The sequence below is a fragment of the Variovorax sp. N23 genome (genome assembly GCF_025486315.1).
Classification (GTDB): Bacteria; Pseudomonadota; Gammaproteobacteria; order Burkholderiales; family Burkholderiaceae_C; genus Variovorax.
This window is the reverse complement of sequence record NZ_JAOOPY010000008.1, coordinates 55776-110445: the sequence shown is the minus strand read 5'-3', so window position 1 is coordinate 110445 and position 54670 is coordinate 55776. Positions and strand designations below refer to the sequence as shown.

At 67.8% G+C, this 54670-nt stretch carries 57 protein-coding genes and 3 pseudogenes (2 of these 60 only partly in view); 33 read left to right on the top strand and 27 right to left on the bottom strand.

The features are described 5' to 3' along the window. Positions 1-180: the 3' portion of an AraC family transcriptional regulator gene (locus N8A90_RS14355; protein ID WP_262075599.1), read on the top strand. 834 nt of this gene lie to the left of the window's left edge; the window shows 180 of its 1014 coding nt (coding positions 835-1014); its start codon lies off the left edge, out of view; its stop codon occupies positions 178-180. A 136-nt stretch (positions 181-316) separates the two neighbouring features. Here the strand turns inward: N8A90_RS14355 and N8A90_RS14350 are convergent, their stop codons facing one another. Next, complete coding sequence (locus N8A90_RS14350) at positions 317-1456, bottom strand: HD-GYP domain-containing protein (protein WP_262075598.1); 1140 nt, start codon at positions 1454-1456, stop codon at positions 317-319. A 195-nt stretch (positions 1457-1651) separates the two neighbouring features. Between N8A90_RS14350 and N8A90_RS14345 the strand changes: the two genes are divergently transcribed. Beyond that, on the top strand, positions 1652-2308 hold the full coding sequence (locus N8A90_RS14345) for a hypothetical protein (RefSeq protein ID WP_262075597.1): 657 nt from the start codon (positions 1652-1654) through the stop codon (positions 2306-2308). A gap of 2 nt (positions 2309-2310) precedes the next feature. Here the strand turns inward: N8A90_RS14345 and N8A90_RS14340 are convergent, their stop codons facing one another. The 5 genes from N8A90_RS14340 to N8A90_RS14320 all read right to left on the bottom strand — a co-directional run bounded on the left by N8A90_RS14340 (position 2311) and on the right by N8A90_RS14320 (position 8100). After that, complete coding sequence (locus tag N8A90_RS14340) at positions 2311-4020, bottom strand: methyl-accepting chemotaxis protein (protein ID WP_262075596.1); 1710 nt, start codon at positions 4018-4020, stop codon at positions 2311-2313. A gap of 222 nt (positions 4021-4242) precedes the next feature. Then, positions 4243-6657, bottom strand: coding sequence for an ATP-binding protein (locus N8A90_RS14335; protein WP_262075595.1), 2415 nt, complete (start codon positions 6655-6657; stop codon positions 4243-4245). A 98-nt stretch (positions 6658-6755) separates the two neighbouring features. Next, positions 6756-6968 (bottom strand): hypothetical protein, encoded by a 213-nt coding sequence (locus tag N8A90_RS14330; RefSeq protein WP_262075594.1) that lies wholly within the window; start codon positions 6966-6968, stop codon positions 6756-6758. After that, positions 6965-7726 carry an HD-GYP domain-containing protein gene (locus N8A90_RS14325; protein WP_262075593.1) on the bottom strand — a complete coding sequence of 254 codons (762 nt, stop codon included), beginning with the start codon at positions 7724-7726 and terminating at the stop codon, positions 6965-6967. The genes N8A90_RS14330 and N8A90_RS14325 overlap by 4 nt, the downstream gene beginning before the upstream one ends. Beyond that, complete coding sequence (locus tag N8A90_RS14320; RefSeq protein WP_262075592.1) at positions 7723-8100, bottom strand: response regulator transcription factor; 378 nt, start codon at positions 8098-8100, stop codon at positions 7723-7725. Before N8A90_RS14320 ends, N8A90_RS14325 begins: the two co-directional genes overlap by 4 nt. Before the next feature lie 116 nt (positions 8101-8216). Here N8A90_RS14320 and N8A90_RS14315 point away from each other — a divergent pair, with 116 nt between their 5' ends. Beyond that, the gene (locus N8A90_RS14315) at positions 8217-8870 is read left to right on the top strand and encodes a response regulator (RefSeq protein ID WP_262075591.1); all 654 of its coding nucleotides are present in this window, start codon (positions 8217-8219) and stop codon (positions 8868-8870) included. After that, positions 8867-9613, top strand: coding sequence for a hybrid sensor histidine kinase/response regulator (locus tag N8A90_RS14310; protein ID WP_262075590.1), 747 nt, complete (start codon positions 8867-8869; stop codon positions 9611-9613). Before N8A90_RS14315 ends, N8A90_RS14310 begins: the two co-directional genes overlap by 4 nt. Before the next feature lie 13 nt (positions 9614-9626). Here the strand turns inward: N8A90_RS14310 and N8A90_RS14305 are convergent, their stop codons facing one another. Continuing rightward, a complete protein-coding gene (locus N8A90_RS14305; protein WP_262075589.1) occupies positions 9627-10043 on the bottom strand; it encodes a hypothetical protein in 417 nt (138 codons plus the stop codon). Positions 10044-10107: 64 nt separating this feature from the next. On the opposite strand from N8A90_RS14305, the gene N8A90_RS14300 reads away from it, so the two are divergent. After that, positions 10108-10455, top strand: a complete 348-nt coding sequence (locus N8A90_RS14300; protein ID WP_262075588.1) for a c-type cytochrome — start codon at positions 10108-10110, stop codon at positions 10453-10455. A 21-nt stretch (positions 10456-10476) separates the two neighbouring features. On the opposite strand, the gene N8A90_RS14295 is transcribed toward N8A90_RS14300, so the two are convergent. Next, entirely contained in the window at positions 10477-11412 is a 936-nt protein-coding gene (locus N8A90_RS14295) for a hypothetical protein (RefSeq protein ID WP_262075587.1), read from the bottom strand. Between the two features lie 198 nt (positions 11413-11610). Between N8A90_RS14295 and N8A90_RS14290 the strand changes: the two genes are divergently transcribed. Beyond that, positions 11611-12480: an OB-fold putative lipoprotein gene (locus N8A90_RS14290; RefSeq protein ID WP_262075586.1), complete on the top strand. Its 870-nt coding sequence runs from the start codon at positions 11611-11613 to the stop codon at positions 12478-12480. 27 nt (positions 12481-12507) lie between these two features. Here N8A90_RS14290 and N8A90_RS14285 read toward each other — a convergent pair whose 3' ends face one another. Genes N8A90_RS14285 through N8A90_RS14270 form a run of 4 tightly spaced genes read right to left on the bottom strand, consistent with a single transcriptional unit; the run spans position 12508 to position 15758 of the window. Continuing rightward, complete coding sequence (locus tag N8A90_RS14285) at positions 12508-13314, bottom strand: SDR family oxidoreductase (RefSeq protein WP_262075585.1); 807 nt, start codon at positions 13312-13314, stop codon at positions 12508-12510. Beyond that, on the bottom strand, positions 13311-13922 hold the full coding sequence (locus tag N8A90_RS14280; protein ID WP_262075584.1) for a cysteine hydrolase: 612 nt from the start codon (positions 13920-13922) through the stop codon (positions 13311-13313). The genes N8A90_RS14285 and N8A90_RS14280 overlap by 4 nt, the downstream gene beginning before the upstream one ends. Further along, positions 13919-14455 (bottom strand): aromatic-ring-hydroxylating dioxygenase subunit beta, encoded by a 537-nt coding sequence (locus tag N8A90_RS14275; RefSeq protein ID WP_410087684.1) that lies wholly within the window; start codon positions 14453-14455, stop codon positions 13919-13921. The genes N8A90_RS14280 and N8A90_RS14275 overlap by 4 nt, the downstream gene beginning before the upstream one ends. Further along, on the bottom strand, positions 14442-15758 hold the full coding sequence (locus tag N8A90_RS14270) for an aromatic ring-hydroxylating dioxygenase subunit alpha (RefSeq protein ID WP_262075583.1): 1317 nt from the start codon (positions 15756-15758) through the stop codon (positions 14442-14444). Before N8A90_RS14270 ends, N8A90_RS14275 begins: the two co-directional genes overlap by 14 nt. Positions 15759-15991: 233 nt before the next feature. Here N8A90_RS14270 and N8A90_RS14265 point away from each other — a divergent pair, with 233 nt between their 5' ends. The 7 genes from N8A90_RS14265 (at position 15992) to N8A90_RS14235 (ending at position 22095) form a co-directional block, all read left to right on the top strand. Beyond that, entirely contained in the window at positions 15992-17179 is a 1188-nt protein-coding gene (locus N8A90_RS14265; RefSeq protein WP_262075582.1) for an ABC transporter substrate-binding protein, read from the top strand. A gap of 156 nt (positions 17180-17335) precedes the next feature. Next, complete coding sequence (locus tag N8A90_RS14260; protein WP_262075581.1) at positions 17336-18118, top strand: amino acid ABC transporter ATP-binding protein; 783 nt, start codon at positions 17336-17338, stop codon at positions 18116-18118. Positions 18119-18139: 21 nt separating this feature from the next. Further along, complete coding sequence (locus N8A90_RS14255) at positions 18140-19102, top strand: aminotransferase class IV (RefSeq protein ID WP_262075580.1); 963 nt, start codon at positions 18140-18142, stop codon at positions 19100-19102. Positions 19103-19157: 55 nt separating this feature from the next. Continuing rightward, positions 19158-19997, top strand: a complete 840-nt coding sequence (locus N8A90_RS14250; RefSeq protein WP_262075579.1) for a transporter substrate-binding domain-containing protein — start codon at positions 19158-19160, stop codon at positions 19995-19997. A gap of 21 nt (positions 19998-20018) precedes the next feature. Further along, positions 20019-20699 carry an amino acid ABC transporter permease gene (locus N8A90_RS14245; protein WP_262075578.1) on the top strand — a complete coding sequence of 227 codons (681 nt, stop codon included), beginning with the start codon at positions 20019-20021 and terminating at the stop codon, positions 20697-20699. A gap of 6 nt (positions 20700-20705) precedes the next feature. After that, the gene (locus N8A90_RS14240; protein WP_262075577.1) at positions 20706-21374 is read left to right on the top strand and encodes an amino acid ABC transporter permease; all 669 of its coding nucleotides are present in this window, start codon (positions 20706-20708) and stop codon (positions 21372-21374) included. Between the two features lie 28 nt (positions 21375-21402). Next, positions 21403-22095, top strand: coding sequence for a GntR family transcriptional regulator (locus N8A90_RS14235; protein ID WP_262075576.1), 693 nt, complete (start codon positions 21403-21405; stop codon positions 22093-22095). A gap of 231 nt (positions 22096-22326) precedes the next feature. Here N8A90_RS14235 and N8A90_RS14230 read toward each other — a convergent pair whose 3' ends face one another. The 4 genes and pseudogenes from N8A90_RS14230 to N8A90_RS14215 all read right to left on the bottom strand — a co-directional run bounded on the left by N8A90_RS14230 (position 22327) and on the right by N8A90_RS14215 (position 26154). Continuing rightward, positions 22327-23358, bottom strand: coding sequence for a DNA helicase UvrD (locus N8A90_RS14230; protein WP_262075575.1), 1032 nt, complete (start codon positions 23356-23358; stop codon positions 22327-22329). Continuing rightward, a complete protein-coding gene (locus N8A90_RS14225; RefSeq protein WP_262075705.1) occupies positions 23343-23864 on the bottom strand; it encodes an ATP-dependent endonuclease in 522 nt (173 codons plus the stop codon). The genes N8A90_RS14230 and N8A90_RS14225 overlap by 16 nt, the downstream gene beginning before the upstream one ends. 196 nt (positions 23865-24060) lie before the next feature. Next, positions 24061-24141 (bottom strand): annotated as a pseudogene (locus N8A90_RS14220) (hypothetical protein); the annotation flags it as partial. 195 nt (positions 24142-24336) lie between these two features. Then, positions 24337-26154: a DEAD/DEAH box helicase gene (locus N8A90_RS14215; protein WP_262075574.1), complete on the bottom strand. Its 1818-nt coding sequence runs from the start codon at positions 26152-26154 to the stop codon at positions 24337-24339. Positions 26155-26347: 193 nt separating this feature from the next. On the opposite strand from N8A90_RS14215, the gene N8A90_RS14210 reads away from it, so the two are divergent. The 3 genes and pseudogenes from N8A90_RS14210 to N8A90_RS14200 form a co-directional block, all read left to right on the top strand. Continuing rightward, positions 26348-26593: a hypothetical protein gene (locus tag N8A90_RS14210; RefSeq protein WP_262075573.1), complete on the top strand. Its 246-nt coding sequence runs from the start codon at positions 26348-26350 to the stop codon at positions 26591-26593. 526 nt (positions 26594-27119) lie between these two features. Then, entirely contained in the window at positions 27120-27590 is a 471-nt protein-coding gene (locus tag N8A90_RS14205) for a metallophosphoesterase family protein (protein ID WP_262075571.1), read from the top strand. A gap of 121 nt (positions 27591-27711) precedes the next feature. Next, a pseudogene (locus N8A90_RS14200) lies at positions 27712-27936 on the top strand (DUF4172 domain-containing protein); the annotation flags it as partial. A gap of 61 nt (positions 27937-27997) precedes the next feature. Here N8A90_RS14200 and N8A90_RS14195 read toward each other — a convergent pair. Together N8A90_RS14195 and N8A90_RS14190 are read right to left on the bottom strand one after the other, a co-directional pair. Beyond that, positions 27998-28174, bottom strand: coding sequence for a hypothetical protein (locus N8A90_RS14195; protein ID WP_262075570.1), 177 nt, complete (start codon positions 28172-28174; stop codon positions 27998-28000). Beyond that, positions 28137-29117 carry an aromatic alcohol reductase gene (locus N8A90_RS14190; RefSeq protein WP_262075569.1) on the bottom strand — a complete coding sequence of 327 codons (981 nt, stop codon included), beginning with the start codon at positions 29115-29117 and terminating at the stop codon, positions 28137-28139. Before N8A90_RS14190 ends, N8A90_RS14195 begins: the two co-directional genes overlap by 38 nt. A gap of 179 nt (positions 29118-29296) precedes the next feature. Between N8A90_RS14190 and N8A90_RS14185 the strand changes: the two genes are divergently transcribed. The 6 genes and pseudogenes from N8A90_RS14185 to N8A90_RS14160 all read left to right on the top strand — a co-directional run bounded on the left by N8A90_RS14185 (position 29297) and on the right by N8A90_RS14160 (position 35589). Further along, positions 29297-30205, top strand: a complete 909-nt coding sequence (locus N8A90_RS14185) for a LysR family transcriptional regulator (protein ID WP_262075568.1) — start codon at positions 29297-29299, stop codon at positions 30203-30205. A 103-nt stretch (positions 30206-30308) separates the two neighbouring features. Then, positions 30309-31367 (top strand): annotated as a pseudogene (locus N8A90_RS14180) (Fic family protein); the annotation flags it as partial. Positions 31368-31412: 45 nt separating this feature from the next. Further along, a complete protein-coding gene (locus N8A90_RS14175) occupies positions 31413-31892 on the top strand; it encodes a metallophosphoesterase family protein (protein ID WP_262075567.1) in 480 nt (159 codons plus the stop codon). A gap of 392 nt (positions 31893-32284) precedes the next feature. Further along, a complete protein-coding gene (locus N8A90_RS14170; protein WP_262075566.1) occupies positions 32285-34915 on the top strand; it encodes a hypothetical protein in 2631 nt (876 codons plus the stop codon). Positions 34916-35066: 151 nt separating this feature from the next. Further along, positions 35067-35237 carry a hypothetical protein gene (locus N8A90_RS14165; RefSeq protein WP_262075565.1) on the top strand — a complete coding sequence of 57 codons (171 nt, stop codon included), beginning with the start codon at positions 35067-35069 and terminating at the stop codon, positions 35235-35237. Positions 35238-35358: 121 nt separating this feature from the next. After that, positions 35359-35589, top strand: a complete 231-nt coding sequence (locus N8A90_RS14160; protein WP_262075564.1) for a DUF3606 domain-containing protein — start codon at positions 35359-35361, stop codon at positions 35587-35589. Positions 35590-35612: 23 nt separating this feature from the next. Here N8A90_RS14160 and N8A90_RS14155 read toward each other — a convergent pair whose 3' ends face one another. Beyond that, positions 35613-36326, bottom strand: coding sequence for a hypothetical protein (locus tag N8A90_RS14155; RefSeq protein WP_262075563.1), 714 nt, complete (start codon positions 36324-36326; stop codon positions 35613-35615). Positions 36327-36349: 23 nt separating this feature from the next. Next, positions 36350-38464 carry a glycogen debranching protein GlgX gene (glgX, locus tag N8A90_RS14150; protein WP_410087683.1) on the bottom strand — a complete coding sequence of 705 codons (2115 nt, stop codon included), beginning with the start codon at positions 38462-38464 and terminating at the stop codon, positions 36350-36352. Between the two features lie 248 nt (positions 38465-38712). Here glgX and N8A90_RS14145 point away from each other — a divergent pair, with 248 nt between their 5' ends. Genes N8A90_RS14145 through N8A90_RS14125 form a run of 5 tightly spaced genes read left to right on the top strand, consistent with a single transcriptional unit; the run spans position 38713 to position 42893 of the window. Then, positions 38713-39423, top strand: a complete 711-nt coding sequence (locus N8A90_RS14145) for a helix-turn-helix domain-containing protein (RefSeq protein WP_262075561.1) — start codon at positions 38713-38715, stop codon at positions 39421-39423. Beyond that, a complete protein-coding gene (locus tag N8A90_RS14140) occupies positions 39420-40178 on the top strand; it encodes an ABC transporter substrate-binding protein (protein WP_262075560.1) in 759 nt (252 codons plus the stop codon). Before N8A90_RS14145 ends, N8A90_RS14140 begins: the two co-directional genes overlap by 4 nt. 29 nt (positions 40179-40207) lie before the next feature. Further along, on the top strand, positions 40208-40858 hold the full coding sequence (locus tag N8A90_RS14135) for an amino acid ABC transporter permease (protein WP_262075559.1): 651 nt from the start codon (positions 40208-40210) through the stop codon (positions 40856-40858). Continuing rightward, positions 40855-41586: an amino acid ABC transporter ATP-binding protein gene (locus tag N8A90_RS14130; protein ID WP_262075558.1), complete on the top strand. Its 732-nt coding sequence runs from the start codon at positions 40855-40857 to the stop codon at positions 41584-41586. Before N8A90_RS14135 ends, N8A90_RS14130 begins: the two co-directional genes overlap by 4 nt. A gap of 8 nt (positions 41587-41594) precedes the next feature. Beyond that, entirely contained in the window at positions 41595-42893 is a 1299-nt protein-coding gene (locus N8A90_RS14125) for an NAD(P)/FAD-dependent oxidoreductase (protein ID WP_262075557.1), read from the top strand. 12 nt (positions 42894-42905) lie between these two features. Here the strand turns inward: N8A90_RS14125 and N8A90_RS14120 are convergent, their stop codons facing one another. Further along, complete coding sequence (locus N8A90_RS14120) at positions 42906-43502, bottom strand: TetR/AcrR family transcriptional regulator (protein WP_262075556.1); 597 nt, start codon at positions 43500-43502, stop codon at positions 42906-42908. Between the two features lie 74 nt (positions 43503-43576). On the opposite strand from N8A90_RS14120, the gene N8A90_RS14115 reads away from it, so the two are divergent. The 3 genes from N8A90_RS14115 to N8A90_RS14105 are packed head-to-tail and all read left to right on the top strand — an operon-like array spanning position 43577 to position 46847. Then, a complete protein-coding gene (locus N8A90_RS14115) occupies positions 43577-44632 on the top strand; it encodes an alpha/beta fold hydrolase (RefSeq protein WP_262075555.1) in 1056 nt (351 codons plus the stop codon). Further along, positions 44629-45609: a fatty acid desaturase gene (locus N8A90_RS14110; RefSeq protein ID WP_262075554.1), complete on the top strand. Its 981-nt coding sequence runs from the start codon at positions 44629-44631 to the stop codon at positions 45607-45609. Before N8A90_RS14115 ends, N8A90_RS14110 begins: the two co-directional genes overlap by 4 nt. Beyond that, positions 45606-46847, top strand: coding sequence for a Zn-dependent hydrolase (locus N8A90_RS14105; protein WP_262075553.1), 1242 nt, complete (start codon positions 45606-45608; stop codon positions 46845-46847). Before N8A90_RS14110 ends, N8A90_RS14105 begins: the two co-directional genes overlap by 4 nt. Positions 46848-46960: 113 nt before the next feature. On the opposite strand, the gene N8A90_RS14100 is transcribed toward N8A90_RS14105, so the two are convergent. Beyond that, a complete protein-coding gene (locus tag N8A90_RS14100; protein ID WP_262075552.1) occupies positions 46961-47296 on the bottom strand; it encodes a hypothetical protein in 336 nt (111 codons plus the stop codon). A 77-nt stretch (positions 47297-47373) separates the two neighbouring features. Between N8A90_RS14100 and N8A90_RS14095 the strand changes: the two genes are divergently transcribed. Next, positions 47374-48876 (top strand): CYTH and CHAD domain-containing protein, encoded by a 1503-nt coding sequence (locus N8A90_RS14095; RefSeq protein WP_262075551.1) that lies wholly within the window; start codon positions 47374-47376, stop codon positions 48874-48876. A 40-nt stretch (positions 48877-48916) separates the two neighbouring features. Here the strand turns inward: N8A90_RS14095 and N8A90_RS14090 are convergent, their stop codons facing one another. After that, positions 48917-49372 carry an Lrp/AsnC family transcriptional regulator gene (locus N8A90_RS14090; protein ID WP_262075550.1) on the bottom strand — a complete coding sequence of 152 codons (456 nt, stop codon included), beginning with the start codon at positions 49370-49372 and terminating at the stop codon, positions 48917-48919. Between the two features lie 122 nt (positions 49373-49494). Here N8A90_RS14090 and N8A90_RS14085 point away from each other — a divergent pair, with 122 nt between their 5' ends. Then, entirely contained in the window at positions 49495-50103 is a 609-nt protein-coding gene (locus N8A90_RS14085; protein WP_262075549.1) for a glutathione S-transferase, read from the top strand. A 9-nt stretch (positions 50104-50112) separates the two neighbouring features. Here the strand turns inward: N8A90_RS14085 and N8A90_RS14080 are convergent, their stop codons facing one another. Continuing rightward, complete coding sequence (locus tag N8A90_RS14080; protein ID WP_262075548.1) at positions 50113-51057, bottom strand: alpha/beta fold hydrolase; 945 nt, start codon at positions 51055-51057, stop codon at positions 50113-50115. 119 nt (positions 51058-51176) lie between these two features. On the opposite strand from N8A90_RS14080, the gene N8A90_RS14075 reads away from it, so the two are divergent. Further along, entirely contained in the window at positions 51177-52091 is a 915-nt protein-coding gene (locus tag N8A90_RS14075; RefSeq protein ID WP_262075547.1) for a LysR family transcriptional regulator, read from the top strand. A gap of 4 nt (positions 52092-52095) precedes the next feature. Here N8A90_RS14075 and N8A90_RS14070 read toward each other — a convergent pair whose 3' ends face one another. The 3 genes from N8A90_RS14070 to N8A90_RS14060 form a co-directional block, all read right to left on the bottom strand. After that, positions 52096-52704, bottom strand: a complete 609-nt coding sequence (locus N8A90_RS14070; protein ID WP_262075546.1) for a hypothetical protein — start codon at positions 52702-52704, stop codon at positions 52096-52098. A gap of 104 nt (positions 52705-52808) precedes the next feature. Further along, a complete protein-coding gene (locus N8A90_RS14065) occupies positions 52809-53600 on the bottom strand; it encodes a transglutaminase-like domain-containing protein (RefSeq protein ID WP_262075545.1) in 792 nt (263 codons plus the stop codon). A gap of 88 nt (positions 53601-53688) precedes the next feature. After that, on the bottom strand, positions 53689-54670 hold the 3' end of the coding sequence (locus N8A90_RS14060; RefSeq protein ID WP_262075544.1) for a catalase. Its footprint extends 1460 nt past the window's final position; the window shows 982 of its 2442 coding nt (coding positions 1461-2442); the start codon falls outside the window, past its right edge — the gene reads right to left on this strand; its stop codon occupies positions 53689-53691.

Genomic DNA, 54670 nt, shown 5'->3' with positions numbered 1-54670 from the left:
GGTCCGATGGTGTGGCTGCGCCAGGTGCGGCTCGAGGCCGCGCGGCAGATGCTCGAGCGCGATGCCGACTGCCTGGTCACCGACGCGGCGATGGCCTTCGGCTTCGGCCACCTCGGCCGCTTCTCGGCCTACTACCGCGAGCGCTTCGGCGAACTGCCGCGGCAGACGGCGCGGCGTTGAAGCCGCCGCCGATCAGAACGTGTGAAGGAACCGTCGCGAGCGCCTCGAGCTTGCGCCCCGGACCGGAGCCGCACTCGCGTGCGGTGAGGACCGCAGATGCGAGATCGGGGCGCGCAGCAGGTTCCTTCACATGTTCTCAGCCCGGCAGCGACAGCCGCTGGATGTGCGCGTCGTCCCAGAGGTCGCGCGGCTCGCGCCCGACGATCTGCACGTCGCAGTCGGGCTCGCTCAGGTCGAGCAGCGTCGGCACCGTCGGCGTCTCCTGGATCGTCGAGTAGAACGTCCGGACCACCGGTGTGTACAGCCGGTCCTTGCGCTGCTGCACCACCACCGCCAGCAGGCCCGAACTCAGCCGCACCAGCGAGCCCACCGGGTAGACACCGACCAGCTTGATGAAGGTGGCCAGCAGGTCGCGGTCGAAGTGCCCCTTCCAGGCGGCCATGCGCACCAGCGCATCGGCCGGGTCCCAGGCGCTCTTGTAGACGCGTGCGGAGGTCACGGCATCGAAGACGTCGCAGATGGCCGCCATGCGCGCGTAGATCGAGATCCCGTCGTCGTCCAGCCCGTCGGGGTAGCCGCCGCCGCTGATCTTCTCGTGGTGATGCAGGCAGATGTCCAGGGCGATGGGCTCGTCGAAGCCGTTGTGCACCAGCATCTCCGTGCCCAGCCGCGGGTGGTCTTTCATCGTCGTGAACTCCGCGTCGGTCAGGGCGCCCGGCTTGTTCAGGATCTCGATCGGCACCCGCGCCTTGCCCAGGTCGTGGAACAGGCCGCCGATGGCCGCGTTGCGGCACTGCCCCTCGGTCATGCCCAGCTCGCGTGCGAACGCCGCCATGAGCGCGCAGACGGCGACGCAGTGCATGTAGGTGTACTCGTCGGCGGTCTTGAGCCGAGCCACGCTCAGCATGGCGCCGGGGTCGTGTTCGATCGATGCGTAGATGCCGTCGACCACCTGGATCGCCAGCGACACGTTGAGGGGGCGGTTCGCCTGCACGTCGGCGAAGGCCCCCTTCATGGTGGAGGCGCCCAGGTTGCGGGCGTTCAGGGCGGCCTCGTGCGCCTCGACCGGTCCGGGCGTCGGCGTGCGCACGACCGGGGGCGCTTCGGGGACCTCGATCCAGACCGAGACGTCGCCACGGGCCCGCAGCGAACGCAGCAGCCGCTTGTCCAGCACCCTGGACGTCCAGCGGGAGGTCGGAACCCCCGTCCAGACGCCATCCAGTCCCTTAAGGACCATGCCTTCTTGCAGGTCGGCGGCCTTGATCTTCTTCAGCATGACTGTCTGCGCTCGTACTCGAATCAAGCTCTGCGGGGTGGCACGTATCAAAATTTGACTATAGGACTAAAAAGTGTCCAAACCTTGTTGTCGAGCGCCGCCGACTGTCAATCTTGGCACGTTCGGTCGATGCCTCGACGATGCCTGCGGCCCGCCTGTTGCCTTTCGCCTTACTGCACTGCCTACACTGCCCGGATGCACCCTGCCTCGTCGCCGCCCGCCGAATGCGGCCCGTCTATCGTCCGCTTCCGCAGCGGCGACGCGCTGCGCAGCCGGCGCGTGAGCGGCGTGGTGCTGGCCGGCACGCTCGATGTGCCGATGCCTCCCGCTCGCCTGACGGCCGACTGGGAACGCGAGGTGTCGTCGGTCCTGGGCCTCGAGCCCGGCGATGTCGAGCCGCTGCCCTTGCCGCGCGCACGCGCGCGCTGGCCGGACTACCGGCAGTGCGTGCAGGCGATGGCCGACTGGACCCGCGCGCTAGGGCTGGCGGACGTGCTGGCGTCCAGCGAGGTGGCGCTGATGGCCTGCCGCGGCGCGAAGGTCCACCACGACGCTGCGCAGTACGGCGGCGCGGCCTTCTGCAATCTCTTCCTCAGCGACGACCAGGGGCTGGACCTGCATTTCCCGGCGGCGGGCCTTCGCATGCCCCTCGCCCGGGGCACGGCGGTGGTCTTCGACACGGGTCAGCCGCACGCCGTCATCCGGCGCGGCCGCAGCGGCTTCGACGCGGCGGATTTCGCGGCGGGCATGGACGGCACCCTGGTGTTCCTGAGCTGGGAGCTGCCGATCGAGGACGTGCATGTGGCGCGCGCGCTGGGCGTCGTCTTCGACGGCGAAGCGCCCGCGGTCTGAGGTCAGAACTCCGCCCACTCCGCCGATTCGGCGGGCACCGGCTTGGGGGCGGCGGCGGTCTTGCCGCCAGGGCGCCCCGGCAGCGCGGGTTTCCTCCTGGTAGCCGATGCACGGCTGGCGACCGGGCGAACCGTGGCGTTGCCGTTCAGCCGGCCCGAGTCGCCATCGTTGAGCTTGAAGGCGGCGACCACGCCGACCAGGCTCGACGCCTGGTCCTCCAGCGAGCCGGCGGCGGCGGCGGCCTCTTCGACCAGCGCCGCGTTCTGCTGCGTCACCTGGTCCATCTGCATGATCGCCTGGTTCACCTGCTCGATGCCGGTGGACTGCTCCTGGCTGGCGGCCGTGATCTCGCCCATGATGTCCGTGACGCGGCGCACGCTGCCGACCACCTCGTCCATGATCCGGCCCGCGTCGCCCACCAGTTCGGTCCCCGCGCGCACTTTCCCCACCGAATCGTCGATCAGGCCCTTGATCTCCTTGGCCGCTGCGGCCGAGCGTTGCGCCAGACTACGCACTTCCGACGCCACCACCGCAAAGCCGCGACCCTGTTCGCCAGCGCGCGCCGCCTCCACCGCGGCATTGAGGGCGAGGATGTTGGTCTGGAAGGCGATGCCGTCGATGACGCCGATGATGTCGACGACCTTCTTGGAAGACGCGTCGATCGAGTTCATCGTTGCGACCACCTGGCCGACGACCTCACCGCCCTGCACGGCGACGCCCGATGCCGCGACGGCGAGTTGGTTGGCCTGCCGCGCGTTGTCCGCGTTCTGCTTGACCGTGGAGGCCAGTTCCTCCATCGAGGCGGCGGTCTGCTCCAGCGCACTCGCCTGTTCCTCGGTGCGCGACGACAGGTCCTGGTTGCCGCTGGCGATCTCGCGGGAGGCCGTCAGCATCGTGTCCGTGCCCGTGCGGACCTCGCCGACGATGCGAACCAGGTTGCCCTGCATCGCCGCCAGGGCCGCGATCAGTGGTTCGAATTCATCGTGGACCCGGTTCACGACGGGCACCGTCAGGTCACCGGCGCTCACCCGCTCGGCCACGGCGGAGGCGGCCCCGACGCGACGGCGCACCAGGCCGCCGATGTGAAGGAACAGCCCCGTCAGCCCCAGCGTGATCGCCAAGGTGATCGCCAGCAGCGCGAAGCGCGTGCTCGCGGCCGCCTGTTCGATCTGACCGAGCTCCGACGTCAACAATTCGCCCTGGCGAATCTTCTCGGTGTTCAGCCATTCGAGCAGCTTGTTGCGCGCCGGGATCGTCTTGCCCACCAGCATGTCGAAGGCTTCGTCCTTGCGCCCGGCTTCGATCAGCTGGATGTTCGCGGCGGCGATCGGCCAGAACTCGCTCTCGAGCTTGGCGAATTCCTCGAACGCCTTGCGCGCCGAAGGGACCTTGAGGTCCTTGAGAAACTGTGCGTCGTTGTCTTCGATGATCTTGCGCTTGGCCGCGATGTCCGCGAGCGTGATGCGCAGATCCTCCGGCGTTCTCACGAGGATGGCATGGCGGATCTGCAGCGAGATGCGCGTCACGCTGAGCTCCGTCGACGCGATGCGCTGGAGTTGTGGGACGCGGGTCGAACCGGTCTCGCCCGCCAGCCTGTGGACATGGCCGAGTTGCTGCCACGAGACCAGCGCCAGGCAGCCCAGGGCCGCGACGACAACGAAAAGAGCGACGTACAGACGTTTGGCAATGCCAAAACCATCGAATAGCTTCATTTGAGACACCCAGAAAAGAGTCGAGGACGTCGGGTCAATCCGCCGCGTTCCACTCCATCGACGGCACTGTGCAGGATCGCGTTGCCGGCGTGTCAGAAATGATAAACTCAAATTGATTGAAATGATAAATCAATCACCCTGCCGATGTGAACTTGTGCTGATATTGCCGTTTCATGCGTGTCGCCCGGCCCTCGGGTGCGACGCGTGACGGCGCTGCGGCGCTCAGACGAGTTCGGTCAGCACGCCCGGTGTGGTCTCGCTGAACTCGTTCGACGGCAGCAGGACGTCGAAGCGGGCGCCGCCGTCCCTGGCATTGCTGGCGCTGATCGTGCCGCGGTGTGCGTCCAGGATCTTCCGGCAGATGGCCAGGCCCAGGCCCGTGCCGCCGGAACCGTCCTTGGTCTTGCTCGACTGGACGAAGGCATCGAAGATGTCCTCGAACTCGTCGGGCGGGATGCCGGGTCCGTGGTCGCGGAACCAGAGGTGCAGGCTCCCGTCCGAGGCGGTCCGGGCGCCCACGTCGATCGACTCGCCCGTGGGCGAGAAGCGGATCGCATTCGCCAGGACGTTGCGCACCACCTGCTGGAAGCGGAACGGATCGACCTTCGCGGACAGCGCCGTCGTCGGCAACTGCATGTCGACCGTCAGCTGCTTCGCGCCGAACAGCGGGCCGAGCTCCTGCACCACGGTGCGCAGCAACGGTCGCAGGTCGGTTCGTTCCAGGTGGATCGTGCCGACGGCGCTGTCGATCTTGGACACGTCGAGCAGGTCGTTCACCAGGGCCAGCATGCGCTGGCCCGAGGCCAGGACGTCGGTGAACATCCCTGCGACCACCGCGTCGTTGCGCACACGGCCCGCGCCCAGTTCCGAGAAGCCGATGATCGACTGCAGCGGTGTGCGCAACTCGTGGCTGATGTTGGCGATGAACTCGCTCTTGGCACGCGAGGCCTCTTCGGCGACCTCGCGCGCCTCCTGCGTGGCACGGGCGGCGTTGCGCAGTTCGGTGACGTCCATGAAGGTGGTCAGGATGCCCTGCGCCTTGCCGTCGCGGCCGATCACCAGCACCTTGTTGATGAGCAGATCGCACTTCGTCCCGTCGGAGTGCGTGTGGACGGCTTCGTACTGAAGCTGTACGCCGGAACCCTGCAGCCGCTGGTCGTAGGCTTCGTGCAGGCGTGCTTCGGCGTCGGGGATGAATCGGTCGCCTGGCTTCCCGAGCACGTCGCTCTTGGTGCGCCCGGCGAATTCCAGCCAGGCCCGGTTCACGTCGAGGTAACGGCCGGACATGTCACGCATCGACATCGGCAAGGGGCTCATGTGCAGCAGCAGCGCCACGAACGCCAGCTGCTCGGCGAGCCGTGCCTCCGCCTCCTCGCGCGCCGTGATGTCCACGGCGCTGCCCGCAAAGCCCGTGGCCTGCTTGCCGTCGTGCAGCGGAACCAGTGCGATGTCGACGCGCCGGGGGTGGTCGGTTCCTGCCCAGAAGGTCAGCGTCGCGGCGCGGGCTCCCCGAGCGGCCTCGCGGTCGAGCATCGCCTGGACGATCGACTGCTCCTCGGGCGCCACGAGGTCGACAAGGCGCGTCCCGATGATGGCGGCCTGGGATTCGCCCGTCGCCGCCATCCAGTGCGCGTTGACGAAGGTCAGCCTGCCTTGTGCATCGGTTCTGAAGAGGAGTTCCTGGACACTGCGGACGATGACGTTGAGTTCCTGCTCGCTGCGGGCGATCTTCCGTTGCATGGACTCGACCCGCTGCTGCGCCTCCTCGCGGGCGTACAGGCTGCGTGATGCGATGAGCGTCAGGCTCGTGAGAATGAGCGATGCGACCAGGATGAAGACCATCCGGACGCGCACGCTCTTGAACCAGTCGTCCATCACTGCTTGCAGGGGGCGTTCCACCAGAACGACCACCGGTCTTGAACTCGAGGCGCGGAACGCGCCGGTCTGTGGGTCCGGATCGAGACCTGCCTCCAGGTAGTTGGCATGCCCGATGCGGGGCAGGAACCTCCGGAACACCGGATGCTCGCGCAGCAGCGTCCCCGGGACCCCGGCGCCTGTGTCGCCATACAGGCGACCGTCGTATCCGAAGAGGGCGGCCCGGCTGCCGGGGTCGTCGATCGTGAGTCGCATGTAACGCACCAGGCCTTCCGGATGGATCAGTGCGAGGACGATGACGTCGCCCGACGGCAGCCGGGCGCGGCGCATCAGAGGGATCACGCCGACGGATGCCGGCGACGGCGGGGTGTCGGCGCCTTTTGCCAGCGCAGCCAGGCCGCGCCCGGGAATGTAATTGCCAAGTGCGTCGCTTCCTTCGCTTGGCAGCGGCCCAAGCCGAGTCAGGTCGATCCGACGTCCCACATCGTCGGCACCGCTGGCGGCCGTGACCAGCCCCTTCATGTCGACGACAGCCATGTCACGCAACAAGGGAAGGCTCAGGACCAACTGCCGGAGGTTGGCGGAGACGGCCGTGCTCGTGGCGGTCAGCGGCACGCCCAGGTCGTTCGCGACGCTGGCCAGCGAGATGGCCGCGGTGTCGACGCTGCGCGTCACGTGATCTTCGAGGACGCGCGCATACAGCGCATTGCGCTTCTGTTGCGCATCGATGGCCGAGGCGCGGTCCTTGAACAGCAGTGCCACCGAGATCGCGAACATCACGACCACCAGCGACAGGCCGACGAGCCGGACGATGCGACTCGCTGGCCAGGGTTGTGTGTCTTGCGGGCCTTGCATGGTGCTCAGTGGACGACGATGGTCGACAAGCCGTTGCGGCGTGCGGCGGCGTCGGGCAGCACATGGAAGGCGTACTCCAGCCGGGCCTGCAGAGCCTGCGCGAGCTGCGCCGACAGGTCGATGTCGATGCCGCTGAGCGAACGATCGTGCGGGTTGCGGTAGGTCATGCCGTCGTAGTGGGGCCAGATGTACGCGCGCACGGTGCCCGATCGCTTCATTCGTGGTCGATCGCGTGGACAAGGTCGCCGAAGCTGACGCGGCTCTCGGTCACGCGGTCGCGCAGCGACACGAAGGGCGCCCAGTGGTCGAGCAACGTGTCGACCACCCGGGGATCGAAGGACTTGCCGCGCTCCGCGAGCAGCATGCGCCGGACCTCCTCGGTGGCGAACGCCGGCCGGTAGCACCGTGCCATCGAGAGTGCGTCGAAGAAGTCCACCACCGCGACGATGCGCCCGGCCAACGGGATGGCGACGCCGGCCAGGCCCTTGGGATAGCCGCCGCCATCGAAGCGCTCGTGGTGGGAGAGAGAAATCTCCGCGGCCAGCTGGAACAGTGGCACGCGCGACCGTCCGAGAATCTCCGCGCCGATCTCCGGGTGCCGGTTCATCACGCCGCGTTCTTCGGGCGTCAGGCCGCCCGGCTTCTTCAGCACGGCATCCGGGATGCCGATCTTGCCGATGTCGTGCATCGGCGCCGCCTTGCGCAGCAGGGTCGACCAGGTCCGGCTCTGGCCCAGCGCCAGCGCCAGGGCTTCGGCCAGCACCCCGATGCGCACGATGTGCACGCCGGTGTCGTCGTCCTTGTACTCGGCGGCGAGCGCCAGCTTGTAGAGCGCGTCCTGGTGCGCGGCGACGACCTCGCGCAGGGCCTCGTTGCGCTCCTGGTACATCTTCCCGAAGTCGGCGAGCAACGTCTCCATCTGCGCCGATGCGGCGTCGTCGAAGCGCTTGCTGCCATCGGGCGCGAGGGATGTCATGCCGACACGCCCAGCGCTTCCAGCGTCTTCACCAGTTCCAACGGGCTGAACGGCTTGACCAGGTAGGCCCGTGCGCCGGCCTCGAGACCCGCAAGGCGGTCTTCGGCCCGGCAATTCGCAGAAATCATCACGATGGCGGTCCCCGACATCGCGGGGTCCGACGTCAAGGTCTGGCACAGGCTCAGACCGCTGGTGGCCCCGGGCATCATCACGTCGGTGATCACCACGTCCGGCCGCAGCGCGCGCGCCATGGCCAGGCCCGTGTCGCCGTCGCTCGCTTCCGCCACGTTGTCGCCATGGCCCGCGAACTCCAGCGTCATGCGGATCAACCGGCGTATGTCGGAGTGGTCTTCGACGATGAGGATGCTGTTCATGACGATATCGAGCGGGGTTTTGTGGCGGATGACATGGAAGTATCGGCAGAACTGAAATAAACTGAAGGCATCACATTTGCCGATTTGCCTGGATCCAGGCCAAAATTCACGCAGCCATGAACAAAGCATCGGACGCTCCAGACACGGACTACAGCACGCGCGACGTGGCGGCACTTCTCGGCCTGGCCGTGCGGTCTGTCCAGCTCATGGTCGACCGTGGCGAGTTGCAGGCCTGGAAGACCCCCGGCGGCCATCGGCGCATCGATCGGGCGTCGGTCGACGCGTTTCTGCAAGGCCGCGAAAGCCATGGCAAGAAGCGAAGCGCCGGCAGGACGGCGGCAGACGCCGCGGTGGCAGCGGGTTCGGCGCAAAGCGGCGGGAAGGCCAAGGTCCTGATCATCGAGGACTCGAAGCACTACCAGAAGCTCGCGTCGATGCTGCTGCGTAACGACTTTCCCGAACTCGAGATCTTCGTGGCAGACGACGGTTTCGCCGGCCTGGCCATGGCCGGTCAGCTGCGGCCGGCCCTTTTGATCGTGGACATCCTGCTTCCGGGCATGGACGGCGCGACGCTGATCGCGAGCCTGCGTTCCCACGCGCAGTTCGCAGACAGCCGGTTGATCGTGCTGACCTCGCTCGACGAGACGGACCTGGCGCCCTACATGTTCGCCCTGGACGACGTGCCCATCGTGCACAAGTCGCGCATGGTCACGGACCTGCCCCGGCGCATTCGCGAGCTGCTGGGGCAGCGCGACGCCGTGGTTGCATGACGCCGCCGAGCCGCGTCCTGCTGCTCGAGGACGACGCCTCGATCCGCCGCTTCGTCGGCATGGCGCTCGCCGAACTGCCCATCGAACTCGTCGAAGCGAGGTCCATCGCCGAGGCGTGGGAGCAGCTTGGCCGGCAGGACGTCGACCTGTTCATCTCCGACCTGATGCTGCCTGACGGCAACGCGATGCACATGTTCCACGCCCTGCGCGAGCAGCCGGGCTCCAGCGCGATGCAGGTGGTGATCTTCAGCGCCGGTGTTTCGGCCGCCACCCGCGAACTCGCCGCCGAACTGGGCGTCTTCCGGGTGCTGGACAAACCGGTGCCCTACCTCGATCTGGTGGCCTGCGTCGAGCAGGCCATCGGCGGCGCCAGCCCTCTGTCGCTTGCACAGGCGGTGGTGCTGACCGACAGCCTGCCCGCGACGCAGCGACAGCGCGCCATCGACGACCATTTCGGCGGACAGGCCGCGCTGTTCGACGAGTTCCTCGCGAGCTGCCTGGCGCAGCTCCCGGCCGACGTCGATGCGGGCGACCAGGCCTGCGCCACCCAGGATGCGGGCGCGTTGCGCCGCGTGGCGCACAACCTCAAGTCGGTGCTGCAACTCATTGGCAGCACCGAAGGCCATGCGATGGCGCGCCGGCTGGAACATGCGGCTGCCGAAGGGCAGGCCTTTGCGGCCATGACGTCCGATTGGGGCCAGATCCGCGCGCTCGTGAAGTCACTCTGTCGGCCCGCCGCCTGAAACCAGCGCCGCATCACCCCATGCTGCGCATGCCCTCGTTCATGCGCAGCATTTCGCACGACAGGCGCATGGCCTCGTCGCGGGCGCGCGGGTCGCCCCGCTGCATGCGCAGGAACTGCTCCGCATAGGCATCGGTGAGGGCGGCCCATTGCTCGAAGGGGGCGCCGATCGCCAGCGAGCGGCCCGTCGATTCCAGCACCGGCAACCGGGCGCGCGACGCATCGAGCCTCAGGTCCGATGCGGCGGGGACGAGCGGCCGAGCCAGCCGGGCCAGCAGCCGGAGCACGGTCGCCGCAGAACGGCGCGTGACCGCTGCGCGCTCGAGTGCCTGCCATGCGGAGGTGGAAAAACCGCGGGGCGCATCGGTGAGTGAGGTCTTGGTCACGGTCGTCTTCGTGGCGACCTCGTGCAAGATAGCGTCGGTCGGCATGTGGAAATGATATCAATGAAATGATAAAAGTGAAACCAAAAAATCATTTCGAGGGCGAGCGGTGATGGATTGCGCAGTCGTGGCACTCGGCGTGCGCATCCTTTTGCTCGCCAGTCTGCCGATCGCCACCGCGCAGGCCGCAGACGGGCCGTCCGATGCCCTGCGCCTGAGCGGAAGCTACGGCTGCATGGCCTGCCACGGCATGGTCCGCAAGCAGGTCGGCCCGGGCTTCGCGCAGATCGCGGCGCGCTACCAGGGCGACGCTGCGGCGCCGGCACGGTTGGCCGGGAAGATCCGCGGCGGCGGCGTGGGCGAATGGGGCCGCGTCATCATGCCGCGCCAGCCCAGGATGACGGTGGCGGAATCCGAGACGCTGGCGCGCTGGGTGCTCGCCCAGCCGCCGCAGCCCTGACCCGCTGCGCGGCCCTCGGCGTCAGCGCCGCCGGTACAGCCGTCCGAGCGCCGTGGCCAGCGCCATCGACACCCGCCGCCGCGCCAGCGTCAGGGGCGACAGCGAGGCGAGCGGGCCGCGCGCGAAGCGGTAGAAGGCCTGGCTCGCGATGGACGGCGGCCGCCCGCGCAGCGCACCGCGGAAGTGATGGCCCTGCCAGGGCTTGGCCGCCCCCACCGCATGCGACAGGTGCCGTCCGCCCGGCGCGAAGTCCATCGCCTCGGGGCCCTGCGTGTGCAGTGGCACATCGGTCAGCATCAGCGCGAAGTTGAGCGCGTCCTCGTCCGTCGAGTGGAAGGGATGGCCCGGTGCGCCCAGCTTGCGTTCGCGCAACGCGCCGCCGGCCTGCGCGGCGATTTGCTCGCAGATGCGCTGCCATGCCGCGAGCAGTTCCTCCCGCACCCGTGGCACCCCGATGAAGCCGCTGTTGTAGTAGCGCTCCAGCCCGCGGCGCGGGAACTCGCCCTGCGCGGCGAAGAAGTCGCGCCAGCGTTCGCGCCGCGGATGGTCCGACGGCAGGGCGCCGTCGACGTCTTCGACCAGCGCGACCGCGCCGTCGGCGAACCAGGCTTCGATCTCCGACCACGCGCACTTCACCACCAAGTCGGGGTCGAGGTAGACCACCGCTTCGGCCGCCGGGTCGTGCACCTGCAGCAATGCGCGCATGAAGGCCGGCTTCTGGTAGTTGAGGCTGCGCGGCGGGTCGAGCGCCACGGCGTGCAGCGCCACCTGGGGCGTGACCTGCAGCCGCGCCGCACCGGGATCGAAGCCCGCGTGCCGCGTCAGCCAGCCGGGCAGCGGTCCGCGGTGGCCGACCCACACCGTGCCTTCGTAGCCCGCGGCGATCAGCGAGTTCACGAGTGCCGCCACGCCATGGTGGTAGTGACCCTCGAACAGTGTGCAGACCGCGGTTCTCATGGTCCGCATGATCGCGCATCGGGGCGGCCTTCGTTGCCGGCGCCCTCGGATGCGAAGACCTTGGACTTTAGGGTGTGGGCCGTTTTGCCACGCCGCAAACGTGAAGTTTTCGGCAGTACGGTGGCTTCAGATGACCATGGGCGCACGGCCGTTGACATTGCACAGGCATTCGTCACCCCGCGCCTCGACAATCTGGGCATGACCCGACGCCTCCTCTCCCTGTGTTTTCTGCTGGCGCTCGGCGCCTGCGCGCAGCGAGAGGCGCCGCCCCATGCGCCCATCGATGCGACGCCGCGCGTGCCGGTGCTGGAGTTCCAGGCGCCGCCGGTGGACGTCATCGCGTCACCCGTGCGCTACACGCTGGACCGCCAGTTCACCCCGCTCGTCAACTTCTACCTCGACGACGAAGTGGCGGCCTTCGGGCGCGGCGAGGACACGGCGATCGGCGAACTGTTCAAGCTGGTGGCCGTCACCGCCGAACAGGTGCGAAGCGCCTACGCCAAGGACGCGGCCGCAGGCGACCAGCGTTTTCTCGGCCGGCAGGTGCTGCTCAGCGGCAGTGTCCTGGGCGTGAGCAAGGACGACGACAAGATTCCCTACGTCGTGTTCCGCGACGGCGTGCTGCTCGGCACGAAGGCGCGGCTCGCGCCCGACAGCGTGGCCGTGGCGGCGACCGTCACGAAGGACCAGGAGCTGGCTTTCGTCTGCACCGGGCGCGGCCTCGTCGCCCGCACGCCGCTGTTCGACGACTGCCGCCCGGCGGCCGCCGTGGCGCAGCGCCAGGCCCGGATGCTGGTGAGCGAATTCGCCGGCTTCGCGCGCGGCCAGTCCGTCTCGCCGGAGGCCACGGAGCTGGCCGTCCGCTTCGAGAGCCTGGCCCGTGCCGTGGACGACCGCGTGGATTGCTCGAGCGGCTGCGAGGGCCGCCTGGACCATCGCCATGCCGCCCAGGCCACGACGCTCGGTGCCATCGTCCAGGCGATGCGCGCCGGCGGGTTGCGCATCGACACGGCGACCGAGCGGGCGCTGACGCAGGCGTCGTCGGGGCCGGCAGCGCGAGGAAGCTGAGCCGCCGCAAGGGCTGCAAGGGCGCGCTCAGCGTGCCGGTGGCGCGGGCTCGCCCATCGCCTCGAACCACTCGCGCGGCGACCTGCCCTGGTCCGGCCCCAGGCACGAGAAGCCGCCGTCCACCGGCAGGTCGGCGCCGGTGATCCACGAGGCTTCCGCAGAACATGCGAAGGCCACGGCCGCCGCCACTTCCTCGCCGCGCCCGACGCGGCCCAGCGGATGCACCCGTGCGCCCACCGCATCGGCGCGTTCGAGCGAACCGCCGCTCATGCGCTCCAGCGCGGGCGACCAGGTCCAGGCCGGTGACACGCTCACGCAGCGGATGCCCTGCGGCGCCAGTGCGACGGCGAGGTTGCGCGTGAGCTGCAGCATGCCGGCCTTCGACGCCGGGTAGGTGGCGCGCGCGGCCGCGCCGAACTTGCCGCCCACGCTGCCGAGGTTGACGATCACGCCGCCGCGCGGCATCACCGCGGCGGCCTGCTGCGCGAAGATCGCGGCCGACACCAGGTTGACGTTGAGCGTGCGCAGCCATTGCGCACGCGTCGACGCGATGCCCGCGTCGTCGTACACGCAGGCGTTGTTCACCAGCAGGTCGAGCTGGCCGAAGTGCGCCAGCGTGGCCGCGATGCACTGCGCGATCTGCGCGTCGTCCTCGATGTCGGTGCCGACGTAGAGCGCGGCATCACCCAGTGACGCGGCGATCGCGTACCCCGCTTCATGGTCGATGCCGGCGATCACCACGCGCGCGCCGTGTGCCACCAGCCCGAGCGCCACGTCGCGCCCCAGCCCCTGCGTCGCACCGGTGACGATCGCGACCTTGCCTGCGAGCTTCATACGTGGGCCTCCAGCGTGGCGAAGGCTTCGGCCACGGTCGTGACGCGGGCCACCAGCGCCATGCTGGCCAGCGAGGCGTCGTGCACCGCGCGGTCGGCGGCGGCACAGGCGTCGGCCGCCACGACCACGTCGAAGCCGCGGTCGGCCGCGTCGCGCACCGTGCCCTCGACCACCGAATGCGTGGCCACGCCCGCGACCAGCAGCCGCTTCGCATCGACCAGGCGCAGCAGCTGCTCGACGGGCGTGCCGGCGAAGGCGCTGATGCGTGTGTGCGTCACGACGAACTCGCGCGTGCCCGGCTGCGGCGAGAGCGCTTCCAGAAATTCCGCGCCCCATTCGCCGTCGCGCACCGCACCGAGTTCGACGGTGCGCCGGAAGATCGGCGTGTTGCGCGGGCAGTCGGCGTAGTCGGGGCGGAAGGCGATGCGCACATGCACGATCGGCCAGCTGCGCGCCCGCGCGCCGGCCAGCAGCGCGGCGCCCGCGGCGATCACCTGGTCGCGCACCGGGTCGCCTGCGGCCAGGCCGACGCGGATGCGCCCGTCGGGGTGCAGCGTCTCGTTCTGGTAGTGCAGCGCCAGCACCGCAGTTGTGGACGTGGGTGTCACACGAAGACCTCCAGATTGCCGAACACGCTGTCGCAGTTGACCAGGTTCACGCGCTTGAGCTGCAGGCGCAAGCCGCCATCTTCGGCGCGCGCCAGCTTGTAGAAGACCTGGCCCGCCAGCACGCGCTGCTCCAGCCGGTATTCGACGTAGTGCAGCGTCGCGCACACGATGAGGTGGCCCGCCGCATCGAGCCCGTCGAGCTGGATGTTGCCGACCAGCCGGCTGCTGCGCGTGGGCGGCTGCTGCGACCAGTTGCGCGGGTGCAGCAGGCGTCGCACGCGGGTCTCGCGCAGCATGCGGTCTTCCCAGAACAGCGAGATCTGCGTGAAAGGGTCGGCCTGCGCGTGGTGGCGCGGGATCCAGTAGCGGCCCTCGTCGGTCCACAGCGCCAGCCAGTCATCGAAGCGGCGCTCGTCGAGCAGGCGCGATTCGCGGCCGATGAACTGCGTGGCCTCCTGCGCCAGGGCCGGGTCGGCCGGTGCGGGCGTCAGCGGCGTGGTCGAGACATCGAAGGTGCGGTCAAGCAGCAGCATGCGCGCCCTCCCCGAGCATGTACTGGCGCCACGCCGCGAACTGGTTGCGCATCGGCAGCTCGCTGGTGCCGTTGGTCGACACCGCGCCGTCGGGCAGCACGCGGTCGGTGCCCACGTAGCGGTGCAGGCTCACCCATTCGCCGCCGCGCGTGTTGTTGCCCTGCTGGCAGCGGCGGTACAGCTCCACGTCGTCGGGCATCACGTTCGACGAGGGCGAGTTGATCAGGTTGGCGTAGGTCAGCGCACGGTCGAACACCGCGTCGGGCGCGCCCTTGCAGCGGAACAGCTGGATCTCGATCAGCGTGCGGTCGACCGCCAGCGGGCGGATCACGCGGAACTGCTGGAACACGTTGTGCGGCGAGCCGCTGCCGTAGAGGATGGTGTTGTGCCGGTTCATGCCGAGCACCTCGCGGGCGCGCTCCTCGCCCACCGCGTCGCTCAGGCATTCGAAGTGCGCGCGCGCCACCGGGTCGCGCGTGGCGGCGCCGGGGTCGAAGATGCCTTCCATGTAGCCGTGGCCACCACGGTAGGCGCGCAGCTCCAGCTTTTCCCAGAAGGTGTAGGGCTCGCCGTTGCCGTCCTGGATCAACAGCTCGAAGGGCATCTCGCCGATGGCCGCGGCCTCGTCGCGCGCCGCGCGGAACGACGACTCGTGCGTCACGCGCGCATGCATGGTGTCGTGCAGGTTCTCGTAGAACACCTTCCAGTTCGACTCCTGCATCACGCGGAACACGCCGCCCACCACCTCGACCTCGCCGACGGGCGAGCGGTCGCACAGGTTGTCGATGGAGCTCGCCACGCCGCCGAGGAAGTCGCGCAGGCTCGGGCCCTCGGCACTCTGGCTCGCGAAGACGAAGCCGCGGTAGCTGTCGACGCGCGCCACCGGCGCCATCGAGAACTGCGGGCTGGTCGGGTCGTAGGCCGTGCCCTCGAAGCCGTCGCGCATCGGCGCACCGAGGTGCGTGCCGTCGAGCTTGAAGGTCCACGCGTGGTACGGGCAGCGGAAGAACTTGCCGGCGCAGCCGTCGCCTTCGCTCACCAGCTTGGCGCCCTTGTGCGGGCAGCGGTTGTAGAGCACCTTCACCGCGCCGTCGGCGGCGCGCACCAGCACCACGTCCTGGTCGCCGAGGCGGGTCGTGTGGTAGTCGCCGGTGTTGGGCACCTGGCTGTCGTGGCCGACGTAGATCCACGCGCGGCCGTAGATGCGATCCATCTCCAGCGTGAAGATGGCGGGGTCGGTGTAGACGCGTTTGTTCACGCTGTCGGGCCGCACCAGGGCGGCCAGCTCTTCATCGGCAATCATCGAATGGGTCCTTGTCCGTCCACGACGAAAAGCACCAGTGTGGGGAGATCGTGCGATGCGAACTAGCCGCGATCGGCAAGGGCTTGTCCGGAAACGGCAAGGCGCGGAGGGGCGCGCCGTGCGCTGCGTAAATCGGACAGCCCGCCGCCACGCGCTTGCCGTTTGCGGATAGCTGGCGGCGCCGGTCGACTCCTAGACTTCGCCGCACCCTTGCCCGAACTGGAGCCACCCGCATGCCACGTCCCACCCTGCACCGTCTCGCCCTGGCGGCCACCCTCGGCGGCGCACTGCTCGCCGCCTCCGCTGCGCAGGCGGCCGATGCGATCAAGATCGGCTTCCTCACGACGCTGTCGGGCCCCGGCGCGGTGATCGGCAACGAGGTGCGCGACGGCTTCAACCTCGGCATCAGGAACAGCGGCGACAAGCTCGGCGGCCTGCCGGTGCAGATGGAGATCATCGACGACCAGCAGAAGCCCGAGAGCGGGCTGCAGGCGGTCGACCGCTTCATCAAGCGCGACAAGGTCGACCTGGTGACCGGCGTCGTCTTCAGCAACGTGCTGCTGCCGCTGCTGCCCGGCATCCTGGCGAGCGACACCATCTACCTGAGCCCCAACACCGGCCCGAGCGACTACGCCGGCGCCAAGTGCAACCGCAACTTTTTCGCCGTGGCCTGGCACAACGAAGACATCCCGCAGGCCGTGGGCAAGTACGCGACCGATCGCAAGTTCGCGCGCGTCGCGCTCATCGCCCCCAACTACCCCGGCGGCCGCGAATCGCTGGCCGGCTTCAAGCGCCAGTACAAGGGCGAGATCGTCGAAGAGCTCTACACCAAGATGGGCCAGCTCGACTACGCGCCCGAACTCGCGACGATGCGCGCGGCCAAGCCCGACGCGGTGTTCTTCTTCCTGCCCGGCGGCATGGGCGTGAACTTCATCAAGCAGTTCGGCGCCTCCGGCCTGTCGAAGCAGGTGGCGCTGCTGGCGCCGGGCTTCTCGGGCGACGAAGACACCATCGGCGCCATCGGCGAGCCGATCGTCGGGCTCTACAACGCGTCGCAGTGGGCGTCGGACCTGCCCAACGCCGCCAACCAGAAGTTCGTCGCCGACTTCCGCAAGGCCTACGGCCGCGCGCCCACGCTGTATGCATCGCAGGCCTACGACACCGCCATGCTCATCGACAGCGCCGTGCGTGCCGTCGGCGGCAAGGTCGAGGACAAGGACGCGTTGCGCAAGGCGCTTCGCAAGGCCGACTTCGCCTCGGTGCGCGGCCCGTTCAGGTTCAACACCAACCAGTTCCCGATCCACAACCTGTACATGCGCGTGGTTGAGAAGGACGCGCAAGGCAAGTTCGCGAACAAGCTGGTCGGCACGATCATGACCGACCACGCGGACCCGTTCGTGGGCGAGTGCGCGATGAAGTGATGTGAGCGGGCCGGGCGCGCCGGGCGCGCGTCGCTGACACAAGGGTCGGAAAGCGCCGGCGCACCGGGTTGGCGCGCTGGCGCAGGCACGCCGCTTGCTTGGGTCGTAGAACTACCGATTGTCGATTGTTCGACAATCGCTACGCTCCAAAGCCCCATGACCGCCACACCGCCCATCCTCCAGATCCAGGCCCTGCACAAGCGCTTCGGCGACCACGCCGTGCTGCGCGGCATCGACCTCGACGTCCAGCCGGGCGACCGCATCGCCATCATCGGGTCGAGCGGCTCGGGCAAGAGCACGCTGCTGCGCTGCCTCAATTTCATGGAGATGCCGTCGGCCGGGCGCGTCGTGCTCAAGGGCCGCGCCATCGGCACGGCGGCGGGCGCGGGCGGCGAGGTGCGCTACGGCCAGGCCGAGTTGAGCGAGGTGCGCAAGCAGGTCGGCATGGTGTTCCAGCAGTTCAACCTGTTCCCGCACATGACGGTGCTGCAGAACGTCATGGAGGGGCTGGTCACGGTCAAGCGGGTGTCGGCGGCCGACGCACGTGAGCGCGCACTGCGCGAATTGACGAAAGTGGGCCTCGCCGAGAAAGCTAACGCCTACCCCGGCCACCTGTCCGGCGGCCAGCAGCAGCGCGTGGCCATCGCCCGCGCGCTGGCCATGGAGCCGGAGGTGCTGCTGTTCGATGAGCCCACCTCCTCGCTCGACCCGGAGCTGGTCGGCGAGGTGCTGTCGACCATCCTGGCGCTCGCCAAAGAGGGCCGGACCATGCTGCTGGTGACCCACGAACTGGGCTTCGCCTATCACTTCGCCACCAAGGTCGTCTTCCTCGCCGACGGCCAGCTGCACGAAACCGGCACGCCCGACGAGGTGCTCAAGCACCCGAAGCAGGAACGGACGCAGCGCTTTCTCGAGCGCTTCACCGCTTTCCATTTCTGAACGAACCGATCCCGAAAAACCATGTCCGTCGACAGCGCCTCCTCCCAGCTTTCCAAGACCAGTTCCCAGGCCTACACCCCCGACGACCGCAACGACGCGGTGCTCGTCTACGTCAACGGCCACTTCGTGCCGCGCCAGCAGGCGACCGTGTCGGTGTTCGACGCCGGCTATGTCTGCGGCGACGGCGTGTGGGAAGGCGTGCGGCTGGTCGATGGCCGCATCGTGTCTTTCGACGCGCACATCGACCGCCTGTGGGAAGGCGCCAAGTCGATCTCGCTCGACATCGGCATGAACAAGGAGCAGATCAAGAAGGTCGTGACCGACACGTTCCTTCGCAACAACATGCGCGACGGCGCGCACGCGCGGCTGATGGTCACCCGCGGCGTGAAGAAGACGCCCAACCAGGACCCGCGCTTCATCATCGGCAGCGCCACCATCGTGTGCGTGGCCGAGCACAAGGTCGTCACGCCCGAGGCCAAGCAGAAGGGGCTGAAGCTCTTCACCTCGACCTTCCGCTGCAGCGGGCCCGACGTGTTCGACCTGCGGCTCAATTCGCACAGCCGGCTCAACTTCATCCAGGCGCTGATCCAGGCGATCCAGGCCGGCGCCGACGAGGCGCTGATGCTCGACCCGCACGGCTTCGTCGCCAGCTGCAACTCGACCAACTTCTTCGTCGTGCGCAACGGCGCGCTGTGGACGTCGTCGGGCCGCTACTGCTTCAACGGCATCACCCGCGCCACCATCGCGCGGCTGGCGCGCGAAGCGGGCATCGAGGTCTTCGAAGGCGACTTCACGCTGGCCGAGGTGTACGCCGCCGACGAGGCCTTCGTCACCGGCACGCTGGCCGGCATCACGCCGGTGCAATCGGTCGACGGGCGCGCGCTGGTGCCGGGCGGCCCGGTCACGCAGCGGCTCGACGCGCTCTACCGCGCCTACATCGCGAGCGACAGCGACGCGCACGGCACGCTGCCGGGCGCCGAGTGATTTCCCTTTCACCCCACGTTCACCCCACCTCCCTCAACCTGCCACCGGAAACACCATGAACGCCCACACCTCGTTCCTGCGCCGTGCCCTCACCGTCACGCTCGCCACCGCCCTGTCGCTCGGCAGCCTTGCCGCGTCCGCGCAGACCCTGCAGAAGGTCAAGTCGGCCGGCGAGCTGCGCATCGGCGTCGCGCCCGGCGACCCGTGGTACTTCCGCGATCCGGCCGCCGACAAGTGGACCGGCCTGGGCGTGCTGCTGGGCGAGCAGGTCGCCAAGGAGATGGGCGTGAAGATGACGCCGGTCGAGACCACCTGGGGCAACAGCGTGGCCGCGCTGCAGTCGGGCCAGATCGACGCGATGTTCGTGCTCGACGCCACCGAGGAGCGCAAGAAGGCGCTCGACTTCCCGGCCAACCCGCTGCTCTGGTACGCGCAAGGCGTGCTCACGAAAGACGGCCTCGCCGCCAAGAACTGGGCCGACCTCGACAAGCCCGACGTGCGCATCGGCGTGGCCCTGGGCACCGCCACCGACCGCGACCTGACCGTGCGCCTGCCCAAGGCCAAGATCGAGCGCTTCACCAACACCGACGAGACCGTGGCCGCCTTCATGTCGGGCCGCGTCGACGCCATCGGCTTCTATCACCCGGCGCTGGTCATCGCGTACTCGAAGATCCGCAAGGGCAAGGTGGTGGTGCCGCAACCGGTCGTCGCGCTGCCGACCAGCGTGGGCATCCGCCGCGAAACCGACACCGCCTTCCGCGACCAGCTCAACACCATCGTCGGCAAGCTCTACACCTCGGGCCAGACGCAGGCGCTGTACGCGCAGTACCTGAAGACCAAGAACATCGACGCGGCCACCGTGCCGGGCGTGATGAAGGAAACGCTGGGTCAGTAAAGCGAGTCAAGCGGCAGAACGATGAACTACGAATGGGACTTCAGCGGCGTCTGGGCGCACCGCGACATGCTGATGGCCGGCTTCGTCGGCACGATGAAGATCGCGGCCGTCGCCATCGCGGTGGGCGTGGTGTTCGGCATCGTGCTGGCCACGCTGCGCCTGTCGGGCAAGCGCTGGCTCGCACTGCCCGCCCTGTGGTTCATCGAGTTCTATCGCAACACGCCGCCGCTGGTGCACTTCTTCTGGGCCTTCTATGCCCTGCCGGTGCTCATCGGCGTGAGCCTCGACCCTTACGTGGCGGCCGTCATCGCGCTGTCGACGCAATCGGGCGCTTTCTTCGCCGAGGTGTTCCGCGGCGGCGTGGCGTCGGTCGAGCGCGGCCAGTGGGAAGGCGCCCGTGCCATCGGCATGCAGCCGCACCAGGCGCTGCGCCGCGTGGTGCTGCCGCAGGCCATGGCGCGCATGGTGCCGCCCTTCATCGAACGGTCTTTCGAGCTCATCAAGACCACCGCGCTGGCGTCGACGCTGGCGTATTCCGACCTGCTGTACCAGGCGATGCAGGTCAACTCCATCACCTTTCGCCCGCTCGAGGTCTACACCGTGGTCGCGGCCATCTTCTTCTGCACGCTGCTGGTGCTGAGCATCGGCGCCCGCGCGCTCGAACACCGGTTGGGCGTGTCGACCCGGCCGCAGGGAGCCTGACCCGCCATGGACTTCACCTGGGATTTCTCGGCCGTCTTGCAGAACTGGCCCGTGCTGCTGCGCGGCGTGGGCGTCACGGCCGGCCTGTGGGCGGTGGCCTTTCCGGCGGCGATGCTCGTCGGCGTGCTCATCGCGCTGGGCGCGCGGTCGGGCAACCGCTGGGTCGGCGCGGCGGCGCGCGGCTACATGGAACTGTTCCGCAACATCCCCATCCTCATCCAGCTGGTGTGGTTCTTCTATGCGTTCCCGATCGTCACCGGCGTGCAGCTGAGCCCCTACGTCGCGGCCCTGCTGGGACTCACGCTCAACGCGTCGGCGTACTGCTCGGAGATCTTCCGCGGCGGCATCGCGTCGCTGCCCAAGGGCCAGTGGGAAGGCGCGCTCGCCATCGGTATGCAGCGCACGCAGGTGCTGCGCCGCGTGGTGCTGCCGCAGGTGCTCAAGCGCATGTTGCCGGCCTTTACCAACCGCGGTATCGAGCTGGCGAAGAACACCTCGGTCGCGTCCGTCATCGCCGTGCACGAGCTGATGTACCAGGGCCGCGCGCTCAGCGCCGTGTCGTACCGGCCGCTGGAAATGCTCACCGCCGTGGCCGTGATTTACTTCGTGCTCATCTACCCCGGCGCCTGGGCCGCGGGCCGACTTGAAAAACGTTTAGCGTTGCGCAGCGCCTGAGCGCCACACGAACGAACACCTCACCCTGATGGCGACCCATACCCCTCTCCCCGACTTCGCACCCGCGCCTTCTGCCACCCGCCGCGACTACGTCGCCCAGACCCTGCGTACCGCCATCCTCACAGGCCAGATCGCGCCCGGCACCCAGCTGGTCGAAAGCCACTTCGCCACCCAGTTCGGCGTGAGCCGCGGCCTGCTGCGCGAAGCCATCCGCGAGCTCATCGAAACCGGCCTGGTCGTGAACCGCCCCTACGCCGGCACCTACGTCGCCGACATCGACGAAAACACGATGAGCGACGTGTACGAGGTGCGCCGCATCATGGAGAAGCAGGCCTTCATCCGCCTCTGGCCACAACGCGACGCCGCGTTTCGCACCGAGATGACCGCCCGCTACGAAGCCCTGGCCGAGGCCGTCGCCAACCGCGACCTCAACCGAGAAAGCGCCGCCGAGGCGCACTTCCACGGCCTGGTCTACGAACGCTGCGGCAACCACCTGCTGCTCGACGTGTGGCAGCAGATGACGCAAAAGATCCAGCTCGGATTCGCCGTGTGCCGGCTTACGCACACGCCCAAGCCGGACTATGCGGAGAACCACCAGCTGTTCCTGAAGCTGGCGATTGGGGATGACCTGAACGCGATGCTGGAGGAACTGGATGCGCATTTGCTGCGCGGGTTGTCGACGATTCGGGCGGCGTTGAGGCGAACGGCGGCACGGGTTTAGTCCGCCCTGCGAAAGCGTGGACGGGTGGGTACTCGCTGGCTTCTGATAGACGGCTTCAGACTGGTTGCTGCCGTTCGGCCTCAGGGAGTCGAACGACAGCTGTGCCCCCTTTCCCATTGCTCAGCCAGCTGCCAAAGTCTGCTCGTGGCAACTAACAACCTGTGGTGAGCGCCAACGCGATGGATGCGGCGACTGCGCCCAAGCCGCCGCCTCTCGTGAGGCGCGTAGTACTCAGGAGCGCTTGTAGACCTTTAGCAGGGATTCAGGGACGAACGTAAGGTTGCCTCTCGCGCGGGAACAGGCGACGTATAGTTTGTTGCGCGTCTCTGGATTGATGTCACGAAAGCTACCGGCGTCCCATGCTTTCACATTGCCAGGATTCAGCACCACGCACACGTGTTCGTAGCGGTCCATGCCTTTTGACGCGCCCCAGTTCTGGGAGAAGCAGCCGTACTTCTGGTGTTCCTTGTAGAACAGCTTGACGGTCCCAGAATCCCGGTAGACGGCCGCAACTGCTGCAGGGTCGTCCTCGAAGCGCACGATGCTGGTGCGGTCGTCATGCGCCTGGATGTCGATGCCGATCTTCTGGGAGATGAAGTCGCAGACGCTCTTGCTGCAGCGGCGGCTGCGCTTGAGGCTGTCGGTATCGACCTTCAGTCGAGCCCGCTCGAACTTCTTCTTGTAGACGTCGTAGCTCGCATGCAGGTTGGCATTCACGTTGCCGTCACGGCTCGTGTCGAAGGTGTGCTGGTGGAAGTCGCCGACGAAGCTCATGTTCACCTGGGCCGCGCTGATGTCCAGCAAGAAGTTGAAGTCATGCCCACCGAAATCCTGGACCTCGTCGACGAAGAAGACATCGAAATACTTTTCGATCCGGGCTACCACCGCAGGGACTAAGCCGGACTGCTCGATGAACTTGGCAAGGCGGTTCGCGTAGAGCCACCGGCCGGCCGACATATAGCGCCGGTCATTGGTCAGGGGGTATACCGGAAACCGCTCAGGCGTGTTGAAGGTGATGCCGCGCGTGTTCTTTTTGGAGCGCAGGAACGGCCGATAGCAGAAGCTGTGCAGGAACCGGAAGTAGGTGTAGATAGCGATGTTCGGCGGCAGGTAGCCGAAGCGTTCGATGACCTTGACGCGCAGGTTGTCGTAGTTGGCCTCGGTGTACGTGACCAGCAAGAAGCGCCGCGCCTCGTCCAGCGCATTGACAAGGCGGGTGGTTTTGCCCGACCCGGCAACCGCAAAGACTACGCTCTTATCCATGCCACCGCCTGCTGGATGTAGCCCGGGGCTGCCAGCACGGCGCCCTTCTTCTCCAGCAACTGGAACGCGGCATCGGTCTTGTTCTTCAGCATGTAGTCCTCGACGCTCAGGGTTTTGCGGCCCGCCGCGAACAGCTCTTCGCAGGCGGCCCGGTTGTCCTGGTACATGCAGACTTCAAAGGTATTGCGGGCGTTGTCGGGATCCGCGAAGACTTGGATGGATGCAGACACGTGGTCTACGTAGTTCGCGACGCAGTTGGCTGCATGGTCCTTGTCGTTGTCGCGGATTACCGCGACCTTGATGCCCAGCAGCTTGGCAAGTTCGAGGTAGCGCTTGAAGCTGGTGCCATCGACCGAGATCACATGGATGCCGTCGGCATCCAGGCTGCGCCCGGGTGTGCTGATCTCGTAGAGGGCCTCCATCAAGATGAACTCCGCGTCTCCCTCGACCAGGATCGCCTTCTTGCACAATGCCAGCTCCAGGACGTTGTTGTCGGGCGCCTTCATGAAAAACTCGGCGGTGCCCGGGTTGAGATTTTTCAGGCTGGCCGGCTGCGTCGGGTTCAGCGATCTTCCTCGCGCCGGCGAGGAACTCGGCGATGCAGTAGGTGTTGAACAGCGCTTCGAGTCCGATGCCCTCTACCTTGCTGCGACTGGCGCTCAGCACGATGTCTATGGCCTGCAGCACCGAACTCTTGCCGGCTTCGTTGCCGCCAACCAGGATGTTCAGCTCTGGATCAAATTCCAGTTCGAGCGCCTTAAAGCGCTTGAAATTCTTTAGCACCAACCGCCGTATCGTCCCCACATTCTTCTCCTCGCATTTAGTTCTGATCCGAATCGGATTGTCTGCAATGCCGGCGTGATTCGCCCGCCGGTTCGTTCGCCATAGCAATCCCGGAGCGCGCGGCCGCGTTGCCTCAGCTTGTCGATCTCGGTGGCGAACTGCTGATTCACGGTGAGCGCGTGACGCCTCGGCCAGTCACGCTGGCGTCGTCGTCGCAATAAGAAGTCTCTGTGTAGCTCGCGTCGCCGCCACATAAAGCAGCCGCGCTTCCGCTTCCACGTCGTCCTGCTTGGTAGACGATTCGTTGAGCCCCATTACCGCCACGATCGGAAACTCCAAGCCCTTGCTGACATGCATCGTCATCACCTTGATGCTGTCCTCCAGTGGCCTGAAATCCCCCGACCTGTGGCGCACCTGATGCGGCAATCTGCGACGCGTCAGCGCACGCGCGCATTCCTCCATCCCGTCGTGGTGCCGACATAGCACGGCCATGTCGCCCCACGCATGCCCTTCCTGATGCGCCGCACTCAGCAACTCGGCCACCTTCGCGGCTTCCTCGTGCAGCGTCGGCAGGTTGATCACCATCGGCTCCGGCCCTTCGCGGCCGCAGCTCACGGGTAACAGCAGCGGGATGCCGTCTTCGCCTTGCTCGGAGTTCTCGGCGGTGAGCAGGCCGCCCGCGATCTGGCTGGCGGTCTGCAGGATCTGCCGCGTGTTGCGGTAGTTGATCTTCAGCACCGTGGTGCGCCCTTGCGCCTGGATGCCGACGCTCTTGAAGCTGAACTGCTTGCTGCGCTGGCGCTCGTAGATGCTCTGCGCGTCGTCGTACAGCAGCAGCAGGCTGTTGGTGCTTGGGTCGACCATCTGCGTCACCAGCTTCAGCCATTCGGGGCGGAAGTCGTGGCCTTCGTCGATGAGCACGGCGAGGTACTGGCCCGAGGGGATGTGTTTGCGGTCGACGGCGCGGATCACGCGGTCGACCATGTCATCCATCTTGGCGCCGGTCGCCATCTTCTGCGGCGGCAGTTCCTGGCCAAAGGCGACGAGTTGCTGCCGGCACCACTTGTGGAAGTTGCGCACGTGCACGCGCTCGGTCAGGCCCTTGGCTTCCATGACCGAGGCGAGCTTCACGGCCAGCGGCTCGTTGTAGCAAAGCACGAGCACGGGCTTGGCTGCGTTCGCGGCCTGGGCCAGGAATTCGGCGCGGTAGCCGAGGATCATGGTCTTGCCCGAGCCGGCCACGCCGTGGATCACGCGGTGGCCGTCGCCCAGGCTGCGTGCCAGTTGCTCCTGCTGCAGGTCCATCACGCTCAGGATGCTGGGCAGTGCGCGTTCGACCGCTTCGTCCTGGTCAGCGTTGCTGCTGTCGAAGAGGCTCCGCTGCGAGTTCACGCGCACCTCGGGGAACAGCAGCCATCGCACGCGGTCGATCTGCGGCAGGGTCAGCGCGCCGCGCATGAGCATGGGGAACATGCCCCAAAGACGGCTTTGAAGCGCTTCGGGGTCTGCGCTCTCCTGCATCTCGTCGGCGCACAGCACGCGGTGGCCGTCGATGGCGTGTTGCAGTCCGCTGGATTCGAACTGCCGTCGCGTGATGTGGCTGAAGACGACGCCGTAGCTCCACGGAAAGGTCAGCATGCCCTGCCACTTGCCGCTGGGTTGCACCAGTTGCGGGTCGCGCTTGAGCGCGTCGACCACTTCCTCGGCGTAGTGCCGCGCCTGCTCGAAGGGGTTGTTGACCGACTTCAGTTCGCCGCCGGGCACGATCTCCCACATGCCGCGGGTGGCCTTCTGGATGGTTTCGAGCCGCCAGTCCTTCACCTCCAGGATGAGCAGCCCGCGCAGCGGGTGCAGCACGATGAAGTCGGGGTGCGAGCGTTTCGGCCCGACCGGCACGTCGTACCAGAGCAGGTAGTCGCTATCGAGCTTCTGTTCCAGCCGTTCGGCCAAGCGACGCTCGCCCGTGGTCATGCGGGACGCGCTGGCACTCAACGAGGGGATGAGGACGGCCATGGTTTGCCTGAGGCAGCATTTGTTTACAAACGATCATGCCTGCCTGAGCGCCGTCTGACTAGACCTGCAAACGCGCGCTGTCCGTACTGGGATGTGACTTTGTGCCGTCCGCACGCGGGCGGCAACGTGGCTGATAAATTCCGACTGAAGTCAGCCTCGCGGTGACGCACTCCCTCGCTATGGAAGCACTTGGATGGAAGCGCTTGTCGAAATTTTCTTGGTACTGACCGGCAAGATGCTGGTGTTCCTACTGTCCTTCGGTGCGTGGCGGTCGGAATCGATGATGGGCAACGAATCCAATGTTCATGCAGCCGCAGGCGCATTGAGTTTCGTCCGGGATGGTCGGAGAGTCGTTACCGTAACCGGACAACAAGTGGCTGGAATGGCGTTCTACGGTTTGCTGATCGCTGGTTTTCTCCTGGCCGTGTCGCTTCTATGAATGACAGCTTTTGCTGCCACACACCTTGTCATCCAAGCCCACTGCCTTCCCCGCCGAAACACCTGAGTTGGCCGATGCGGCCATAACGCAGAAGTCGCGCGCGCGCTCGAACAGATCCCAGAGAAACATTCGCCTCTTTGTCGGTTTTGCAGGTGGGTTCGTATCCTGCGCTGCGGTTGCTTTGTTGCTAGGCGCCAGTCCTTGGCATGGCGACAAGTGGTTTCTTCTTTGCTCGGTAGTTGGTGCTGTGGCCGGCTCGCTGTTGGCGTCTAAGCTGAGTCAGCAGAAAGCAGCCTGTCCCGCGTGCAAACACAGCTGGGAAATTAAAGAAGGGCGCGCTGTCCCGGTGAACGAGCGGATGGAAACTTGGGACAAATGTCCCGGTTGTGGCCTCCTGATGGCCGATTGGGCGTTGCGACGTGCGTCCGAAGGAAAGCCGCGTCTCTAACTGCGCCGCTAGCTTCAGTAGGGGTCCAGGCGACACGCCACCTGCGATCGATGGCGTCGGCGCCGACACAATTCCCCCATGCTCCGCATCGCCCTCATCTCCGACACCCACAACCTCCTGCGCCCCGAAGCGCTGGCCTTCCTTGCCGGTTGCGACCAGATCGTCCACGGCGGCGACATCGGCGGGCCGGACATCCTGGCGCGGCTGGAGGCGATTGCGCCGGTGAGCGTGGTGCGCGGCAACAACGACAGCGCGCCTTGGGCGGCGGACATTCCGGTGTCGCTGACGGTGATGCTGGGCGGCGTCGCGGTGCATGCGGTGCACGACATCGCTGATCTGCAACTGGGGCCGGCCGATGCCGAAGTGCGGGTGGTCGTCTCAGGCCATTCGCACAAGCCGTCGATGGTCGAGCGCGACGGGGTGCTGTTCATCAACCCCGGCAGCGCGGGGCCGCGTCGGTTCAGCTTGCCGATATCGGTGGGTGAACTGGTGATCGACGATGGCCGCGTGACGCCGCGGCTGGTCACGCTGGCTTTGCCGCCGCAATAAACCTGATGCGGCGACCTTTACCTTGTCAACGCACACGCGCTTTGCGGCTAATCGCCGCACGTCATGCGGCGATTCGAAGCGCAATCCCCGCATGCCTTCGTCTCTCGAGCCGCTCTACATCTGGCAGCGCGGGTCGGGCGTGTCGTTCAACGAGCGGCAGATCAAGCTGCTCGACGGCTTCGACGACAAGCTCAGTTCGGGCAAGTGGGCCGCCATCGCCAAGTGCTCTGCCGATACGGCGCTGCGCGACATCAACGACCTGCTGGCCAATGGCGTGATCGTGAAGTCGTCTGCCAACGGGCGCAGCACGCATTACGGACTCGCCAAACACGGTGCGCTCAATTAGCGCGGTGCCGTCGTGTCGCTCGCCGTCGCGTCACCAGGATTGCCCATGCCCCGCATCGCCCTCATCTCCGACACCCACAACCTCGATAGCCGCAACCGCTGATGCCAAATGTCTCGTCCGTCGACCGATGACGAGACCCGCCATGATGACGGGCCACCGGAATCATCAACGCCGCGCCAAGGATGCGCGCGTGCAGCATCTCACTCCAGCTCATCCCCGCGACGAACCGCTCTTTCAACGCGCCGGTGACTGAGCAAGCCCTGACGCGTGAGAAGGTACGACTCGACGTCCACTGTGTCGAGACCCTGGCGCGTGTTGAAGGTCAGGGATTGATCCCACCACATGCCGGCTCCGAGTGCGAAGGCTGCTCGGTAGCGGGTCATCACGTCGTCGGGAGCCGCAGCCAGATCTGCGCGCAGCTTGTCGATATCCCACTCGATCTTTTCGAACGCCCGACCGGTGACCCGTTCGACCACGTCGGCCAGTCGGCCGTACGAGATCGTGTCCCCCGCGACATACACGACCTCATCGACGATCCGTGGCTCCGCCAACAGAATCTCCGTGGTCAGCTTGCCAACGTCTTCCGGGGTCGTCACCGTCACCTTCGTGTCCCAACTGCCGAGACCGTGCACCGTGCCACGCTCGAGATTGACGACATCGAACGCAGGCTCGAACAGGAAGCTCGTGAACATGCCCGTCGACACGATCACCCATTCGGTGGCTGTTTGCGCACGGAGCACCTTGCGAACCGCGTACTGCTCATCGAACACGGGCTGGCCGCTTCCCTGCCCGACCACGTCGTAGTCGACGCCGAACTGCCAAGGGAAATAACGCCTGACACCCGCGTCGAGCACGGCCTGCGTGATCTTCAACTGCGTTCCGGGGCCAGCGACGAATCCCGTGCAGTTGATGACCGTTCTGAATCGTTTGAACAGTGCCGTCAGTGCTTCTCCGTCGCTCGCGAGATCGAAGCCGATGACCTCAGCACCGAGCCCGCGAAGTTCCGACAAGTGTTCCAAGTCCTCTTCGGATGGATTGGCGATCGTCGCGGGCGCGACCGCAACGGTGAGTGGGGTTCTGGCATTGCGAACGCGGGGTGCGAGGGCCCGCAAGACGGCCATGCCGAGCTGTCCTGCCCCCAGGACGATCATGTCCTCGATATCGACTTTCTTGTCATTCATGCGTATTCCTTGTCTGCTGCTCAATGCGCTTCCGTCCATGATTCCGGCGTGGCCGGGTGAAGTTCAATGGTGGAGGCAGCGGGCCAATCCGATAAGCCCGGGGGCGTCGCTTTCAAAATTCACGATTCGCGAATAATGGGCCGCCCAGTACGGTCAAGAAAGAATGGAGGACAAGCATCATGGACAGACTGCAGGCTATGGAGATCTTCACGCGCGTGGTCGAAACGCATGGCTTCAAAAAGGCTGCGGGCATCCTGTCTATCCCACCACCGACGGTCACCAAAACAATCAAGGATCTGGAGGCGCATCTCGGCGTGCGGCTCCTGAACCGAACGACCCGGGCGCTCAGCCTCACCGATGCGGGGCTGCGCTACTACAACAGCTGCACCGCGATCCTGCGCGACGTCGAGAGCGCCGAAGCAGCGATCGTGGGGCAGGCGGGGCAGATCAGGGGAGCCATCCGCGTCAGCACAACGTCCTCGTTGGCGCGCCGCTTCATCATCCCGGCGCTTCCGCAATTCGCCACCCTGTATCCCAACATCGACATCGGGCTGCTGCTGAGTGACACGGTGTCCGACCTTGTTCAGGAAGGACTCGACTGTGTCATCAGGGCTGGTGAGCCGCGACCGTCCGCCACCCTCGTTGCGCGCCGGCTTGCGACCTTCCAGTGGCTCGTCTGTGCATCGCCCGACTATCTGGCTCGGCACGGCGAACCTACGTCGCTGGACGAACTGCAGCGGCATCGTGCAGTGGGGTACATCTCCGGAAAGACGGGAAGATCAACGGAATGGCTCTTTCAGGTGGGTGAGCAGACGCACGCCATCGAAATGCCGGAGCAGATCGCAGTCGATGAAACCGAGGCATACGTTTCGGCCGGCGTTGCCGGCCTTGGAATGATTCGAAGTGCCAGCTACATGGTAGACGCGCTGATTGCAGAGGGAAGTTTGAAGCGGGTCCTCCCGAATCACGTCGCACCTGCCGAGCCTCTGTCGATCCTCTACCCGCAGAGTCGCTACCGTTCGCCCCCTCTGCGAGCCTTCGTGGACTGGTGCATCCAGATTTTTGACGAGGAAGCCAGGACTTGGTAGAAGCCAGGCAGCTTCGCGTTCCCTCTGCGTCGCTGGTTTGCCAGTTCGTACCGCTCGCGTGCGGACTCGACCTGTGGCTTGATGGTCACGTGGTGCCAGCGAGGTAACTGCGGCACACCAAGCCCAAGGTCATCTGCGCGGCCGGATGAGCGAACTGGGCCTGGTGCAGCGCGAGCAGGCCACGCTGCAGGTGCTGACCGAAGACGTCGTCAAGACCAGCGCGATCGAAGGCGAACAACTCGACCAGGCGGCGGTGCGCTCGTCGATCGCGCGGCGCCTGGGCGTGGACATCGGTGCGCTGGCGCCGGTCGACCGGCATGTGGAGGGCGTGGTCGACATGGTGCTCGATGCGACCGGCCGGCACGCCGAGCCGCTGACGGCCGAGCGTCTGTTCGGGTGGCATGCGGCGCTGTTCCCGACCGGCTACAGCGGGTTGAGCCGCATCCGCACCGGGGCGTGGCGTGACGATGCCAGTGGGCCGATGCAGGTGGTGTCGGGGCCGGTAGGGCGGCGCAAGCTGCACTACGAGGCGCCGCCGGCAGCGCAACTGGAAGCCGGGATGCACACGTTTCTGCACTGGGTCGAAGACGCAGGCGGCGCGCAGTCGTCGGGCGACCCGGTGCTGCATGCAGGCCTCGCGCACCTGTGGCTCGTCACGCTGCATCCGTTCGACGATGGCAACGGCCGCATCTCGCGCGCGGTGGGCGACCTGATGCTGGCGCGGGCCGAGCGGTCGCCGCAGCGCTTCTACAGCCTGTCGGGCCAGATCCAGCGCGAGCGCAAGGACTACTACGACCAGCTCGAAGCGACGCAGAAGGGCCCGATGGATGTGACGCGCTGGCTGGCCTGGTTCCTGGGCTGCCTGCTGCGCGCCATCGAAGGCGCGGACGCGACGGTCGGCGCGGTGCTGGGCAAGGCGCAGTTCTGGCAGCGCTGGTCGGGTGTGTCGTTCAACGAGCGGCAGATCAAGCTGCTGAACCGGCTGCTCGACGGCTTCGACGGCAAGCTCAGTTCGGGCAAGTGGGCCGCCATCGCCAAGTGCTCCGCCGATACGGCGCTGCGCGACATCAACGACCTGCTGGTCAAGGGCGTGCTCATGAAGTCGTCTGCCAGCGGGCGCAGCACGCACTACGAACTCGCCAGACACGGCGCGCTCTATTAGCGCGTCCTTGTCGCGTCGTTCGCCATCGCGTCACCAGGATTGCCCATGCCCCGCATCGCCCTCATCTCCGACACCCACAATCTCCTGCGCCCCGAAGCGCTGGCCTTCCTCGCCGGCAGCGATCACATCGTGCACGGCGGCGACATCGGCGGGCCTGAGATCCTGGCGCAGTTGGCGGCGATCGCGCCGGTGAGCGTGGTGCGTGGCAACAACGACACCGCGCCGTGGGCGGCGGATATTCAGCTGTCGCTCACGGTCCGGCTCGGCGGCGTGGCGGTGCATGTGGTGCACGACATCGCCGACCTGCAACTGGGGTCGGCCGACGCCGATGTGCGAGTGGTCGTCTCGGGCCACTCGCACAAGCCGTCGATGGTCGAGCGTGATGGTGTGCTGTTCATCAACCCCGGCAGCGCGGGGCCGCGGCGCTTCAGCCTGCCGATCTCGGTGGCGGAGTTGGTGATCGACGAGGGCCGGGTGACGCCTCGGCTGGTCACGCTGGCGGTGCCGCCTGCGCCGCGCCGCTAGCGTCCTTGGTTATTGGATAGAGGTCGAAAGTTTCGGTTTCGGCCGCATTCGGCATTCCCTCGTTACGCGCCTGAAACATGGTGTGGTGGCGCTGAGCCAGGCGCGGCCGGTCAAACGTGAGAGCTGCAACTGTCTGTGCAAAAGATTGCGGAACTTTCCACAACACCGTCAAATCGCGGCATCCGCAAGGATGAGTAGGGGCTTGTCTCCAGCAGGCGTCGGAGCATTCCGACGTGCCTTGCAGCTCAGTTCTCCGTTTGCACCCTCCGCAAGAGGTTTGCAAATCTTCTGTCATTTCCTCGCCGGTAGTCGAACAGGCTCAGTGGTCTCGAAGAGGCCTTTGCTTTGCCCTGCGCCTCGTTCGACGGTCGAGCCATCCCAACGTTTCCATCGTGTCAAAACTATTCGTCTCCTGCCTGGGCGCCTTCGCCGCCATCGCCACACTCCATCCCAGTTCTGTTCTGGCACAAAGCCGCTACCTCACCGGTCAAGGCGGCGGGTTCTCGCTGAGCAGCAGCACGGTGGTTCGCTACGGCGCCAACAACGCATTCAACGCCAAGACGCTGGCGGCCGGCGCCTACACCTGCAGCGATCAGCTCTTCGGAGATCCCGCCCCCGGTCTGCCCAAGTCGTGCTACTCGGATGGCGCACCGTCGACACCGGTCGCGTCGCCAGCGCCGGCTGCACCTGCACCTGCACCTGCACCTGCACCTGCACCTGCTCCTGCTCCTGCATCCGGCGCCTCCACCACGCAGATGAAGGAGCTCATCGGTCAGGGTGGCCGCTTCACGCTGACGACGACGACAAGCGTCGTGTATGGGCGTGGCACGCAGACGGTGACCAAGGTGCTGGCCGCAGGGACCTACACCTGCGGCGACCAGCTGTTCGGTGACCCGGCACCGGGCGTCAGCAAGTCCTGCTACACGGCCACCGCGTCCACTCCCAGCACGCCTGCGCCCGCTCCGGCGCCTGCACCTGCACCGGCACCTGCACCTGCACCTGCACCGGCACCGGCACCTGCACCGGCACCGGCACCGGCACCTGCACCGGCACCCGCACCTGCACCGGCACCTGCACCTGCACCTGCACCTGCACCTGCACCTGCACCTGCACCCGCACCCGCCCCGGCCAGCCCGAACGTGATGGGCATTTCCGGTGACGTGATGGTCAACGGCGCGGTGTCCAACGCGGAGTACCAGGCCATGGCTCAGAAGATGGGCACGGACGCTGCCATCGCCTACCGCTACGGCCCGTCCTCGGCGGAATACGGCACCGCCACGCAGGGCGGCCTGCCGGCCTACGGCAAGCGCCAGAGCCAGCCGATGAACATGGTGTCGATCCAGAACCCCAACGGCCGAGGCAACCGCGGCTGCGGCTGGACGAGCTGGTGCGGCAACTGGCAAGTCGGCGGGCCGCTCGACTACGAACCGGGCGACTACAGCTCGAGCATCCTGAACTTCGGCTACATCGCCGATGCCACGCCCGACAGCAGCTTCTACAAGAAGTCGTATGCCCCGGGCCTGGGCTCCGTGCAGGCCATCAGCATGGCGCACAACACGATGTCGATCGAGCCCGAGCCGAGCTGGACGCGCAACGACGGCGTGGCCAACGACGGCGGCGCGCTCGACGCGAGCATCGTCACCTACCTGCGCAGCTTCCCGCTCGAGAAGCCGGTGGCTTTGGGCAAGTGCTATGGCCGCGGCGGCTGGTGCACCAACACCCTGGCGGTCTACGCCGACGGCCGCATCGTGAGCGTCGGCAGCAACACCGCCAGCACGATCATGAGCACGCAGCTGCCTTCGGGCAAGGTGCCCACGGCCATCACCATCACCAACAGCGGTGAGTTCGCCCTGGTGACCGTGTGGGACACGGCCGCCATGCGCGGCCAGGTGGCCGTGCTGGCGCTGGGTGACGGCTGCCAGAACTGCACCATGGCCAACGAATCCCAATGGAGCGGCAACTGGGGCAACTGGAAGCGTTCCTACCCGGGCCTGCCGGGGCTGGGCAACTACAACTTCATCAAGCTCATCGGCTTCGTGGACCTGCCCGAGAGCATGCGCGCACCGACGGAGATCTCCGTGTCCACCGGCCTGGCCAACAACGACTACCAGCTCGTTCGCCGCTACTTCGACACCGACCTCGACAACGCGAGCGTTCGCGCCCGCTACTTCAGCGGCGACCTGGCCAACGCCTACGCCCGCACCGGCATGGCGGTGGTGATCTCGAAGTCGGAAAAGCGTGCCGCGTTCGTCGATCTGCGCCCGCTCCTGGCGTACTACAAGCAGCAGTACTTCGGTCAATCGCAGTCGGGCTTCAACAGCATGATCGCCAACCGCGGCACGCAGCCCTCGCAGTGGCCGTACACCTTCGACGTCGCGCCGAGCCAGAAGCCGTCGGTGATCAAGGTGATGGACCTGGACAACCGGCCGACCGCCGTGAAGGTGGCGCTCGCCGCACCGTTCCGCGCATTCATCGCCACGCAGGAAGGCAAGTTGCGTGTGTTCGACCTGGGGTCGGGTTATCTGAACCAGCAGGCCGGCGGCGCGCCGTCGGACATCGTGGAGCGCTTCTCCGTGGCCGTCGGGCGCAACCCGACCGGCCTGGCCTACGCCAAGGAGAAGGCGGCGGTTCCTCAGCAGATCTACCCCAACGGCGTCGAGCGCGAGATGATCGTGACCTCGCGCGGCGACCGGAAGATCCAGTGGGTTCGCTTCGACGCGAACATCGCCGCGGGCTCCGTGGCACGGACGCTGCAGGAAAGCCGGATGATCGACCCGATCTCGACGGAAGACACCGACAACCACGGCACCGAAAGCTACGTGCTCAGCGTGGCCGACTACGGCGGCAAGGGCATCCACAACTTCCTGTACGGCCCGATGGTCTGGCACACCAACCCGGCATCGACGGCCTGCTCGCCGGCCAAGGGCGGCTGCAAGCTGCTCGACAACGCGGCCTTCGAATACGGCGGCACGTTCAAGGTCCCGGGCAAGCCCTTCCACGCGATGGGCGCGAACATCAACTGATGTCGACGGGTGGTGCAGACCACCACCCATCCCTGACGCTGCACGCCTTCAGGCCTGTCAGGCGCCATTCGGCCGCCTCGCGGGCGGGCGTGCGGCCAGGCCGCGACGGCGGCCGCAACCCCCTCATTCCTCATTCAAGAAAGAAATCAACATGTCCGCAAAACTCAACGCGCTCGTCCTCCTGTCCATCGCCGCCCTGATCGGCGGCTGCGGTGGTGGCGGCAGCGACGGCGACGCCCCGGCGGCGACCGACTCGGCCGTCCAGAGCGCCTCACCTGCGCCGGCCAGCGGCAAGGACCCGATCGAGCAACGCACCAACTGATCCGCCGCCGACACGTCGGTCCAGACAGACCCGTGTCGGCCCCTTGCGCCTACAGGGGGGAGCGCGAGGCGTCGCTAAGTTCACGCCATCGAACCAACGCTCCGCAAGGAAGGAACACACCATGACCGACAACGACAAACGCAATGCCCCCGGCGGCGCCGAGCCCGACCGCATCGACCTCGTGTCCGACGCGTCGCTCGCGGAATGGGCCAGGAAGCTCGCCGTGACCGAGGATCAGTTGAAGGACGCCGTGACGAAGGTCGGCGACCGCGCCACGGATGTGGAAATGCACCTCAAGGGCAGCCGCAGCACGACCAACAGGGAGCGTGTGAAAGAAGTGGGCGGCGCCTGAGGCGAAGCGCCGCGGGCGAGCGCTCAGCCGCCCGTGGGGTTGCGACGCGCTTCGTCGCGCCGGCGTTGGTCGCGCACCGCTTCGCAACGTGGGTGTCGTGAGTACGCTGCCTGCCCGCAATGCTCGGCTTCGCAGCGCGCGGCGAGCACGAAGAACAGGTGCTCGCAGCCCACACGCGGGTCGCCGGCGTTCGCGCTGGCCATTCGGGTCGTCGGCGCGCGCGGCGATGCGGGCGCGACGGGCGCTCTCGCAGCCGGCGGTGCGGACGCGGTAACGGGGGCCGACGCAGGCCGCGGCATGGTCGACACCGTCGACTCACCGGGCGACAGCGCCGATTCCACCGGGACCTGCACGGGCGGCGGCGCGACCGCGACGGCAGCCGGCGCGGCCACCGGTGTGGCGGGCAGCGTCTGGAGCGGCGCCGCGGCCGAGGCCAGGCCAGGGGCCGCCGCGCGCTCGGGGCCGAAGCTGATCCACGCCGCGAGCAGCAGCACCGTGGCGCCGAGCAGCAGCACGGCCGCGATCAATCCGCGCGGTGCGTGTGCGGCCGGGGTGGCGTCCTTGGCCTGGTCGGACGGGTGTGCCGCAGCGGCCTGCCCTGCCCGGCGCTTCGCCTCGGCCGTCTCCAGCGCCGACGGCCCCGTCGCCGCAAAGGCCGGCAGCTTGCCCGCGCAGCCGATGCAGAACATCGCGCGGTCGCGGTTGGCGGTGTGGCAGTTGGCGCAGAGAACGGTCATGGACGCTCGGTCGGTGGGGCGGGTCAGGGTTGGCTGGTGAACATGAGCAGCGACCGGCCCGTCACGGTGTAGCCGTGGCCGGGCTCGAAGTCCACATCTTCCTGCGGGTCGAGCGCGGTGTCGATCACGCGCGTCCACACCTTGCCGCCGGCACGCGGCGGCAGCACGAAGTCGATGGCGCCTTCCCAGGCGTTGAAGACGAGCAGCACGCTGTCGTCGGCCGCGGGCTGCGGCAGCGACGACGCGGGCGCGGTGCCTTCGAGCAGCAGGCCGAAGCAGCGCGTCTGCGGGTCGGTCCAGTGGGCCTCGTCCATCTCGTTGCCGTCGGGCGCGAGCCAGGTCGAGTCCTTCACCTGCGCCGTCTCGCTGAACTGGCCGGTGAGGAAGCGGTTGCGGCGCAGCACGGGCAGCGTCTGGCGCAGGTGCGTGAGGTGCTGGGTGAACACCGTCAGGCTGCGGCCGGCCGGCGCGCTGGCGGCTTCCCAGTCGAACCACGAGATGTCGCTGTCCTGGCAGTAGGCGTTGTTGTTGCCCTGCTGCGTGCGGGCGAACTCGTCGCCGGCCAGCAGCATGGGCGTGCCCTGCGACAGCAGCAGCGTGGCGAGCATGTTGCGCTGCTGGCGGGCGCGCAGTGCGAGCACCTCGGGGTCGTCGCTCGGGCCTTCGACGCCGCAGTTCCAGCTGCGGTTGTCCGAATGGCCGTCGCGGTTGCCTTCGTTGTTGGCGTCGTTGTGCTTCTCGTTGTAGCTGGTGGTGTCGGCCAGCGTGAAGCCGTCGTGCGCGGTGATGAAGTTGACGCTGGCCCAGGGCCGGCGGCCGCGCTTGTTGAAGCGGTTGCCACTGGCCGTGAGGCATTGCGCCAGCGCCGACGCCATCGCCTCGTCGCCCTTCCAGAAGGCGCGCACGGTGTCGCGGAAGTCGTCGTTCCATTCGGCCCAGCCGGGCGGGAAGCCGCCGACCTGGTAGCCGCCGGGGCCGATGTCCCAGGGCTCGGCGATCAGCTTGACGCTGGAGAGCACCGGGTCCTGCCGGCAGCTGTCGAGGAAGCCGCCGCCTTCGTCGAAGCCGTGCGGCTCGCGCGCCAGGATGGTCGCCAGGTCGAAGCGGAAGCCGTCGACGTGCATCTCCGTCACCCAGTAGCGCAGGCTGTCGGTCACCATCTGTAGCACGCGCGGGTGGCTCAGGTTCACCGTGTTGCCGGTGCCGGTGTCGTTGATGTAGTAGCGCGGCTGGTCGGGCAGCAGGCGGTAGTAGCTCGCGTTGTCGATGCCCTTGAACGAGAGGGTCGGGCCCATCTCGTTGCCTTCGGGCGTGTGGTTGTAGACCACGTCCATGATCACTTCCAGCCCGTGGGCGTGGAAGCGGTCGACCATGTTCTTGAACTCGTCGATGTTCGGGCCGTCCATGTAGCGCTGGTCGAGCGCGAAGAAGCCGATGGTGTCGTAGCCCCAGTAGTTGGTCAGGCCCTTCTCGGTGAGGAAGGGCTGGTTCAGGAACATCTGCACCGGCAGCAGTTCGACGCTGGTCACGCCCAGTTCCTTGATCGGGCCGATCACCTCGTCGAGCGCCAGGCCGGCGAAGGTGCCGCGGAACAGCTCGGGCACCTTGGGGTGCTTCATGGTGAAGCCGCGCACATGGGTCTCGTAGAAGATGGTCTGGTTCCAGGGCACGCGCGGCGCGTCGGTCTGCGTCCACTGGTAGCGCGAATCGACCACCACGCACTTGGGCATGAAGGGCGCGCTGTCGCGCTCGTCGAAGCTCAGGTCGCCGTCGGGGTGGCCGACGGTGTAGCCGAACACCTCGGGGCCCCACTTGAGCTCGCCCATGTGCGCCTTGGCGTAGGGGTCGAGCAGCAGCTTGTGGTGGTTGAAGCGGTGGCCCTTCTCGGGCTCGTAGGGCCCATGCACCCGCAGGCCGTAGCGCGTGCCCGGCTTCAGCCCCGGCACGAAGCCGTGCCAGACCTCGTCGGTGTACTCGGGCAGCGTGATGCAGGCCGTCTCGGTGGTGCCGGCGTCGTCGTACAGGCAGACCTGCACCTGCGTGGCATGGGCCGAGAACACGGCGAAGTTGACGCCGCGGCCGGTGTAGGTGGCGCCCAGGGGGTGGGGGGCGCCTTCTTCGAGCGTGTAGGAAGTCATGGGTTCAGGCATCAACGCTCCGAACAAAGAGCAGCAATGTGCGCCCGGGCGGTCGTGACTGCTGCGGCCGGCCGGCCGGACTTGTCGTAGGCCAACACCCTCGCAACAGCCCAAGCCCAGGCCGGAAACGCCCCCGACGCTTGCCCCCTCGTTTGTCCGGATAGGCGCGTTCGGCCCCAGGACTAAGCTGGCGCGGGTTTTGCTTGTGAAATATTCACAAAAGTAAAAGTTTTACTCAACCACCTGCCATGAACCGTCGACAGCTTCTCACCCCCGAATCCGGCGATGTGCCGGACGCGAGGTCGGCGCACCGCATCCACTCGGTGATCGACCTCTGGCTGGGCGAGCAACTGCGGCGCCGACGCAAGGCCATGGGTCGCCCGTTGCTGCAAGTGGCGCAGGCGGCAGGCATTTCCGTGAGCCTGCTGAGCCAGCTCGAACGCGGGCTGCGCTCCATCTCGATGCGCACGCTCGAGGCGCTCGCGCACGAATTGCAGCTGCCGATGGAGACGTTGGTGCGCAACATCACGCACGGCGACGCGCAGGACGAGGTCGACGGCGCCGTGGTGCGCGTGGGCGCGCACCGCCGCATCGACCTGGGCGACAAGGGCATTCACAAGGAAAACCTGACGCCGCCGGCCGCGACCGGCCACGTCGAGCTTTACCGCGCCGTCATCGAGTCGGGCGGCTCGACCGGCGACGAACTCTTCTTCACCCACCGTGGCGAGCAGGTCGGCTACGTGATCGAAGGCCAGCTCGAACTCTTCGTCAACGACCGGCTGCTCGAGCTGCATGCCGGTGACAGCTTCTGCTACGACGGCAGCACGCCGCGCCGCTGGCGCAACCCCGGCCCCACGCTCACCACCGTGCTGTGGGCCATCACCCGCGCACCCTTGTCCGCAGTTTCCCCGGCACCTCCCCTCCCGCAACCGTCCACCCTCCAAGGAAAGACACCATGAAGCTCCCCGCACTTGTCGCTTCGCTGTTCACGGCGCTCGCGTTGACGATCACGGCGCCGGCCTCGGCCCAGACCGTGCTGAAGGTCGGCTCCACGCCGACCGGCAGTCCCTTCACTTTTCTCGACACCAAGACCAACACCATCGATGGCGTGATGGCGGACATCGTGAAGGCCGTCGGCAAGGAAGCCGGCTTCGGTGTGCAGATCGAGGCGATGCAGTTCTCCACGCTCATCAGCTCGCTCACCACCAAGCGCATCGACCTGATCTCGGCGGCCATGTTCATCACGCCGGTGCGGCTCGAGGTGGTCGACTTCTCGCAGCCGATCTACAGCTACGGCGAGGGCGTGGTCGTTCCGGTGACCGACAAGACCGGCTACGTCACGATGGCCGACCTGAAGGGCAAGCGCGTCGGTGTGCAGGTCGGTACCGCCTTTGTCGATCCGCTGCAGAAGAGCGGCCTCTTCACCGAAGTCAAGCTCTACGACACCACGGCTGACCTGATGCGCGACGCCAACGCCGGCCGCATCGACGCGGGCTTTCTCGATTCGCCGATCGCCGCCTTCGCGATCTCGCGCGGCCTCTTCCCGAACCTGCGCATGGCGACCACCTTCAAACCGACGATGGTCAACAGCATCGGCATCGCGACGCGCAAGGGCGACACCGAGACGATGGGCAAGGTCAACGCCGCGCTCACCAAGCTCAAGGCCGACGGCACCATCGACGGCATCCTGAAGAAGTGGGGCCTGGCGTCCTGATCGGCGCCTGAACCTTGAACGAAACAGCCATGCTGATACTGCTTGAGCGCATCCGGGAGTACTTCCCGATCCTGCTGCAGGGGGCCTGGCTCACCATTCTGGTGACGCTGGGCTCGCTGGCGCTGTCGACCGTGCTGGGCATGGTGTGGGCCGTCATGCGCGTGTCGGGCATCCGCTGGCTGGCGAACATCGCCACGACCATCGTCAACCTGCTGCGCGGCATCCCGATCATCGTGCTGCTGTTCTTCCTCTACTTCGTGATGCCGGATTTCGGCATCTCGCTGTCGGCATTGCAGGCCTCGATCCTGGGTCTGGGCATCGCCTACTCGGCCTACCAGTCGGAGAACTTCCGCGCGGGTATCGAGGCGGTGGACCGTGGGCAGGTCGAAGCCGCGCGCGCCATGGGCATGGGCTGGCCGCTGATGATGCGGCGCGTGGTGCTGCCGCAGGCCGTGAAGATCGTGCTGCCGCCCTACGGCAACATCATGATCATGATGCTCAAGGACTCGTCGCAGGCCTCCACCATCACGGTCGCCGAGCTGGCGCTGCAGGGCAAACTGATCGCCACCTCGACCTTCCAGAACGCGACGGTGTTCTCGATGGTGGCGGTGATGTACCTCGTCATGTGCGTGCCGCTGATCCTTCTGGTGCGGCACCTCGAGAAGCGGAACAAGACATGATCGAGATCCGTGGACTGCAAAAGTTCTTCGGCACGCACCATGTGCTCAAGGGCGTCGATGCATCGGTCGCCAAGGGCGAGGTGGTCTGCATCATCGGCCCGTCGGGCTCGGGTAAGTCGACCATCCTGCGCTGCATCAACGGGCTGGAGAGCTACAGCGGCGGCACCATCGACATCGACGGCGTGCACGTCGACCACCAGGCGCCCAGCATCAAGCTGATCCGCACCGAAGTGGCGATGGTGTTCCAGCGCTTCAACCTGTTCCCGCATCGCACCGTGATCGAGAACGTCGTCGAAGGCCCGATCTTCGTCAAGGGCGAGGCCCGCGCGAGCGCCACTGCCCGCGGCAAGGAGCTGCTGGCCAGCGTCGGCCTGGCCGACAAAATCGACGCGCATCCCTCTCAGCTGTCGGGTGGGCAGCAACAGCGCGTGGCCATCGCCCGCGCCCTGGCGATGCAGCCCAAGGCCATCCTGTTCGACGAGCCGACCTCCGCGCTCGACCCGGAGCTCGTCGGCGACGTGCTGGAAGCGATGCGAAAGCTGGCCGAGGCCGGCATGACCATGGTCGTGGTCACGCACGAAATGCAGTTCGCGCGGGAGGTGGCCGACCGCGTGTTGTTCATCGACGGCGGCATCGTGGCCGAGCAGGGCCCCTCGGCCGACGTGCTCGGCAATCCGCAACACCCGCGCACGCAGGACTTCCTGCGGCGTGTTCTCCATCCGATGTGAAAGGCCCCATGCCACAAGAAGATTTCTTTCCGTTGACGCCGTCGCTCTGGGCCGCCACCGCCGCGCCCGCGCCGGACACGGCACCGCTCGACGGCGACGCGCAGGCCGACGTGGTCATCGTCGGCGCCGGCTACTGCGGCTTGAGCACGGCCTTGCATCTGGCCGAACGTGGCGTGCGCGTGGTGGTGCTGGAGGCCCGTGACATCGGCTTCGGCGGCTCTGGCCGCAACGGCGGGCAGGTCATCCCCGGCTTCAAGTACGACCCGAGCGAAATGATCGCGATGTTCGGCGCCGAGAAGGGGCAGCGTCTCGTCGACTTTGCAGGGAGCACCGCGGACGCGGTGTTCGACCTGATCGACAAGCACCGGATGGACGTGCCGCATGTGCGGCGCGGCTGGATCCAGGGTTCGCACACATCGGACGCCCTCAAGCTGGCCGAGCGCCGTGCGCGCGACTGGGGCGCGCAGGGCGTCGCCACGCAGCTGCTCGATCGCGCAGAGACCGCGCGACTGCTCGGTACGGACAAGTATTTCGGTGGCTGGGTCGATCCGCGCGGTGGCGGCGTGCAGCCATTGAGCTATGCGCGCGGGCTGGCGCGCGCCGCCATCGCCGCCGGCGTGGTGATCCACACCGCGTCGCCGGTCACGCAGTTGGCCCAAGCCGGCGGAAAGTGGCACGTCACCACGAAGCAGGGCGCCAAGGTGGTCGCCGAACGGGTGGTGCTGGCCACCAACGGCTACACCGACGACCTCTGGCCGCAGCTGCGCAAATCCATCATCAACGCCAACTCGTTCCAGGTCGCGACCGAGCCGCTGCCCGAGTCGGTGCGCCGCAGCATCCTGCCCGAGGGTCATGTGTCGTCGGACGCGCGCAACCTGCTGCTGTACTACCGCATCGACCACACAGGGCGCCTGCTGATGGGCGGGCGCGGCACCTTCCGCGAGCCCGACCCCGCGCAGCCGGGCGACTGGTCGCATCTCGAGAACGTGGTCGCCAAGCTGTTCCCCCAGGCGGCCGGGGTGCCGATCGCCTACCGCTGGTGCGGGCATGTCGCGATCACGCGCGACTACATGCCGCACCTGCACGAGCCGGCGCCGGGCCTGCTGATCGACATCGGCTGCCAGGGCCGTGGCGTCGGCCTGCAGACCCGCATGGGCCAGGCGCTGGCCGAGTACATCGCGACCGGCAACCGGCAGGCGCTGCCTGTCGCGCCGTCGACCATCAAGCCGTTTCCGCTGTACGGCCTGCGCCGGCTCTACGTCTCGGCCGTGATCGGCTGGTACAGGATGACCGACGGGGGCGTCTGAGCCGCCTTCGCGTCAGGCCGCGAAGGCGTTGTCGACCAGCGCCTGCACGAAGCCCTTGTCGAGCCCCTTCAGGCCGAACTGGAAGCGGTAGAAGATGGTGCCGTAGATCTGGTCGTACAGCGCCTCGGCCGGGCGCTGCGACGCGATGCTGCCGTCGCGCTGGCCGCGGCGAATCACGCGCGCACCCAGGGCGCGGCGCACGCTGAGGTAGCGCGCCACGAAGAGCTCCGACGTGCCCGTCTCGGCCATGCATTCGGCCAGCACCGCCAGCTGCACCCGGCCCAGGTCGCCGCGCAGCGCTACCAGGTACCGCTGCGCGTGGGCGCGGATCGCCTCGGGCGGCGGCAGCGTTTCCGAGAGCGGGAGCATCACCGTCGCCTGGCGCATGTAGGCGTCGATCAGCAGCTGCAGCCGGCCTTCCCACCACTTGTAGATCGTCATCTTCGACACGCCCGATTCGGCCGCGATGGCCTGGATGGTGGCGCCGCGCAGGCCCTGGGTGGCGCTCAGGCGGTAGGCGGCGTCGAGCACGGCACTGGCCGCCACTTCGGAGCGCGGGCGGCCGCGGCGCCTGGGGGTGTCGTCATCGGGTGGCGGGGTGGCATGCATGTTGCGTCACTTTGCTGTACGCAGAGTATAGTTATTCAGCCGCACGATCGAAGCACCAAAAAAGGACACCGACCATGACCGCCCCGCCCGCACCCGATGCCCATGCGGCACGCCCCGACACGGGCGTGTTCCAGGCCGGGGACGTGGTGCTCCAGTCCGGCCGCACCTTCCGCCACATGTCCCTGGTCTACAAGACCTTCGGCACGCTGAATGCCGAGCGCTCCAACGTCATCCTCTACCCGACCTCGTACGCCGCGCAGCACACCGACATCGAGCACATGGTGGCCGAGGGCGGCGCGCTCGACCCGTCGAAGTACTTCATCGTCATCGCCAACCTGTTCGGCAACGGGCTGTCGAGTTCGCCGTCGAACACGCCCTGGCCCGACGTGGGCACGCGCTACCCCGACGTCACCTATTACGACGCGGTGCATGTCCAGCGCCGCATGCTGGCCGAGCTGTGGGGCATCGAGCGGGTGGCGCTGGTCTACGGCTGGTCGATGGGCGCCATGCAGGCCTACCACTGGGCGGCGCTGTTCCCCGACGCGGTCGACCGCATCGCCGTGGTGTGCGGCGCCGCGCGCTGTGCGCCGCACAACCGCGTGTTCATCGAAGGTGCAGCGCACGCGCTGATGGCCGATACGGCCTACCGCGACGGGCTGTTCACCGAGCGGCCGGTGCGCGGCCTGCGCGCCATGGGCCGCGTCTATGCGGGCTGGGCGCTGTCGCAGACCTTCTACCGCGAGGAGATGTGGCGAAAGCTCGGCGCCTCGTCGCTGGAGGACTACCTCGTCAGCCACTGGGAGACCACCTTCGCCCGCCGCGACCCGGCCGACCTGCTGGCGCAGTTCCGCACCTGGCAGACGGGCGACATCAGCGCCAACGCCCTGTACGGCGGCGACCTGAAGAAGGCGCTCGGCGCCATCCGCGCCCGCGTGCTGCTGATGCCCGGCGACCACGACCTGTACTTCCAGGTCGACGACAACCGGGCCGAGCTGTCGCACCTGCGCCACGGCGACCTGCAGCCCATTCCGTCGGTGTGGGGCCACCGCGCGGGCAACCCCAGTGCCGTCCACCAGCCCGAAGACCGGGCCTTCATCGAGACGCGCGTGAAAGCGCTGCTGGCCGAATGACCCCCATCACAGACACGGCCGAAGCAGCACCGCGCACCGTGCGCAAGCCCGCCACCTTCCGCGTGAGCGCGCAGGACCTGAAGGCGCTGGCCGTGCGCTCCGACGCGGCCGGCGCGCGCCGCGCCTTCGGCCATCTGGGCGCCATCGTGCTCGGTGGCGTCGCGCTGTGGCACGCGCTCGGCACGGTGTGGGCGGTGCCGCTCACGCTGCTGCAGGGCTGGTTCATCGCCTTCCTCTTCAACGTGGTGCACGAGACCGCGCACCAGACGGCCTTCCGCACCCGCGCCTTCAACCATGCGCTCGGCCACTTCGCCGGCTTCGCGGTCTTTCTGCCCTACGAGTACTACCGCGCCTACCACTGGGTGCACCACCGCCACACGCAGGACCCGGACAAAGACCCCGAGCTCGCCAACCCGCTGCCGCGCACCCGCGCCGCCATCGCCTGGACCTGGACCGGCATGCCGATCTGGGTCGGCCGCGCGAAGCTGCTGTGGCGCCATGGCGTGCTCGGCCGCGTGACCGTGCCCTGGGTGCCGGACGACAAGCGCGGCCTGATCGTGCGCGAGGCGCGTGCCTACCTGGCGGGCTACGCGCTGATCGTGGCCGCCTCGGTCGCCACCGGCTCGCTCGCCGCGCTGTGGCTGTGGGTCGTGCCGCTGATGACCGGCCAGCTCTTCCTGCGGCCCTACCTGCTGGCCGAGCACACCGGCTGCGCCCACAGCAACGACATGCTGGCCAACACGCGCACCACCTACACCAACCGCTTCGTCCATTTCTTCGCGTGGAACATGCCCTTCCACGTGGAGCACCACGCCTACCCGGCCGTGCCCTTCCATGCACTGCCCAAGCTCAACGCCATGCTGGCGCCGCACATCGTCAACACGTCGCCCGGCTACCCCGCGGCGACGGCGGCGGTGCTGCGCCACCTGCTGTCCACCGACACCCCCGCCCCTTCACACGGAGAACACCTGACATGACCGCACTCTCGATCAACGGCGACCGCCTCTGGGCCAGCCTGATGTCCCTCGCCGAAATCGGCGGCACGCCCGCCGGCGGCGTGGCCCGGCTGGCGCTGACCGAGCTCGACCGCCAGGGGCGCGAGCGCGTCATCGGCTGGGCGAAGGAAGCCGGCTGCACCATCCGCGTCGACCAGATCGGCAACATCTTCGCGCGCCGCCCCGGCCGCGAGAACGACGCGCCCGCGGTCGCCTCGGGCAGCCACATCGACACGCAGCCGACCGGCGGCAAGTTCGACGGCAACTACGGCGTGCTGGCGGTGCTCGAAGTCTTCCGCACGCTGAACGACCACGACATCCAGACGCGCCTGCCGCTGGAGATGGCGATCTGGACCAACGAGGAGGGTTCGCGCTTCGTGCCCGTGATGATGGGCTCGGGCGTGTACGCCGGCGCCTTCACGCTCGAGACCGCACTGGCCGCGGTCGACCGCGAGGGCATCAGCGTCGAGAGTGCGTTGAAGGCCATCGGCTACGCCGGCGACACGCCCGCCGCCGTCTCGGCCGGCGCCCCGCTGTTCGCGGCCTACTTCGAGGCGCACATCGAACAGGGCCCGGTGCTGGAAGACGCCGACGTCGTGATCGGCGCCGTCACCGGCGCGCTCGGCCAGCGCTGGTACGACATCACCGTGACCGGCCAGGAGGCCCACGCCGGCCCGACGCCGATGGCGCTGCGCCGCGACGCGCTGCAGGCCGCCACGAAGCTGATGCAGGAGACGGTCGCCATCGCGCTGCGCCACGCACCGCACGGCCGGGGCACCGTGGGCACGGTCGACGTGTTCCCCAGCTCGCGCAACGTGATCCCGGGCCGCGTGAAGTTCACCGCCGACCTGCGCAACATCGACGACGAAACGCTGTCGATGATGGACGCCGAGATCCGCGCGGCCTGCGCCGAAGTCGCTGCCGCGACCAAGACGAAGGTCGACATCGAACAGGTCGTGTACTTCCCGCCGACCGCCTTTGCACCGGCACTGGTCGAAGGCGTGCGCCAGGGCGCGAAGACGCGCGGCTACAGCTGCATGGACGTGGTGAGCGGCGCCGGCCACGACGCGGTGTACGTCGCGAGCCAGCTGCCGGTGGGCATGATCTTCGTGCCCTGCAAGGACGGCATCTCGCACAACGAGGTGGAAGACGCCAAGCCCGAACACCTGACGGCCGGCTGCAACGTGCTGCTCGACGCGATGCTCCTCGCCGCGGCCTGAAGGTTGGCCCACCCCCGAAGCGGCGCACTGCGTGTCGCCGCCTCCCCCTCAAGGGGGCGATACCAGCGGCCCGGCAAAGCCGGTTCCGCGGTATCCCTGGAATTCCGCAGAATTCAGGGCATTGGATCTGAGCCTTCGTCGTCCAGCTGAGGCGTCTGCCACCCCAGCAGCTCGGCCAGCCGCAGCACCACCCAGCGCGCCTCGTCCGGCGACACGCCCGAGCCGGCGGAGCGCAGGCCGGCGTGGATGCGCTGGAGCACCTCGTCTTCCGACGGCACCTCGACGTGCGCCAGGATGCGCGCCTGCTCGACCAGCGCGGTCGCGAGGTCTTCGCACACCTCGTAGCGTTCGCGCACCGTGCCGATGGGTTCGCGCAGGCGCTGGCGCACCGGGTCGGTGAAGACGGCGAAGAAGGAGGGCGGGATATCGATCTGGTAATCGTCGGACATGGCGCGATCATGCCCGGCATTAAGGTGGGGCCACCGTGCAGCGACGACACTTCGGTGCCACCGATGCGAGACACGCCATGGAAATCGAATTCAAGTTCCACATTCCCGCCGAGCGCCTGAAGACGCTCGAAGCCGCCGTGCGCCGCGCGCCGGTGCAGCGCACCCGCCTGCGGGCGCGCTATTTCGACACCGCCGCCGGCACGCTGGCCGCGCACGGCGCCGTGCTGCGGCTGCGCCAGGAAGGCCGGCGCTGGGTGCAGACGGCCAAGGCGCTGGGCGACGGCCCGCTGCACCGGCTGGAGCACAACGTCGACCTCGGCCTGGCCCGCGCCGGCGCGGCGCCGATGCCCGACGTGCAGCGCCACGCCGGCACGCCCGTGGGCGACACGCTGACGCGGCTGCTGGCCGATGCGGGTCAGCCGCTCGCCGAGACCTACGGCACCGACATCTGGCGCCTCACGCGCGCACTGCGCACGCCCGGCGCCGTGGTCGAGCTGGCGCTGGACACCGGCACCATCACCGCCCACCCGGTCGACGGCGGGACCGCACGCATGGCCGCGGTGTGCGAGCTGGAACTGGAACTGGTGCGAGGCAGCGTGGAGGGGCTGGTCGCGCTGGCCTATCGCTGGTCGCAGCAGCACCGGCTGTGGTTCGACACGGTGTCGAAGGCCGAGCGGGGCGAGCGGCTGCTCGCCGGGATCGAGCGCGGACCGGCGGTGAAGGCGACCGCCCCGCGCCACGCCACGGGCGACGGCTTCCCGTCGGGCCCGGCGGTGCAGCGTGCGGTGGTCGCCGCCTGCCTGGCGCAGATCCTGCCGAACGCCAGCGAGGTGGCGGCCGGCAGCGAAGACGCCGAACACATCCACCAGCTGCGCGTCGGCATCCGCCGCCTGCGCACCGCGCTGCGCGAACTCGACGCGCTCGGCCCCGGTTTCGACGCGGCCTGGGAGGCGCCGCTGGTGGCGGCCTTCCGCGCGCTCGGTGCGCACCGCGACGCGGAGGTTGCTGCCGGCACCGTCGCGCCGGGCCTGCTTGAGGCCGACGCGCCGGAGATCGTGCTGCCGGCCGACACGTCCGAGGCACCTGCGCCCGGCACCGTGGTGCGCAGCCCGGGCTTCCAGGCGGCGCTGGTCGGGCTGATCGGCTTCGCGGCGCAGCCGCTGCCGGACGACGGCATGGCACCGTCCGATGCCCGCCGTCATTTGCGCGAACGGCTGCAGGCGCTCCACGACCGCGCCTGCAAGGACGGCAAGCGTTTCGACACGCTCGACATCGCCGCGCGGCACGCGGTGCGCAAGCGCCTCAAACGGCTGCGCTACCTCGCGGAATTCGTCGCGCCGCTGTTCGACGCCGCACGGGCCGAGCGTTACTTCAAGCGCCTCGGCCCGGCGCAGGACGCGCTGGGCCACGCCAACGACGAGCAGGTGGCGCTCGGCGTCTACCGCGCGGCCGCCGCGAGCGACCCGCGTGCCTGGTTCGCGGTCGGCTGGCTGAGCGCCAGGCAGTCGGACGGCATACAGGCCAGCCGGCGCGCACTGCGCGAGGTGGCCGACGCCCCCCGCTTCTGGAAGAAGCGCTAGCGCCCGGCCTTCGGCGGCTGGGCCGGCGGGCTTCTGCCAGTTACTTCGGCGCCTTCGCGGCGCGCACGGTCGCGTGCTTGCGGACCGGGCTCGACAGCACCAGCGACGTGGTCACCGCGCCGTCCACCGCCAGGGCATCCACCACGCACTCCAGGTCGGCCGCCTCGGCGATGGCGCAGCGCACGACGAAGCAGTCCGCACCGGTCACGCGATCGACGCTCAGCACCTCGGGCATGGCCTCGAACAGCGCCAGGTAGCGGGCGATGCACGCGTGGGTGGTCTCGATGCGGACGATGGCCTCCAGGCCCACGCCCAGGGCGCGCAGGTTGACGCGCGCGCCATAGCCTTCGATGACGCCGGCGCTCTCGAGCTTGCGCACGCGCTCGCTCATGGCCGGCTGCGAGAGCCCGATGCGCTTGCCGAGCGCCGCCAGGCTCTGGCGCGCGTCGGTCTGCAGGGCTTCCAGGATCAGGCGGTCCTTCTTGTCGATGTTCATGGGAGGGTGATGGGGTCTCGGTGCCGATGGGCGATCGGTTTGTACGGCGGATTTTCGATGAGTTGCCATTCGCCCATCGCCCGCGCACCGCTATCGTGGCCCGACCTCATCCTGGAGAACCCATGCAACTCGTCGGAATGCTCGACTCCCCTTACGTGCGGCGCGCCGCGATCTCGCTGCGGCTGCTGGGACTGCCCTTCGAGCACCGCTCGATCTCGGTGTTCAGCACCTTCGAGCAGTTCCGCGCGATCAACCCGGTGGTGAAGGCGCCGACGCTGGTCTGCGACGACGGCACGGTGCTGATGGATTCCACGCTGATCATCGACCACGCCGAGACGATGGCCGGGCGCCGCCTGACGCCGGCCGATGCCGCCGCGCGGCTGCGCGATCTGCGCATCACGGGGCTGGCGCTGGCCGCGTGCGAGAAGACGGTGCAGATCGTCTACGAACGGAACCTGCGGCCGGCCGAGAAACAGCACCAGCCCTGGCTCGACCGGGTGCAGGGCCAGCTCGACGCGGCCTATGCGGCGCTGGAGCATGAGTGGGCCATGACACCGCTGTCGGCCGAGCCGCAGGCCATGACGCAGGCCGGCGTTTCGGCCGCGGTGGCCTGGGCCTTCACGCAGATGATCCTGCCCGGTGCGATCGACCCGGCCGCCTGCCCGACGCTGGCCGAGTTCTCGGCCCGTGCGGAACGCACGCCGGCGTTCCTGGCGGCACCGCAGATCTGAGGCGCGCGCTCAGTTGAGGAAGCTGACCAGCGCCGGGATCACCTGCTCGGGCGCTTCTTCCATCAGCCAGTGGCCCGAGCCCTTGACGATCACGCCTTCGACGTTTGTCGCCACCATCTTGCCCTGGTCGATCAGGAAGCTGCCGCCGGCCTTCTCGCCGGAGAGCACCAGCATCGGCATGGGCAGCGGCGTCTTGCCCAGTTCGGCGAACTCCGCCGCGTCGCGCTCGAAGGCCTTGAAGTACTCGAAGCCGGCGCGCATGCCGCCCGGTTGCGCATAGGCCTTGGCGTAGAGGCGCCGGTCGGCTTCGGGCACCGAGTGCTTCGGGTCGGCCGCGAAGTCGTTCCAGAAGTGCTCGAAGTAGATGCGCTCGCGCCCCTTCACCAGCGCCAGCGGCGTGGTGCCGTGGAAATGGAAGTGCCACAGGTCGCGCAGCAGCCAGACGTTCTGCCATTGGCCGATGCCGGGCAGGAAGGCGTCCATGAGCACCACGCGCTCGGTCTCGGCCGGGAACTGCGCGGCATAGGCATAGGCCACCATCAGGCCGATGTCGTGCCCGACGATGCTGGCCTTGGGGATGCCGAGCGATTTCACCAGGTCATGGATGTCGACGGCCATGTTCTTCTTCTCGTAGCCGGTCTCGGGCTTGGCCGAGTCGCCGGCGCCGCGCAGGTCGGGAACGATCACGGTGTGGGTCTTGGCCAGCAGCGGCATCAGCGGGTTCCACATGTGGCCGGTTTCGGCATAGCCGTGCAGCAGCACGACGGCCGGGCCGCTGCCGCCGATGCGGTAGTGGATGCGCGTGCCGTTGACCTCGGCGAAGCGCGAGCGGAAGCCCGCGATGGCGTCGGCGGCCGGCGCGGCGTGGGCCGTGCCGCCCAGGGTCAGCGCGGCGCCGAGGCCGGCGGCGCCGGCGATCAGGGCGCGGCGGGTGGGGAGGGTGTCGGTGGTCATGGTGAAAGTCCTTTCGGTGGGTGTTGAAGCGATGGGGTGAATTTAGGATTCAGCTTCGCTTTCAAGAAGGCCCCAAAACTGCTCTACTCATTCAGCTTTTATGAATTATTGGAGCGGCCATGGACCGACTGCGTGCCTTTGAAGTCTTCGTCACCGTGGTGGCGCGCGGCAGCTTCACCAAGGCGGCCGATGCGCTCGATACCTCGCCGGCCAACGTGACGCGCTACGTCAACGAGCTGGAGGCGCACCTGGGCACCCGCCTGCTCAACCGCAGCTCGCGCCGGCTGTCGCTCACGGAGGGCGGCGAGACGCTCTACGAGCGGGCGAAATCGATCCTCGAAGAGGTGGCCGAGACCGAGGCGCTGGCCAGCACGGCGTCGCTGCAGCCGCGCGGGCGGCTGCGCGTCAACGCGCCACTGAGCTTCGGCATCCTGGTGCTCGCACCGCTGTGGCCGCGCTTCATGGCGAAATATCCCGAGGTCGAACTGGACATCGTGCTGATCGACCGCATCGTCGACATCGTGGAAGAGGGCTACGACCTGGCGATCCGCATCTCGCGCAGTGGCTCCACCAGCCACATCGCACGCCGGCTGAGCCGCTCGCGCAACATCGTCTGTGCCTCACCCGCCTACCTGGCCGCGCACGGCATGCCGCAGGTGCCGGCCGACCTCGCGCGGCATGTGTGCCTGGGCTACACCTACGGTGCGACGGCCGACGAATGGCAGTTCGTCGATGCGGCCGGCGACCCGCATTCGGTGAAGGTGCGATGGGCCATGCGCGCCAACAACGGTGACACGGCCCGGGCGGCGGCCTTGGCCGGCGCTGGCGTGATCTGGCAGCCCAGCTTCCTGATCGGCGAAGACGTGCGCGCCGGCCGCCTGGTCGAGGTGCTGCCGGGCTTTCGCATGCCCGACATCGACATCCAGGCGATCTACGCCAGCCGCCGTCACCTGAGCGCCAAGGTGCGCGTGATGGTGGACTTTCTCGCCGACACGCTGGCAGGGACGCCGGCGTGGGATGCGCCCATGCCCTGAGCGTTCAGTCGGGGTTCTCGACGCGGCGCAGCGTGGCCAGGTCGACCGGCCCGTGCTGGCTCGAGAAGCACAAGGGGCCGGGGCCGCCCGGCTGCTGCGCCACGCCGCCGATGTGGTGGTCGTCCGTGTCGTAGAGCGTCACTTCGCCGTCGCGCTCGACGGCCAGGCGGCGCTGCACGGGGAACCACGCATAGCGGATGCCGTTCTGCGCACCGCTGCTCGCGGGCGTGTCGAGCCCGGCGGGCCACCAGTGCACCGACAGCCGGCGCGGCGGTTCCGCGGCCCAGGCCGGATGCGCGGCCAGCAACTGTGAAAGCTCGTCGCACAGGGCGCCCACGCGCAGCGCGAGCGCGTCGTTGAAGATGTCGCCGACCACCACCATCCCACCGCGCAGCCACTGGCCGCTGCCGCCGAATTCGGCATGGTCGAAGTGCGCCATGTGGCCCTGCCCGCGGCGCAGCGACTCCCACATCGCGTGCACGGCATTGCGGGCAAATCCATGCTGCCGCGCGATGCCGGCCAATGCATCGGCCAGGGCGGCGAGCTGGTCGCTGGACGGCGCCGATGCGCCGCCAAGGAGGCCGGTCTGTCGTTCTCGTTCTTCTCTGCTCATCGCCCCGAAAATAGACGTGCGCCCCCGCATGCGGTGTGAGCCGAGGTCGCGTCGGCGGGCCGGTGCAGGCCGACGCACCACCGGCCACACCCCCGCCGCTTCCGTCAACGCGCGGTGTCGAGCTGCTTCACCGCCACGTGCATCTCGCCCATCTCGAGCGGACCGTAGTTCGACACGAAGGCCACGTCGGCAGCGTCGCGGCCGTAGGCCACCACGATGCGCCCACCGCGCGGCGTGCTCTGGGTGGCGTCGAAGGTGTACCAGCGGCCATCGACGAAGGCCTCGAACCAGGCGTGCATGTCCATCGGGTCGAGTTCGTGCAGGTAGCCCACCACGACCCGCGCCGGGATCTTCAGCGCGCGCGTGAGCGACACGCCGATGTGCGAGAAGTCGCGGCAGACGCCGGCGCCGTGCGCCAGGGTGTCGAGCGCGTCGGTGGTCGCGTCGCTCACGCCGTAGCGGTATTCGATGTTCCGGTGGATCCAGGCGCGGATGGCCTCGACCTGGTCGTAGCCCGGCGTGGCGTCGCCCACGATCTCGCGGGCCTTCGCCTCCATCTTGTCGGACGGGCAATAACGGCTCTGCAGCAGGTAGAGCAGCGCCTCGTCGGGCAGCGCCGCGATGGGCGTGGCCGGTGCGCCCGGTGTCACGCGGATGTGTTCCTCGGTTTCCATCACCATCTCGACCTCGATGCGCATCTCGCCCTGCGGGATGGTCAGGCGCTGGCACAGGTTGCCGTAGCTGTCGACGTACTCGGTGGTGCGCACCCACGGCGAGAGTTCGTAGCGCTCGCTGATCATCCACTGCGCCATGCCGCTGCGCGGCCGGAGCATGGCGATCACGGGGCAGTCTTGCGCGGCCTTGACGGTCATCGTGCAGTTGGCCTGGAGCTTCATTCGGTGCCATTCTTCGGGAGGTTGGAATGAAGCACAGCCTGCCACGCGCGCATGCCGTCCGCGTGACCGCCGGATTCGCCGAAGCGGGTCAGACCCGCGGTGGGTCGCTGTCGCGGGCCGTGTGGCGGTGCATGCCGACGGCGGTGATGAAGTCGACCGTGGCCCCTGCGATGTCCGCGCTGTCGGCCAGGATCAGGCCGGGGTCGGCGGCGCCGTCGGGCAGCGTCAGTGGAATACCCGCTTCACCCAGCAGCGCTTGCGAGGCACCGAGCGCGAGGATGGTCTTGCAGTGGCGGTACTGGTCCTTGATGAAGTCCATCGTGTGGCCCACCGCCGCCAGGGCTTCGGCCGCGGCCTGGCCATCCGGCAGCACCAGCGCGTCGAACAGGAAGCCGGGGCTGTTCTCCATCGTCGCGTCGGGTTCGAGCTTCAGGCCGTCGGCCGAGGTCACGGTGCCGAGCCTGGCGGCGACCATGCGGGGCACGGCGCCCGCGTCGAGCAGGGCGGCCTGCAAGGTGGCGAGCGATGCACCGTCCACGCCGTCGGCGACCAGCAGCGCGATCTTGCGCGAGCGGATGCCGCCGTCACCCGGGCGCGCCGTCAGCGACAGCGCCGGCGAGGTGTCGACTTCGGGTGTGACCGGGGTTTCGAGCGCCAGCGGCAGCGGGGCGGGCAGTGCCATGCCCAGCCCGTCGGCCACCTGGGCCGCGAGTTCCGGCGACGCGTTCAGCAGGCCGGCGACCATGCGTTCGCGCACGGCCGGCACGGTGACCTTCGACAGCTCGAAGCGGAAGGCCGCGGCGATGTGCGCCTGCTCGACGGGCGTCTGGCTCTCGAAGAAGAGCTTGGCCTGCGTGTAGTGGTCGGCGAACTTCTCCGGCTTGGCGCGCACCTTGTCGCTCGAGGCCTGCGCGTCGATGCGGCGCGCCACGCTGGTGAAGCCTTGCGCGGCACCGGTCTGGAACGGGCAGCCGCCGGCCAGCGAATTCGGCTCGTAGGCCACGCGGCCACGGTGGATCGCCTGGCGATGCATGCCGTCGCGCTGGTTGTTGTGCACCGGCGCGATGGGG

Bases quoted from the DNA above. Each gene is read 5' to 3' on its own strand.
- N8A90_RS14350 (WP_262075598.1), bottom strand. From the start codon at position 1,456: ATGCTGAAGAAGATCAAGGCCGCCGACCTGCAAGAAGGCATGGTCCTT.
- N8A90_RS14345 (WP_262075597.1), top strand. From the start codon at position 1,652: ATGCACCCTGCCTCGTCGCCGCCCGCCGAATGCGGCCCGTCTATCGTC.
- N8A90_RS14340 (WP_262075596.1), bottom strand. From the start codon at position 4,020: ATGAAGCTATTCGATGGTTTTGGCATTGCCAAACGTCTGTACGTCGCT.
- N8A90_RS14330 (WP_262075594.1), bottom strand. From the start codon at position 6,968: ATGAAGCGATCGGGCACCGTGCGCGCGTACATCTGGCCCCACTACGAC.
- N8A90_RS14325 (WP_262075593.1), bottom strand. From the start codon at position 7,726: ATGACATCCCTCGCGCCCGATGGCAGCAAGCGCTTCGACGACGCCGCA.
- N8A90_RS14320 (WP_262075592.1), bottom strand. From the start codon at position 8,100: ATGAACAGCATCCTCATCGTCGAAGACCACTCCGACATACGCCGGTTG.
- N8A90_RS14315 (WP_262075591.1), top strand. From the start codon at position 8,217: ATGAACAAAGCATCGGACGCTCCAGACACGGACTACAGCACGCGCGAC.
- N8A90_RS14310 (WP_262075590.1), top strand. From the start codon at position 8,867: ATGACGCCGCCGAGCCGCGTCCTGCTGCTCGAGGACGACGCCTCGATC.
- N8A90_RS14305 (WP_262075589.1), bottom strand. From the start codon at position 10,043: ATGCCGACCGACGCTATCTTGCACGAGGTCGCCACGAAGACGACCGTG.
- N8A90_RS14300 (WP_262075588.1), top strand. From the start codon at position 10,108: ATGGATTGCGCAGTCGTGGCACTCGGCGTGCGCATCCTTTTGCTCGCC.
- N8A90_RS14295 (WP_262075587.1), bottom strand. From the start codon at position 11,412: ATGAGAACCGCGGTCTGCACACTGTTCGAGGGTCACTACCACCATGGC.
- N8A90_RS14290 (WP_262075586.1), top strand. From the start codon at position 11,611: ATGACCCGACGCCTCCTCTCCCTGTGTTTTCTGCTGGCGCTCGGCGCC.
- N8A90_RS14285 (WP_262075585.1), bottom strand. From the start codon at position 13,314: ATGAAGCTCGCAGGCAAGGTCGCGATCGTCACCGGTGCGACGCAGGGG.
- N8A90_RS14275 (WP_410087684.1), bottom strand. From the start codon at position 14,455: ATGCTGCTGCTTGACCGCACCTTCGATGTCTCGACCACGCCGCTGACG.
- N8A90_RS14270 (WP_262075583.1), bottom strand. From the start codon at position 15,758: ATGATTGCCGATGAAGAGCTGGCCGCCCTGGTGCGGCCCGACAGCGTG.
- N8A90_RS14265 (WP_262075582.1), top strand. From the start codon at position 15,992: ATGCCACGTCCCACCCTGCACCGTCTCGCCCTGGCGGCCACCCTCGGC.
- N8A90_RS14260 (WP_262075581.1), top strand. From the start codon at position 17,336: ATGACCGCCACACCGCCCATCCTCCAGATCCAGGCCCTGCACAAGCGC.
- N8A90_RS14255 (WP_262075580.1), top strand. From the start codon at position 18,140: ATGTCCGTCGACAGCGCCTCCTCCCAGCTTTCCAAGACCAGTTCCCAG.
- N8A90_RS14250 (WP_262075579.1), top strand. From the start codon at position 19,158: ATGAACGCCCACACCTCGTTCCTGCGCCGTGCCCTCACCGTCACGCTC.
- N8A90_RS14245 (WP_262075578.1), top strand. From the start codon at position 20,019: ATGAACTACGAATGGGACTTCAGCGGCGTCTGGGCGCACCGCGACATG.
- N8A90_RS14240 (WP_262075577.1), top strand. From the start codon at position 20,706: ATGGACTTCACCTGGGATTTCTCGGCCGTCTTGCAGAACTGGCCCGTG.
- N8A90_RS14235 (WP_262075576.1), top strand. From the start codon at position 21,403: ATGGCGACCCATACCCCTCTCCCCGACTTCGCACCCGCGCCTTCTGCC.
- N8A90_RS14230 (WP_262075575.1), bottom strand. From the start codon at position 23,358: ATGGATAAGAGCGTAGTCTTTGCGGTTGCCGGGTCGGGCAAAACCACC.
- N8A90_RS14225 (WP_262075705.1), bottom strand. From the start codon at position 23,864: ATGAAGGCGCCCGACAACAACGTCCTGGAGCTGGCATTGTGCAAGAAG.
- N8A90_RS14215 (WP_262075574.1), bottom strand. From the start codon at position 26,154: ATGGCCGTCCTCATCCCCTCGTTGAGTGCCAGCGCGTCCCGCATGACC.
- N8A90_RS14210 (WP_262075573.1), top strand. From the start codon at position 26,348: ATGGAAGCGCTTGTCGAAATTTTCTTGGTACTGACCGGCAAGATGCTG.
- N8A90_RS14205 (WP_262075571.1), top strand. From the start codon at position 27,120: ATGCTCCGCATCGCCCTCATCTCCGACACCCACAACCTCCTGCGCCCC.
- N8A90_RS14190 (WP_262075569.1), bottom strand. From the start codon at position 29,117: ATGAATGACAAGAAAGTCGATATCGAGGACATGATCGTCCTGGGGGCA.
- N8A90_RS14185 (WP_262075568.1), top strand. From the start codon at position 29,297: ATGGACAGACTGCAGGCTATGGAGATCTTCACGCGCGTGGTCGAAACG.
- N8A90_RS14175 (WP_262075567.1), top strand. From the start codon at position 31,413: ATGCCCCGCATCGCCCTCATCTCCGACACCCACAATCTCCTGCGCCCC.
- N8A90_RS14165 (WP_262075565.1), top strand. From the start codon at position 35,067: ATGTCCGCAAAACTCAACGCGCTCGTCCTCCTGTCCATCGCCGCCCTG.
- N8A90_RS14160 (WP_262075564.1), top strand. From the start codon at position 35,359: ATGACCGACAACGACAAACGCAATGCCCCCGGCGGCGCCGAGCCCGAC.
- N8A90_RS14155 (WP_262075563.1), bottom strand. From the start codon at position 36,326: ATGACCGTTCTCTGCGCCAACTGCCACACCGCCAACCGCGACCGCGCG.
- glgX (WP_410087683.1), bottom strand. From the start codon at position 38,464: ATGACTTCCTACACGCTCGAAGAAGGCGCCCCCCACCCCCTGGGCGCC.
- N8A90_RS14145 (WP_262075561.1), top strand. From the start codon at position 38,713: ATGAACCGTCGACAGCTTCTCACCCCCGAATCCGGCGATGTGCCGGAC.
- N8A90_RS14140 (WP_262075560.1), top strand. From the start codon at position 39,420: ATGAAGCTCCCCGCACTTGTCGCTTCGCTGTTCACGGCGCTCGCGTTG.
- N8A90_RS14135 (WP_262075559.1), top strand. From the start codon at position 40,208: ATGCTGATACTGCTTGAGCGCATCCGGGAGTACTTCCCGATCCTGCTG.
- N8A90_RS14130 (WP_262075558.1), top strand. From the start codon at position 40,855: ATGATCGAGATCCGTGGACTGCAAAAGTTCTTCGGCACGCACCATGTG.
- N8A90_RS14125 (WP_262075557.1), top strand. From the start codon at position 41,595: ATGCCACAAGAAGATTTCTTTCCGTTGACGCCGTCGCTCTGGGCCGCC.
- N8A90_RS14120 (WP_262075556.1), bottom strand. From the start codon at position 43,502: ATGCATGCCACCCCGCCACCCGATGACGACACCCCCAGGCGCCGCGGC.
- N8A90_RS14115 (WP_262075555.1), top strand. From the start codon at position 43,577: ATGACCGCCCCGCCCGCACCCGATGCCCATGCGGCACGCCCCGACACG.
- N8A90_RS14110 (WP_262075554.1), top strand. From the start codon at position 44,629: ATGACCCCCATCACAGACACGGCCGAAGCAGCACCGCGCACCGTGCGC.
- N8A90_RS14105 (WP_262075553.1), top strand. From the start codon at position 45,606: ATGACCGCACTCTCGATCAACGGCGACCGCCTCTGGGCCAGCCTGATG.
- N8A90_RS14100 (WP_262075552.1), bottom strand. From the start codon at position 47,296: ATGTCCGACGATTACCAGATCGATATCCCGCCCTCCTTCTTCGCCGTC.
- N8A90_RS14095 (WP_262075551.1), top strand. From the start codon at position 47,374: ATGGAAATCGAATTCAAGTTCCACATTCCCGCCGAGCGCCTGAAGACG.
- N8A90_RS14090 (WP_262075550.1), bottom strand. From the start codon at position 49,372: ATGAACATCGACAAGAAGGACCGCCTGATCCTGGAAGCCCTGCAGACC.
- N8A90_RS14085 (WP_262075549.1), top strand. From the start codon at position 49,495: ATGCAACTCGTCGGAATGCTCGACTCCCCTTACGTGCGGCGCGCCGCG.
- N8A90_RS14080 (WP_262075548.1), bottom strand. From the start codon at position 51,057: ATGACCACCGACACCCTCCCCACCCGCCGCGCCCTGATCGCCGGCGCC.
- N8A90_RS14075 (WP_262075547.1), top strand. From the start codon at position 51,177: ATGGACCGACTGCGTGCCTTTGAAGTCTTCGTCACCGTGGTGGCGCGC.
- N8A90_RS14070 (WP_262075546.1), bottom strand. From the start codon at position 52,704: ATGAGCAGAGAAGAACGAGAACGACAGACCGGCCTCCTTGGCGGCGCA.
- N8A90_RS14065 (WP_262075545.1), bottom strand. From the start codon at position 53,600: ATGAAGCTCCAGGCCAACTGCACGATGACCGTCAAGGCCGCGCAAGAC.